At 72.4% G+C, this 56948-nt stretch carries 49 protein-coding genes and 1 riboswitch (2 of these 50 only partly in view); of the genes, 21 read left to right on the top strand and 28 right to left on the bottom strand.

Features of this window, described 5'->3' with window-relative positions; all coding sequences use genetic code 11:
- Window positions 1-1241, top strand: partial view of a sensor histidine kinase gene (locus BX285_RS01435; RefSeq protein WP_257032422.1) — the 3' portion only. 280 nt of this gene lie to the left of the window's left edge; the window shows 1241 of its 1521 coding nt (coding positions 281-1521); the start codon falls outside the window, past its left edge; the stop codon is at window positions 1239-1241.
- Window positions 1242-1728: 487 nt separating this feature from the next.
- Here BX285_RS01435 and BX285_RS01430 read toward each other — a convergent pair whose 3' ends face one another.
- Window positions 1729-1980, bottom strand: coding sequence for a WhiB family transcriptional regulator (locus BX285_RS01430; RefSeq protein ID WP_014138019.1), 252 nt, complete (start codon window positions 1978-1980; stop codon window positions 1729-1731).
- Between the two features lie 367 nt (window positions 1981-2347).
- Window positions 2348-3319, bottom strand: coding sequence for a diacylglycerol kinase family protein (locus tag BX285_RS01425; protein ID WP_097236288.1), 972 nt, complete (start codon window positions 3317-3319; stop codon window positions 2348-2350).
- 50 nt (window positions 3320-3369) lie between these two features.
- Here BX285_RS01425 and BX285_RS01420 point away from each other — a divergent pair, with 50 nt between their 5' ends.
- Window positions 3370-3798: a hypothetical protein gene (locus BX285_RS01420; RefSeq protein WP_097236287.1), complete on the top strand. Its 429-nt coding sequence runs from the start codon at window positions 3370-3372 to the stop codon at window positions 3796-3798.
- Between the two features lie 75 nt (window positions 3799-3873).
- On the opposite strand, the gene BX285_RS01415 is transcribed toward BX285_RS01420, so the two are convergent.
- From BX285_RS01415 to sodN, 8 genes are all read right to left on the bottom strand, one after another.
- Entirely contained in the window at window positions 3874-4881 is a 1008-nt protein-coding gene (locus BX285_RS01415) for an RNA polymerase sigma factor SigF (protein WP_257032421.1), read from the bottom strand.
- A 180-nt stretch (window positions 4882-5061) separates the two neighbouring features.
- The gene (locus tag BX285_RS01410; RefSeq protein ID WP_097236285.1) at window positions 5062-5472 is read right to left on the bottom strand and encodes an anti-sigma regulatory factor; all 411 of its coding nucleotides are present in this window, start codon (window positions 5470-5472) and stop codon (window positions 5062-5064) included.
- 209 nt (window positions 5473-5681) lie between these two features.
- Window positions 5682-6155: a GNAT family N-acetyltransferase gene (locus BX285_RS01405; RefSeq protein WP_097236284.1), complete on the bottom strand. Its 474-nt coding sequence runs from the start codon at window positions 6153-6155 to the stop codon at window positions 5682-5684.
- A gap of 10 nt (window positions 6156-6165) precedes the next feature.
- Window positions 6166-6549, bottom strand: a complete 384-nt coding sequence (locus BX285_RS01400) for a nuclear transport factor 2 family protein (protein WP_097236283.1) — start codon at window positions 6547-6549, stop codon at window positions 6166-6168.
- Between the two features lie 110 nt (window positions 6550-6659).
- Complete coding sequence (locus BX285_RS01395; RefSeq protein WP_121174251.1) at window positions 6660-7652, bottom strand: ABC transporter substrate-binding protein; 993 nt, start codon at window positions 7650-7652, stop codon at window positions 6660-6662.
- A gap of 17 nt (window positions 7653-7669) precedes the next feature.
- Window positions 7670-8485, bottom strand: a complete 816-nt coding sequence (locus BX285_RS01390; protein ID WP_121174250.1) for an ABC transporter ATP-binding protein — start codon at window positions 8483-8485, stop codon at window positions 7670-7672.
- Entirely contained in the window at window positions 8482-9537 is a 1056-nt protein-coding gene (locus BX285_RS01385) for an iron ABC transporter permease (protein WP_259470401.1), read from the bottom strand. Before BX285_RS01385 ends, BX285_RS01390 begins: the two co-directional genes overlap by 4 nt.
- Window positions 9538-9632: 95 nt before the next feature.
- Window positions 9633-9789: riboswitch (cobalamin riboswitch) on the bottom strand.
- A gap of 90 nt (window positions 9790-9879) precedes the next feature.
- A complete protein-coding gene (sodN, locus tag BX285_RS01380) occupies window positions 9880-10275 on the bottom strand; it encodes a superoxide dismutase, Ni (protein ID WP_045699892.1) in 396 nt (131 codons plus the stop codon).
- Between the two features lie 267 nt (window positions 10276-10542).
- Here sodN and sodX point away from each other — a divergent pair, with 267 nt between their 5' ends.
- A complete protein-coding gene (sodX, locus tag BX285_RS01375) occupies window positions 10543-10905 on the top strand; it encodes a nickel-type superoxide dismutase maturation protease (protein WP_097240009.1) in 363 nt (120 codons plus the stop codon).
- Window positions 10906-10908: 3 nt separating this feature from the next.
- Here sodX and BX285_RS01370 read toward each other — a convergent pair whose 3' ends face one another.
- The 5 genes from BX285_RS01370 to BX285_RS01350 form a co-directional block, all read right to left on the bottom strand.
- Window positions 10909-11502 (bottom strand): CGNR zinc finger domain-containing protein, encoded by a 594-nt coding sequence (locus BX285_RS01370; protein ID WP_097236280.1) that lies wholly within the window; start codon window positions 11500-11502, stop codon window positions 10909-10911.
- A gap of 112 nt (window positions 11503-11614) precedes the next feature.
- A complete protein-coding gene (locus BX285_RS01365; protein ID WP_306458853.1) occupies window positions 11615-12418 on the bottom strand; it encodes an amino acid ABC transporter ATP-binding protein in 804 nt (267 codons plus the stop codon).
- Window positions 12415-13389, bottom strand: coding sequence for an amino acid ABC transporter permease (locus BX285_RS01360; protein ID WP_097236279.1), 975 nt, complete (start codon window positions 13387-13389; stop codon window positions 12415-12417). The genes BX285_RS01365 and BX285_RS01360 overlap by 4 nt, the downstream gene beginning before the upstream one ends.
- Before the next feature lie 37 nt (window positions 13390-13426).
- Window positions 13427-14353, bottom strand: a complete 927-nt coding sequence (locus BX285_RS01355) for an ABC transporter substrate-binding protein (RefSeq protein WP_097236278.1) — start codon at window positions 14351-14353, stop codon at window positions 13427-13429.
- A gap of 320 nt (window positions 14354-14673) precedes the next feature.
- Window positions 14674-15603 (bottom strand): ABC transporter substrate-binding protein, encoded by a 930-nt coding sequence (locus BX285_RS01350; protein WP_097236277.1) that lies wholly within the window; start codon window positions 15601-15603, stop codon window positions 14674-14676.
- Between the two features lie 579 nt (window positions 15604-16182).
- Between BX285_RS01350 and BX285_RS01345 the strand changes: the two genes are divergently transcribed.
- Both BX285_RS01345 and BX285_RS01340 read left to right on the top strand, forming a co-directional pair.
- On the top strand, window positions 16183-17376 hold the full coding sequence (locus tag BX285_RS01345) for an NADP-dependent malic enzyme (RefSeq protein ID WP_097236276.1): 1194 nt from the start codon (window positions 16183-16185) through the stop codon (window positions 17374-17376).
- A gap of 106 nt (window positions 17377-17482) precedes the next feature.
- The gene (locus BX285_RS01340) at window positions 17483-18445 is read left to right on the top strand and encodes a zinc-binding dehydrogenase (protein WP_097236275.1); all 963 of its coding nucleotides are present in this window, start codon (window positions 17483-17485) and stop codon (window positions 18443-18445) included.
- 76 nt (window positions 18446-18521) lie between these two features.
- On the opposite strand, the gene BX285_RS01335 is transcribed toward BX285_RS01340, so the two are convergent.
- Both BX285_RS01335 and BX285_RS01330 read right to left on the bottom strand, forming a co-directional pair.
- The gene (locus BX285_RS01335) at window positions 18522-19553 is read right to left on the bottom strand and encodes a PadR family transcriptional regulator (protein WP_121174249.1); all 1032 of its coding nucleotides are present in this window, start codon (window positions 19551-19553) and stop codon (window positions 18522-18524) included.
- A 1-nt stretch (window position 19554) separates the two neighbouring features.
- Window positions 19555-20457: a DUF4097 family beta strand repeat-containing protein gene (locus BX285_RS01330; RefSeq protein WP_097236273.1), complete on the bottom strand. Its 903-nt coding sequence runs from the start codon at window positions 20455-20457 to the stop codon at window positions 19555-19557.
- A 326-nt stretch (window positions 20458-20783) separates the two neighbouring features.
- Between BX285_RS01330 and BX285_RS01325 the strand changes: the two genes are divergently transcribed.
- Complete coding sequence (locus tag BX285_RS01325; protein WP_121174248.1) at window positions 20784-21737, top strand: IS481 family transposase; 954 nt, start codon at window positions 20784-20786, stop codon at window positions 21735-21737.
- Between the two features lie 71 nt (window positions 21738-21808).
- Here BX285_RS01325 and BX285_RS01320 read toward each other — a convergent pair whose 3' ends face one another.
- From BX285_RS01320 to BX285_RS01300, 5 genes are all read right to left on the bottom strand, one after another.
- Window positions 21809-21988: a DUF6104 family protein gene (locus BX285_RS01320; protein ID WP_030057990.1), complete on the bottom strand. Its 180-nt coding sequence runs from the start codon at window positions 21986-21988 to the stop codon at window positions 21809-21811.
- A 46-nt stretch (window positions 21989-22034) separates the two neighbouring features.
- Complete coding sequence (locus BX285_RS01315; protein WP_183106973.1) at window positions 22035-24026, bottom strand: serine/threonine-protein kinase; 1992 nt, start codon at window positions 24024-24026, stop codon at window positions 22035-22037.
- Between the two features lie 256 nt (window positions 24027-24282).
- A complete protein-coding gene (locus BX285_RS01310; RefSeq protein WP_121174247.1) occupies window positions 24283-28032 on the bottom strand; it encodes a multifunctional oxoglutarate decarboxylase/oxoglutarate dehydrogenase thiamine pyrophosphate-binding subunit/dihydrolipoyllysine-residue succinyltransferase subunit in 3750 nt (1249 codons plus the stop codon).
- Between the two features lie 233 nt (window positions 28033-28265).
- The gene (locus BX285_RS01305; protein ID WP_121174246.1) at window positions 28266-29477 is read right to left on the bottom strand and encodes a cell wall metabolism sensor histidine kinase WalK; all 1212 of its coding nucleotides are present in this window, start codon (window positions 29475-29477) and stop codon (window positions 28266-28268) included.
- Window positions 29478-29595: 118 nt separating this feature from the next.
- Entirely contained in the window at window positions 29596-30333 is a 738-nt protein-coding gene (locus BX285_RS01300) for a response regulator transcription factor (protein ID WP_030057574.1), read from the bottom strand.
- A 558-nt stretch (window positions 30334-30891) separates the two neighbouring features.
- Here BX285_RS01300 and BX285_RS01295 point away from each other — a divergent pair.
- The 4 genes from BX285_RS01295 to BX285_RS01280 all read left to right on the top strand — a co-directional run bounded on the left by BX285_RS01295 (window position 30892) and on the right by BX285_RS01280 (window position 36092).
- Window positions 30892-31662, top strand: coding sequence for a rhomboid-like protein (locus BX285_RS01295; RefSeq protein WP_147465094.1), 771 nt, complete (start codon window positions 30892-30894; stop codon window positions 31660-31662).
- Window positions 31663-31832: 170 nt separating this feature from the next.
- Window positions 31833-34226: an endopeptidase La gene (lon, locus tag BX285_RS01290; protein ID WP_097236269.1), complete on the top strand. Its 2394-nt coding sequence runs from the start codon at window positions 31833-31835 to the stop codon at window positions 34224-34226.
- 67 nt (window positions 34227-34293) lie between these two features.
- On the top strand, window positions 34294-34860 hold the full coding sequence (locus tag BX285_RS01285; protein WP_097236268.1) for a GtrA family protein: 567 nt from the start codon (window positions 34294-34296) through the stop codon (window positions 34858-34860).
- A 17-nt stretch (window positions 34861-34877) separates the two neighbouring features.
- On the top strand, window positions 34878-36092 hold the full coding sequence (locus BX285_RS01280; RefSeq protein ID WP_097236267.1) for an ROK family transcriptional regulator: 1215 nt from the start codon (window positions 34878-34880) through the stop codon (window positions 36090-36092).
- Window positions 36093-36167: 75 nt separating this feature from the next.
- On the opposite strand, the gene BX285_RS01275 is transcribed toward BX285_RS01280, so the two are convergent.
- Complete coding sequence (locus BX285_RS01275; protein WP_257032417.1) at window positions 36168-37229, bottom strand: ABC transporter permease; 1062 nt, start codon at window positions 37227-37229, stop codon at window positions 36168-36170.
- A 126-nt stretch (window positions 37230-37355) separates the two neighbouring features.
- Here BX285_RS01275 and BX285_RS01270 point away from each other — a divergent pair, with 126 nt between their 5' ends.
- Together BX285_RS01270 and BX285_RS01265 are read left to right on the top strand one after the other, a co-directional pair.
- Window positions 37356-37805, top strand: a complete 450-nt coding sequence (locus BX285_RS01270) for a MarR family winged helix-turn-helix transcriptional regulator (protein ID WP_259470400.1) — start codon at window positions 37356-37358, stop codon at window positions 37803-37805.
- A gap of 177 nt (window positions 37806-37982) precedes the next feature.
- A complete protein-coding gene (locus BX285_RS01265) occupies window positions 37983-39539 on the top strand; it encodes an MDR family MFS transporter (RefSeq protein ID WP_107474893.1) in 1557 nt (518 codons plus the stop codon).
- Window positions 39540-39654: 115 nt separating this feature from the next.
- Here BX285_RS01265 and BX285_RS01260 read toward each other — a convergent pair whose 3' ends face one another.
- On the bottom strand, window positions 39655-39903 hold the full coding sequence (locus BX285_RS01260; RefSeq protein WP_097236265.1) for a hypothetical protein: 249 nt from the start codon (window positions 39901-39903) through the stop codon (window positions 39655-39657).
- Between the two features lie 26 nt (window positions 39904-39929).
- Window positions 39930-41111, bottom strand: coding sequence for an inorganic phosphate transporter (locus BX285_RS01255; RefSeq protein WP_097236264.1), 1182 nt, complete (start codon window positions 41109-41111; stop codon window positions 39930-39932).
- A 333-nt stretch (window positions 41112-41444) separates the two neighbouring features.
- On the opposite strand from BX285_RS01255, the gene BX285_RS01250 reads away from it, so the two are divergent.
- Complete coding sequence (locus BX285_RS01250) at window positions 41445-43007, top strand: NlpC/P60 family protein (protein ID WP_121174244.1); 1563 nt, start codon at window positions 41445-41447, stop codon at window positions 43005-43007.
- Window positions 43008-43088: 81 nt separating this feature from the next.
- Here the strand turns inward: BX285_RS01250 and BX285_RS01245 are convergent, their stop codons facing one another.
- Window positions 43089-45368, bottom strand: coding sequence for an FdhF/YdeP family oxidoreductase (locus BX285_RS01245; RefSeq protein ID WP_097236262.1), 2280 nt, complete (start codon window positions 45366-45368; stop codon window positions 43089-43091).
- A gap of 258 nt (window positions 45369-45626) precedes the next feature.
- Here BX285_RS01245 and BX285_RS39080 point away from each other — a divergent pair, with 258 nt between their 5' ends.
- Window positions 45627-47483 (top strand): serine/threonine-protein kinase, encoded by a 1857-nt coding sequence (locus BX285_RS39080; RefSeq protein ID WP_183106972.1) that lies wholly within the window; start codon window positions 45627-45629, stop codon window positions 47481-47483.
- 87 nt (window positions 47484-47570) lie between these two features.
- Here the strand turns inward: BX285_RS39080 and BX285_RS01235 are convergent, their stop codons facing one another.
- Both BX285_RS01235 and BX285_RS01230 read right to left on the bottom strand, forming a co-directional pair.
- Window positions 47571-49502: an FAD/NAD(P)-binding domain-containing protein gene (locus BX285_RS01235; protein ID WP_121174242.1), complete on the bottom strand. Its 1932-nt coding sequence runs from the start codon at window positions 49500-49502 to the stop codon at window positions 47571-47573.
- On the bottom strand, window positions 49499-50512 hold the full coding sequence (locus BX285_RS01230; protein WP_121174241.1) for an amino acid ABC transporter permease: 1014 nt from the start codon (window positions 50510-50512) through the stop codon (window positions 49499-49501). Before BX285_RS01230 ends, BX285_RS01235 begins: the two co-directional genes overlap by 4 nt.
- A 649-nt stretch (window positions 50513-51161) precedes the next feature.
- On the opposite strand from BX285_RS01230, the gene BX285_RS01225 reads away from it, so the two are divergent.
- From BX285_RS01225 to BX285_RS01200, 7 genes are all read left to right on the top strand, one after another.
- A complete protein-coding gene (locus BX285_RS01225; protein ID WP_220783893.1) occupies window positions 51162-52325 on the top strand; it encodes an LLM class flavin-dependent oxidoreductase in 1164 nt (387 codons plus the stop codon).
- Window positions 52322-52813: a GNAT family N-acetyltransferase gene (locus BX285_RS37830; protein ID WP_097236257.1), complete on the top strand. Its 492-nt coding sequence runs from the start codon at window positions 52322-52324 to the stop codon at window positions 52811-52813. Before BX285_RS01225 ends, BX285_RS37830 begins: the two co-directional genes overlap by 4 nt.
- 61 nt (window positions 52814-52874) lie before the next feature.
- Window positions 52875-53822 (top strand): ABC transporter substrate-binding protein, encoded by a 948-nt coding sequence (locus BX285_RS01220; protein ID WP_257032415.1) that lies wholly within the window; start codon window positions 52875-52877, stop codon window positions 53820-53822.
- A gap of 10 nt (window positions 53823-53832) precedes the next feature.
- The gene (locus BX285_RS01215; RefSeq protein ID WP_121174240.1) at window positions 53833-54828 is read left to right on the top strand and encodes an amino acid ABC transporter permease; all 996 of its coding nucleotides are present in this window, start codon (window positions 53833-53835) and stop codon (window positions 54826-54828) included.
- A gap of 26 nt (window positions 54829-54854) precedes the next feature.
- Window positions 54855-55607, top strand: a complete 753-nt coding sequence (locus tag BX285_RS01210; protein ID WP_121177143.1) for an amino acid ABC transporter ATP-binding protein — start codon at window positions 54855-54857, stop codon at window positions 55605-55607.
- A gap of 65 nt (window positions 55608-55672) precedes the next feature.
- A complete protein-coding gene (locus tag BX285_RS01205) occupies window positions 55673-56662 on the top strand; it encodes an ABC transporter substrate-binding protein (RefSeq protein ID WP_121174239.1) in 990 nt (329 codons plus the stop codon).
- Window positions 56663-56802: 140 nt separating this feature from the next.
- On the top strand, window positions 56803-56948 hold the 5' portion of the coding sequence (locus BX285_RS01200; RefSeq protein WP_097236254.1) for a serine/threonine-protein kinase. Its footprint extends 1066 nt past the window's final position; only the first 146 of its 1212 coding nucleotides appear in the window; the start codon lies at window positions 56803-56805; the stop codon falls past the right edge of the window.

Here is a 56948-nt window from a genome sequence, read left to right as displayed (position 1 = left end):
TGCGCGAGGGCGACCCGGAGTGGCGCGAGGAGGTCCCGGTCCGGGTCGAGTCGATCCCGGTCCGCCGCGAGGGCAAGGTGCTCGGGGTGATCGCCCGCAACACCAACCTGCTGACCGTCCGCACCCCCAGCCGGCTGGAGCTCACCTACCTGCAGAGCGCCTCCGACCTGGCCCAGATGATCGCCGCCGGCAGCTTCCCCTTCCCCGGGCACGAGCAGATCGACATGGACGCCGCCCCCCGGGTCGGCGACGGCCTGATCCGGGTGGACGCGGACGGCATCGTCACCTACGCCAGCCCCAACGCCCTCTCCGCCTACCACCGCCTCGGCTTCACCTCCGACCTGGTCGGCAGCCACCTCGGCCGCGCCACCGCCGACCTCGCCCCGCCCTCCCGGGCCGCCGTCCACGAGGCGCTGGTGAAGCTGGCCAGCGGCTGGGCGCCGCGGCAGACCGAGGTGGAGGCGCAGGGGGGAGTGGTGACCCTGCGGGCGATCCCGCTCAAGCCCAAGGGCACCCTGACCGGTTCGCTGGTGCTCTGCCGCGACGTCACCGAGCTGCGCCGCCGCGACCGCGAGCTGATGACCAAGGACGCGACCATCCGGGAGATCCACCACCGGGTGAAGAACAACCTGCAGACCGTCGCGGCCCTGCTGCGGCTGCAGTCCCGCCGGATGGAGTCGGAGTCCGGGCGGGCCGCGCTGGACGAGGCGGTGCGCCGGGTCGGCTCGATCGCCATCGTGCACGAGACGCTCTCCCAGGCGCTGGACGAGCAGGTGGCCTTCGACGAGATCGCCGACCGGGTGCTGGCGATGGTGATGGAGCTGTCCCAGGACGGCCGGGTGGCGACCCGCCGCAGCGGCAGCTTCGGCATCCTGTCCGCCGAGGTGGCCACCCCGCTGTCGATGGTGCTGACCGAGCTGCTGCAGAACGCGCTGGAGCACGCCTTCGGCCCGACCGCCTCCGGGAACCTTGAGGTCAGCGCGCTGCGCGGCCGGGCCCCGGCGACCGGCATGGGCTGGTCGGACAGCTGGAACGGCGGCGCCAAGCCGGAGGAGTACCTGCTGATCACGGTGCAGGACGACGGCCGCGGCATGCCGGAGGGGTTCGACCCGCAGACGGCGGGGAACCTCGGACTCCAGATCGTCCGGACGCTGGCCACCGGTGAGCTGGGCGGCACCTTCGACATGGTGGCCGGCCCGAACGGCGGCACGAAGGTCGTTCTGGAGATCCCGGTCCGCTGAGTCCGGGGGCCGCCGGGTCCGGCCGGCCGAGCCCGATGAGATTCCGCTGAGAATTCGTTGCGTTCCGGCGCGCGGTGGGGGCGCGCACCCGGCCGACGCGCCGGGTCCGCACTGCGCGCGCTCGCGCGCCCAGGGGTGCGGGGAGGGTGCAGAAACAGAAACGAGGCCCTGTCGACCGGGGGGGGTGGGTCGACAGGGCCTCTCAACCCGTTCCGGCCGTCGGGGGGAGTCGGCCGGAACGGGGGCTCTGGGTGGTGCGACACCTCGCCGGTGCGTTGCACACGGTGAGCGCCACAGCTCCACGATATTGCTCTAAGTGAACAGTATCAAGTGGCTGGACGGGTCCGGTGTCGCGGGACCTGCCTGGGCAAGGTCCTTTGTGCGGAAGGCTTCACCAGGAGATGCAGGGAAGCCTTTGATCATGTGTCGATCGGTACTGCGATCACTGCTGGTTCACTACTGGTGCTACGCCGTGTGATCAGCGTGCTCAGGCGGTGCGGGCGCGGTTGCGGGCGGCACGGCGCTTCATCGCGCGACGCTCGTCCTCGCTCATGCCGCCCCAGACGCCGGCGTCCTGGCCGGTCTCCAGAGCCCACTGGAGGCACTGCTCCATGACCGGACAACGGCGGCACACGGCCTTGGCTTCCTCGATCTGCAGCAGAGCAGGACCGGTGTTCCCGATCGGGAAGAACAGCTCCGGGTCCTCTTCGCGGCAGACAGCGCGGTGGCGCCAGTCCATGGTCGTCCAACTCCTCCTGCCGACGGGGGTGGCCCGGCGGCACAATCGATGGCTTGTGAATGTGAACGCTTTCACGAATCCCGCAACAGCAAAAGAGACCAAAGGCCTACCGGGCCCGGGTGGTCTGTGCTAGGGGGGATTCGGCGATTCGAGGGACACCCCGCGGTCGGTGCTCCTGTGGTTCCGGAGTCGCCGTCGCTGCGATGTGTCCCGATCGCCATGTAGAGGTTCGCAAACCTCGGGCTCGGATACAACCCCCTTCGGGGAGGAATTTTTGATTCTTCGGTGTCGCCTAGCTCACAGCCAGTACTTCTATGGAGTGAAGGGGGCTTGTGCGTTCGAGAAGAAGGGCGAACCCCACTTCCGGTCACACAATCACACGCAGTGCCCGCCGTACGCCTGTGAAACTGACGCGACTCCTGTCTCCAAGGTGGTCCCCGTCCACCTGGAACGGGGTGGGTTCCTCTGAAACCAAGGTGAAGTGTCTGACGTCGTGATAGGAGACGACGTGCTTCCCGGAGGGCCCGGCGGGCGGGGCGCCATCGCCCGAAGGCGTGTGCGACCGCAGGATCTGACGGATCGTTCGAGCCGTACCGAACGCCGTCATCCGGGTGATGCCGAAGACATCGAGGTCCGTGTCGAAGGAGGCGAGCGGTGAGGGGTAGACCGGACGGTTGCCGAGGAACGTCCACGGCGAGGTGTTGCTGACTATCGACAGGACCAGCCCCGGAACGGCCCCGTGGCCCGGCAGCTCAAGGGAGACCGGGCCGGAGCGGCGCTGCTCACGCTGGGTGAGGTAGTGCCGGACCGCCTGCTGGACGTAGAGGGCGTGGGTGGACTTGCGCCCGGCCCGGCGCTGCGCCTCGACCCGGCCCACCACTCCGGCGTCGAAGCCCAGGCCGGCGGTGAAGGTGAACCAGCGGTCCGGTAGCCCGTCGGTCATCGCCTTGCCCAGCCCGATCGGGCGCTCCCGGCCGTGGTCCAGTGCGTCCAGCAGGGCGCCGGTGGCCTCCACCGGGTCGTTGGGCAGGCCCAGCGCGCGGGCGAACACATTGGTCGAACCGCCCGGCACCACGGCCAGTCGCGGGACCTTCTCGCCCGGGCCGTGCGCCAGCAGCCCGTTCACCACCTCGTTGACGGTGCCGTCGCCGCCCAGTGCCACCACCAGGTCGACCGTGCCGTCCTCCGCCGCCTGGCGGGCCAGGTCGCGCGCGTGGCCCCGGTACTGCGTCTCGGCGACGTCCAGCTTGAGGTCGCTGCGCAGGGCGTGGATCAGGACGTCCCTGGTCCGGCCACTGGTGGTGGTGGCCTTGTGGTTCACGACCAGGAGAGCGCGCATGGGGAAAGCCTACGGGGCGGTACGGACCAACCGGCGGCTACCCTGCTGGAGTGACCGCAGAAACCTCCGCACCCGTACCCGCGGCCGGCTCCGGCCGTCCGGCGTCCCTGACCCTGGGCGCCGCCATCACCGCCCTGGAGGGCGCCGCGCTGGCCGTCGTCGGCGTCTGGGACATGGTGGCCGCGCTGTCCGGCCAGTCCAAGCAGCTGGCTCTGAACGAGTTCGGCGGCCTGGTCATCGTGCTGCTCGGCGTGCTGCCGGTGCTGGCCGCCCGTGCCCTGCTGAAGGAGCGGCGCTGGGGCCGCAGCCCGGCGGTGCTGACCAACTCGATCTGCCTGCCGGTCGCGTACTACATGGTCGAGAACGGCGGCCCGATGATCGCCGTCGGCGTGCTGGTCGGCGTGCTCGGGCTGGTGGGCATCGGCGCCCTGCTGAACCCGAGGTCGACGGCGGCCCTGTACGCGCCCGCCGGGGACTGAGCACACCGAACGGACCGAGCACACGGAACGGCCGCCCAGCGGGAAGCTGAGCGGCCGTCAGTGCTCACTCCTCGCTCACTCCTCCACCAGGAGCTTCTCCCGCAGCTGGGCCAAGGTCCGGGCGAGCAGCCGGGACACGTGCATCTGGGAGATCCCCACCTCGGCGGCGATCTGCGACTGGGTCATGTTGCGGAAGAACCGCAGCACCAGGATCTTCTGCTCCCGGGGCGGCAGTTGGGCCAGCAGCGGCTTGAGCGACTCGCGGTACTCGACGCCCTCCAGCGCCTCGTCGGTGGCGCCCAGGGTGTCCGCGACGGCCGGCGACTCGTCGTCGCTGTCCGGCACGTCCAGGGACAGCGTGGAGTACGCGTTGGCGGACTCCAGGCCCTCCAGGACGTCCTCCTCGGAGATCCCCAGGTGCTCGGCCAGCTCGTGCACCGTGGGGGAGCGGCCGTGCCGCTGGGAGAGCTCGCTGGTCGCCGTGGTGAGTGACAGCCGCAGCTCCTGCAGCCGGCGCGGCACGCGCACCGCCCAGCCCTTGTCGCGGAAGTGCCGCTTGATCTCCCCGACGATGGTCGGCGTCGCGTAGGTGGAGAACTCGACCCCGCGCTCGTGGTCGAAGCGGTCCACCGACTTGATCAGGCCGATGGTGGCGACCTGGGTCAGGTCGTCCAGCGGCTCGCCCCGGTTGCGGAAGCGCCGGGCCAGGTGCTCGACCAGCGGGATGTGCATCCGCACCAGCTGGTTGCGCAGCTCGACCCGCTCCGGGGAGCCCTCGGGCAGCGCGGACAGCCGGACGAACAGCGCGCGGGCGGCCTCCCGGTCCGGGGCGCCGGTGCGGTGCGAGACCTGGGCGGGCACGGCGCCGTGCGGTTCCGTGTCGCCGGGCCCGGCCGCCTCGTTCGCCGGCTCCGGCGGGGGCGCGGAGTCGGGCGTCGGCTCGGACGTCGGCTCGGTCGGGTGGCTCATCCGGTGGGCGTCCTTCGGGTGCGCTTCGTCGTTGGCGGCGAGGCCGGGAACGCTCGCCTGGGTCGGTACGGCAGGTCCCGCCGTCGCGAGGCCGGTACGGTCCAGATCACTCACGGCCATTCCCCCGTTCCGTTCCGGGAGCACCGGGGCCGGTGGCCCCGGAATCGTCTCGTTGGTCGTACCGCGCGGGGCGGTACCGGGAGCCGTCCGCCGGGCCCCGGACGGGGAGCGGCGGACGGCCCTTGCGCGGGTGCTGCTCGGTGCTGCGCGGTCCGTGCGGTGGGGTGCGGCGCCCTAGTGGGCGGCGGACCCACCGCGCTTCTTGTGCAGGCTGATCGACACGGTCTTGTCGTCGCCGACCGAGGAGTCGACCTCCCCCGCCAGCGCGGAGAGCACCGTCCAGGCGAAGGTGTCCCGTTCGGGAGCCTTGCCGTCGGTGGTCGGGGCGGCGACGGTGACCTTCAAGGAGTCGCCCACCAGCCGGAATTCGCAGGACAGTACGGAGCCCGGAACCGCCTGCTGGAGCAGGATGGCGCAGGCCTCGTCGACCGCGATCCGCAGGTCCTCGATCTCGTCGAGGGTGAAGTCCAACCGGGCCGCCAACCCGGCCGTCGCTGTTCGCAGGACGGAGAGGTAGGCCCCCGCTGCAGGGAGCCGGACCTCCACGAAATCCTGAACACCGAGATCGCCGTCGATCTGGGACACCCTTGCCTCCTGGGTGGCGCGCTGTGCTTGCTTGGTACCCCGCTGGTTACCGCTCTTGCTGCCCCCGGTTCGGGGTTACTCATGGTAAGGCATTGCGACGCAGGGTGGCAGACCCTTTTGCGGACTCCGTCGGTCCGTTCCGGCCCGCCGGTCGGATTGCCACCGGCGGTCGGGTCGCCCACGTGGTCGCGTCGCCACCGGCGGTCGGTTCAGCTGCCGGCGGCGGTGAGCGCGTCGCCGGTGAGACGGTAGACGGTCCACTCGTCCATCGGCACCGCACCGAGGGACTTGTAGAAGTCGATCGAGGGCTGGTTCCAGTCCAGGACCGACCACTCCACCCGGGAGTAGCCGCGCTCGACGGCGATCCGGGCGAGCTCCAGCAGCAGGGCCTTGCCGTGGCCGCCGCCGCGCGCCTCCGGGCGGACGTACAGGTCCTCCAGGTAGACCCCGTGGGAGCCGCGCCAGGTCGAGAAGTTGAGGAACCAGACCGCGAAGCCGACCGGCTCGCCGGTGGCGTCGTCCTCGGCGATCAGGCCGAACACCGCCGGGGCGGCGCCGAACAGCGCCTCGTGCAGCTGCTCCTCCGTGGCCACCGCCTCGTGCGGGGCCCGCTCGTACTCCGCGAGCTCGCGGATCATGGCGTGGATGACGGGGACGTCGGTGGCGACGGCGGTGCGGATCATGCCTGCGAGCCTACTGCTCGGGCCCGGGCTCGTCCCAGGCCTGGACGGAAGTCTGGTCGACGATCCGCCCGTCCCGCAGGTCGGCCATCGAGGCCGTCAGCACCCGGACGCCGTCCGGGTAGCGACAGGACTCCAGGAAGGCCACGTGCTCGCCCTGGACGACCACCTGTTCCAGCTTGTGGGTCATCTCGCGGCCGTAGACGTCGTCGAGCATGGCGCCGATCTCCTCCAGCCCGTGCATCACCAGGGGGTGGCTGGGCTGGGTCTTGCGGTCGACCACGCGCAGTTCCGCGTCCTCCGCGTAGAGCGCCAGCAGGACCTCGGCGTCGCAGCGCTCGATGCCCTCGCGCAGCGCGCGGGTGTCGAAGGCGACGGGGGCCGCCATGGTGGTCATGATTCGCTCCTCCGGTCGGGTTCCGTCGGCTCGTACCTTGAGCGTACGCCCGGCGCCGCCGACCGGAGGAGGGGCCTGTCCGGGGCCTGTCCGAGCCCGATCCGGGCCGGTCAGCGGGCCGGGACGGTGCGCAGGTAGTCGGCCAGGGCGCCGATCGCGGCGGGGTTGCGCGGGCTCTCCACCAGGTCGACGTAGTCCAGGACGAAGATCCGGTCGTTCCTGATCGCGGAGACGTTCGCCAGCGGCGGGAAGGACCTGAGGAACTTCCGCTTCTCCTCGGCGCCCGGGGTCGCGTAGTCGTTGATCACGATCACCTCGGGGTCGCTCTGCACCACGCTCTCCCAGCCGGCCGTCACCCAGGTGTCGGCCAGCTCGCCCATGATGTTGGTCCCGCCGGCCTTGGCGATGATCTGGTTCGCGGCGGCGAACTTCCCGGCGGTGTACGGCTTGTCCTGCCCGCTGTCGTACAGGAAGACGGACGGGCGCTGCTCGGGCTGCGGGACGGCGGCGATCCGGGCCCTGGAGTCGGCGATCAGCCGGTCGGCGCGGTCCCGGACGTCGAAGATCTCGCCGAGGTTGGCGAGGTCGGTGTAGAGCGCCTCCAGCGGGTCCATCACACCGCGCTCGGTGCCCTTGCCGCTGCGGCAGGACTCGCTCAGCACGTACGAGTCGATGCCGAGCGCCCGGAACGCCTGCGGGGTGACGCCGCTGCCCTCGTCGAAGCCGTAGTGCCAGCCGGCGAAGACCAGGTCGGCCTTGGCGTCCAGCGCGATCTCCTTGGTGAGCCGCTGCTTGGAGAGCCAGGCCGTCTGCTGGTAGCCGTCCTTCCAGGGCACCCGGTCGATCTTGCCCTTGTCGTCGGGCATGACGTACCCGGCCATCCGGTCGGCGAGGCCGAGGGAGAGCATCAGCTCGGTGATGTTGACGTCGTTGGTGACCACCCGGGCGGGCTTCTGCGGGAAGGTCAGCTGCTCGCCGCAGTTCCGCACGGTCACCGGGTAGTGGGCGGAGCCGGCGGCGGCCTCCTTCGGGGCGATCTCGGCGCCGCAGGCGGTCAGTCCGAGGGTGAGCAGGGCGGCGGTGGCAACGGCCTTGGTGCGCACGTGGGTTCCTTCCGGGGTCAGGTGAGGCGGTCGAACAGCAGCTGGAGGGCGCCGGTCCCCGGGTGCCGGACCGGGGTGGCGCGGACGCCGAACACCTCGGCCAGCAGGGCGGGTTGCAGCACCTCCGCGGGCGGGCCCGAGGCGACGAGCCGGCCGGCCCGCAGCACGTACAGCAGGTCGCAGTGGCCGGCCGCCAGGTTGAGGTCGTGCAGCGCAGTGAGCACCGTCGGGCCGGCCTCGCGGGCCAGCGCCAGCACCTCCAACTGGTGGGCGATGTCGAGGTGGTTGGTGGGTTCGTCGAGCACCAGCAGGCGCGGCTCCTGGACGAGGGCACGGGCGAACAGCACCCGCTGCTTCTCGCCCCCGGACAGGCTCAGGAAGCCCCGGTCGGCGAGGTGGCCGGCCCGGACCTTGCGCAGGGCCTCGGCGCAGCGCTCCCGGTCCCGGTCGGTGGGGGCGCCGAACCCGCGCCGGTGCGGCAGCCGGCCCATGGCGACCACCTCGGCCACCGTGAAGTCGAACTCGGCGGAGTGCTCCTGGGTCAGTGCGGCCACCCGCCGGGCCGTCTCGCGGGCGGTGAGGGCGTGCAGGTCGTCGCCGTCCAGCCGGACGGTGCCGCCGGCCGGCCGCAGCACCCGGTAGACGCAGCGCAGCAGGGTCGACTTGCCGCTGCCGTTCGGCCCGATCAGCCCGACCACCCGGCCGGCGGCGGCCCGCAGGCTCACCTCGTGGACCAGCCGGGCGCCGGCCAGCTGCACCGAGACGGCGTCGACGGCGAGCTCCTGGGCCGGCGTCGGGCGGGTCGGGTCGTCCGCGGGGACCGGCCCGGTCATCGTCCGGCTCCGAAGGCCTGGCCGCGGCGGCGCATCATCAGCAGGAAGACGGGCACGCCGAGCACGGCGGTGAACACCCCGACGGGCAGTTCGGCGGGTGCCAGCAGGGTGCGGGAGGCGATGTCAACCCAGACCAGCAGCAGCGCCCCGGCGAGCGGCGCGACCAGCAGCACCCGGCGGTGCCCGGCGCCGACCAGCATCCGGGCCAGGTGCGGCACCAGCAGCCCGACGAAGCCGATCGCCCCGCTGACCGCGACCACCGTGCCGGTGACGGCGGCGGTCACCACGAACAGCTCGCGGCGCAGCCGGTCCGGGTCCACGCCGAGCGAGGCGGAGGTCTCGTCGCCCATCGCGAGCGCGTCCAACCGCCCGGCGGCGCACGCCAGATGGGCGAGACCGGCCAGTACGGTGAGGGCGGCGATCGGCACCGAGCCCCAGGTGGCGCCGCCGAGGCTGCCGAGCAGCCACATCATGGCGTCCCGGGCGGCCTCGCCGCGGTCGGCGGCGAAGACCATCAGGGTGGTGGCGGCGGAGAAGCCGTAGGACAGGGCGGTGCCGGTGAGCACCAGGCGCAGCGGGGTGAGCCCGAACGCGGTGCGGGCGGCGAGGTAGACCAGGGCCATGGCGGCCAGCGCCGAGCCGAAGGCGGAGACGGAGACCGCCCACACGCCGAGCGAGGCGAAGGCGCCGAACAGCAGGACGGCGTTGGCGCCGACGGCCGCGCCGGAGGAGATGCCGAGCACGAACGGGTCGGCGAGCGCGTTGCGCACCAGCGCCTGGACGGCGACGCCGCAGGCGGCCAGCCCGGCGCCGACCACGGCGGCCAGCACGGTGCGCGGCAGCCGGATCTCCCAGACGATGGCGTACGCGGCCGCCTCCTCGGCCTCCAGCCGACCGCCCGTCAGCCCGGCGCCGAGCAGCCGCAGGACGCGGGGGAGCCCGATCCCGGAGGAGCCGAAGGCGACCCCGCAGACCAGCGAGAGCAGCAGGGCGGCGGCGAGGCCGACGGCCAGCGGGAGCGTGGGTGTTCGGCGAACAAGCGGGTCGTTCACTGCGGGTCGCGCCTTGCCTCGGGCCGGGGTGCGCCGGGGCGGGCGCCGGCCGCGGGCGTGCCGGGGCGCCGTTCCCCTCGCAGTCCGCGGCGAGTCGTCGGGATTCAGGCGGCCGAGGGCGATCGGGCTGACGGGACCGTACGGCTGGTACGGGCCCCGCTCACCGTTGCGGGTCAGCGCCGGATTCCCACCGGACTTCCCCCTCGGACGCCCTGGCAGCATAACAGGCACTCAGGCCTGGCAACCCTTACCGTGGTCGGGGCGGACGCGACCGGACGTGAACGCACGACCGCCCCCGTCCGGCGGTGCGGACGGGGGCGGTCGGGTGGCGACGCGTCAGGCTCAGGCCTGCTTGGTCTCCCAGAAGATCTTGTCGACCTCGGCGATCAGGTCCAGCAGGGCCTGGCCGGTGGCCGGGTCGGTGGACGCCTTGGCGGCCGAGGCGGCCTTCAGGGTGTCGTTGATCAGCTGGTGCAGCTGCGGGTACTTCTCGAAGTGCGGGGCCTTGAAGTAGTCGCTCCACAGCACCGAGATGTGGTGCTTGACGGCCTCGGCGCGCTGCTCCTTGATGATGATGGCGCGGGCGCGGAAGTGCGGGTCCTCGTTGGCCTGGTACTTCTCCTGGGTGGCCTTGACCGACTCGGCCTCCAGCTTGGCCTGCGCGGGGTCGTAGACGCCGCAGGGCAGGTCGCAGTGGGCGTGAGCGGTGGCACGCGGTGCAAACAGACGAGAGAACATGGGAGTCCTTCCTTAGATCGTCTTCCCGCGCCCGAGATTACCCTTCCACCCCCACGGTTTCGCGATCGGGCGGTGGGCCTAGGGCGAAAGACGGACCGTGAACCGGCCGAATCCGGACATCGAACAGGTGACGGCCCGTACGGCAGACTGGGTGCGGACCGGTGCGGAGGAGGAGTCGTGGCGCGGAGCACGGAACCCGGGGGCGCGGAACAAGCGGGCCGGGGCGGCACGCTGCCGTTCGGGCTGGTCGACGTGGCGGGCCGGTCGATGGTCCCGACCCTGCGCGAGGGCGACCAGCTGCTGGTCCGCTACGGCGCGCCGATCCGGCGGGGCGCGGTGGTGCTCTTCCGTCACCCCTTCCAGCAGGACCTGCTGGTGGTGAAGCGGGCCGCCGAACGCCGGGCCGGCGGCTGGTGGATGCTCTCCGACAACCGCCCGGTGGACAGCGACAGCCGCAGCTTCGGCGCGGTCCCGGACGAGCTGGTGCTCGGCCGGGTGCTGCTGCGGCTGCGTCCGCGCCCGGCCTGGCTGGCGCCGGGCCGCCGGCTGGAGCGGCTGCTGCTCACCCCCCGGCTGGCCCGGATGCCGGGCCTGGCCCGCCGCCTCGGCGCCTGGGTCGAGGAGGTCTAGCCGCTACGCCCCGGCCCCGCCGCCCAGCGCGGCCTCCGCCTCCTGGCGCTTGCGGGCCCGGTAGGCGGCCACGTTGGCCCGGGTCGCGCAGCGGTCCGAGCAGTAGCGGCGGGAGCGGTTGGTCGAGGTGTCCAGGTAGGCGTTGCGGCAGGGCGCGGCCTGGCAGATGCCGAGCCGGTCGGCGCCCAGCTCGGTCAGGTGGACGGCCAGGCCCATGCAGGCGACGGCGCTGAAGTGCGCGGTGGCGGTGGCCGAGTTGTCGGCCAGGTGCAGGTGCCAGCGCGGCCGCCCGGCGGCGTCCAGGTAGTCGTGCCCGGAGACCAGCGGGCTGACGGGGAACTCCATCAGCAGGCTGTTCAGCAGGTCGACGCCCCGGACCTCGTCCCCCTCGGCGGCGGCCTCGAAGACCCCGCGCAGCCTGGTCCGCACGGCCCGCAGCCGGGGCAGGTCGGACTCGTCGGCGAGCGCGGCGGCCCGCGCGGAGTCGGAGAACAGGGCGCGCACCGCGTCCACGGAGGTCAGCGTGTCGGTGCCGCGCTCGGGCTCCTCGGTGTTGACCAGCCGAACGGCGAGGTCGGCGTACGAGGCGAGCTCCACGGCGGTCCTTCCAGAAGATCGGTAACGGGCTGACTGCTTCCAGCCTATTACCCGGACGGGGCAAACGGCGGCGCCCGGCAGGCAGAACCTGCCGGGCGCCGACGGTACGGGGTCAGAGCACCTTGGAGAGGAAGGCCTTGGTGCGCTCGTGCTGGGGGTCGGTGAGCACCTCGCGGGGGTTGCCCGACTCGACGACCACACCGCCGTCCATGAACACCAGCGCGTCGCCGACCTCGCGGGCGAAGCCCATCTCGTGGGTGACGACCACCATGGTCATGCCCTCCTCGGCGAGGCCGCGCATGACGTCGAGGACGTCGCCGACCAGCTCCGGGTCGAGCGCCGAGGTGGGCTCGTCGAAGAGCATCAGCTTGGGCTTCATGGCCAGGGCGCGGGCGATCGCGACGCGCTGCTGCTGGCCGCCGGAGAGCTGGGAGGGGTAGTTCTTCGCCTTGTCGGCGAGGCCGACCCGCTCCAGCAGGGCCATCGCGCGCTCGCGGGCGTCGGCCTTGCTCTCGCCCTTGACCTGGACCGGCGCCTCGATGACGTTCTCCATGGCCGTCATGTGCGGGAACAGGTTGAAGCGCTGGAACACCATGCCGATGTCGCGCCGCTTCAGGGCGACCTCGCGGTCCTTGAGCTCGTGGAGCTTGTCGCCCTTCTGGCGGTAGCCGACCAGCTCGCCGTCCACCCAGAGGCGGCCGCCGTTGATCTTCTCCAGGTGGTTGATGCACCGCAGGAAGGTCGACTTGCCGGAGCCGGACGGGCCGATCAGGCAGAACACCTCGCCCTGCCTGACCTCCAGGTCGATGCCCTTGAGCACCTCGACCAGGCCGTAGGACTTGTGCACGTTCTCGGCGCGGACCATCGGCTCGGCGGAGGCGGCGGAGCCGGCGGGGTCCTTGGTCAGATCGGTCATACGTGACCACCTCCCTCAAGCCCCGGGACCACGTCGTGCTCGGTCTTCGGGGCGGGCTTCCCGGCGAACAGGCCCCGCAGCCGCTGCAGCGGGGTGGGCGGGAGGGTGCGGTTGGAGCCTCGGGCGTAGTGGCGCTCGATGTAGTACTGGCCGATGGTCAGTACCGAGGTGAAGAACAGGTACCAGAGGCTGACCACGATCAGCAGCGGGATGTTCTGGTAGTTCCGAGAGTAGATGACCTGGCCGGCCCGGAAGATCTCCTCCAGGGAGATGACCGAGACCAGCGAGGTGGTCTTCAGCATCGAGATGGTCTCGTTGCCGGTCGGCGGGATGATCACCCGCATGGCCTGCGGCAGGACGATCCGCCGCATGGTCTGGAACCGGCTCATGCCGAGCGCGTGGGCGGCCTCGGTCTGGCCCTCGTCCACCGACTGGATGCCGCCGCGGACGATCTCCGCCATGTAGGCGGCCTCGTTGAGGCCCAGGCCCAGCAGCGCGGCGACGAAGGTCGGGATCAGGACGTTGGTGGACTCGGACCAGAACTCGGGGCCCCAGGGGACGCCGATCGAGAGCTTGGCCCAGATCAGGCCGAGGAAGTTCCAGAACACCAGCTGCACCAGCACCGGGGTGCCGCGGAAGACCCAGATGTAGACCCAGGCGGTGCCGGAGAGCAGCGGGTTCGGGGAGAGCCGCATCACCGCGAGGATGATGCCGCCGACCACACCCATGAGCATGGAGAGCGCGGTCAGCTCCAGCGTCACGACCATGCCGTGCACGATGCTGTCGTGGAACAGGTACTGCCCGACGATGTCCCACTTGAAAGCGGGGTTGGTGAAGAGGGCGCTCAACAGCATGGCTGCGAGCAGGGCGATGACGACGGCGCCCACCCAGCGTCCGGGGTGGCGGACCGGGACGGCCTTGATGGTCTCAGGCCGTCCCTTCTCCGGCGTCCCCTTGTCCAAAGAGTTCACGGTGTGGCCTCGGGGGAGAGATGAAGCAGACGAGGGGTCAGCTGACGGCGCCGTTGACGGTCGACTTGTCGATGGCTCCGGCCTCGACGCCCCACTTGGTGAGGATCTGCTTGTAGGTGCCGTCGTCGATCAGCGACTGGACGGCGGCCTGGACGGCCGGGGTGAGCTTGGAGCCCTTCGCCAGGGCGATGCCGTAGGGGGCCACGCCGTAGGTGTCGCCGACCTTCTCCAGCTGGCCGCCGGACTGCTTGATCGCGTAGTCGACGACCTGGGAGTCGGCCATCATGGCCTGGTCGCGGCCGGAGACGACGGCGTTGGTGACGTCGGTCTGCAGGTCGAACTTGTCGCCGTCGTTCTGGACGCCCGGCTTGCCGGCCTTGGTGCAGTCCGGGTTGCGGGTGTCCTTGATCTCGTCGGCCTGGGTGGTGCCGGTCTGGACGGCGACCTTCTTGCCGCAGAGGTCCTTCGGGTCGATCTTCTCCGGGTTGCCCTTCTTCACGGCGATGGCGCTGCCGGAGTTGAAGTAGGTCACCATGTCGACGATCTGCTCGCGCTCCTTGTTGTCCGTGAAGGACGACATGCCGAGCTGGAACTTGTTCGACTGGATGCCCGGGATGATCGCGGTGAAGCCGGAGTCCTGGACCTCGGCGGTGAGGCCGAGCTTCTTGGCGATGGCGGCGGCCAGGTCGACGTCCATGCCGATGATCTTGCCGCTGTCGTCCTTGAACTCGTCCGGCGCGTACGAGGCGTCCGCGCCGACCACGAGCTTGCCGGCCGACTTGATGTCGTCCGGGACGAGTGCGGTCAGCTTGGGGTCGGCCTTGACCTCGTTGACGGTCGCGGAGGCGTTCGGGGCGCCGCCACCCTCGCTCTTGCTGCTGCTGCAACCGGTCAGTACGAGGGACACGGAGGCGGCGACCACACCGGCCGCGAAGAGCCGGTTGCGCTTGGTACGGGCGGTCATGAGGGGGATCTCCTCCTGGGAGAGAAAGGCCGGGCTCTGCAGTGCCTGGACGCCGGGAACGCCCAGGGTCTTACGAGTACCGCGTTCGCCACCCTCCGCCGAGGTGGACGTGGTCGAACCGCCTCGACCAGTGGCCGGCTCGATCCGAGATGGGGGGAATCCTGCCATCTGAGGACGGTCAGGTGACCCTCATCCAGATCAAAATCGGATAACAAGGGGTCACACTGTCCGCTATTCGGACTGATTCCGGCTCCCTGTCACCCTCCGCATAAGTATCCAGATCCCTCTGTGCTCCGCCCGGAGGCCCGCCGCCCGCCCGCTCAGATGCCCCCGTTGACCACCGCGTTCTGCGCCGCACCGGCGCTCACGTTCCACTTGGCGAGGACCTTGTCGTACTCGCCGCTGCGGATCAGCTGGTCGACCGCCTTGGCCAGGGCGTCCCGCAGCTCGGTGTCGCTCTTGCGCACCGCGATCCCGTACGGGTTGGAGGTGGACTGCCCGCCGGTCACCTCGAAGCGGGTGCCGCCGTCGGTGCTCTTCGCCGCGAAGGCGGCCACCGGGAAGTCGTTCAGGCCGGCCGCGGCGACGCCGGAGGCGACCTCGGCCAGCGCCTTGGCGTCGCTGTCCAGCTTGTGCGTGGTCAACTGGCGGCCGGTGCGGGCGCAGACCGCCACCTGGCGGGTGGCGATCTCGTCCTGGTTGGTGCCCTGCTGGAACGCGATGGTCTTGCCGCACAGGTCGTCCAGGGTCTTGATCCCCTTGGGGTTGCCCTTCGGGACGACGATCGAGGTGCCGGCGATGAAGTAGTCCACGAAGTCCACGCCGGGGACGGCCGGGTTGCCGTCCGCCGCCGGGGTGCCCTCGCGGCGCTGGCGGATGTCGCTGATCGCCGACATGGCCACGTCGTACTGCTTGCCCTGCAGGTTCGGTATCAGCTTGTCGAACGGCGTGTCGACGAACTCCACCCGCACGTCGAGGATCTTGCCCAGGGCGGTGGCGAGGTCCGGGTCGAGGCCGGTCGGCTTGCCGTCCGGGCCGCGGAACTCCACCGGGGCGTAGTTGACGTCCATCCCGATCCGCAGCACCCCGGCCGTGCGCTGGGCCTTCGGCAGCTTGTCGCGGACGTCCTTGACCGGGTCGGTCGGGGCGGCCTGCCCGCCACCGCTGCAGCCGGTCAGCAGCAGGGCTCCGGCGGTGGCCAGGACGGCTCCGGCCAGGGCCGGACGGCGGGCGGGGAGGGGGTGAGGCATGAGGGCTGCTCCTGTTGGGGAGGGACGTGCGGTCGCCACGTGTCGTGCGGGTGTACGCCACATGGCGGACAAGCGATCCTGCCATCCCGCCCTGCCGGGCCCGGCGGCGGGTGTGTCAGAATTCGGTACCGGGTGACCCCCGAACGCTCGAACCAGACCGACGAGCCCCGACAGGCTCGGGTTCTCGGGAACGGAAGTCCTCACGCGGCTCCGTATCCGGAGTGCCGAATCCCCTTCGGGTCTGCGTTCACACCTGCGGGTGCGCGTGCGCTCAAGCCGTTGCCGCCGCCGGAGCCCGGCGCTTCCGACGCCGGGCCCCTGTGACGCGACAGCACGGCGATGAACCGCACGTGACGAGGACGAAAAGGCATAGGTGCGATGCCTTTGTCCGACCTAGGCTCGGCCCGGTAGCACAACGCGGACAACAGAAGACCCCATAAAACCCTCATCCGAGGGCGCCACCCGACGGGCGCCCCGACCCCGACCCCGGGTCCGCTTCGGCGTACCCGGTTTCCGGCTTCCGGACGGGTCGTACCTGTCGGCCGCGCACCTCGCCAGAACAATGACGAAGAGGTCATCGTGGCAGCGGAGATCATCAGCAGCACCCAGGACACCGACGATCCGGTCGACGCGGTTTTCGCGCTCCACCGCGGCGGCAAGATGGAGATCCGGGCGACCGTCCCGGTGCGCGACGCGGACGACCTGTCCCTCGCCTACACCCCCGGTGTCGCCCGCGTCTGCACGGCCATCGCCGAGCAGCCGGAGCTGGTCAACGACTACACCTGGAAGGCCAACACCGTCGCCGTGGTCACCGACGGCACCGCGGTGCTGGGCCTCGGCGACATCGGCCCGCAGGCCTCGCTGCCCGTGATGGAGGGCAAGGCCATCCTGTTCAAGCAGTTCGGCGGCGTGGACGCGGTGCCGATCGCGCTCGACTGCACCGAGGTCGACGAGATCGTCGAGACCGTCGTCCGGCTGGCGCCCTCCTTCGGCGGCGTCAACCTGGAGGACATCTCCGCCCCGCGCTGCTTCGAGATCGAGCGCCGGCTCCAGGACGCCCTCGACATCCCGGTCTTCCACGACGACCAGCACGGCACCGCGATCGTCACCACCGCCGCCCTGTGGAACGCGGCGAAGGTGACCGGCCGCGAGATCGGCTCGCTGCGCGCCGTCATCTCCGGCGCCGGCGCGGCCGGCATCGCCATCGCCAAGATGCTGGTCGCGGCCGGCATCGGCGACGTGGCGGTCTGCGACCGCAAGGGCGTGGTGTACGAGGGCCGCGGCGACCTCACCGACGTCAAGGCCGAGATCGCCGCGCTGACCAACCGCACCGGCGTCAAGGGCTCGCTGGCCGACGCGCTGGCCGGCGCCGACGTGTTCATCGGCGTCTCCGGCGGCACCGTGCCGGAGGAGGTCGTCGCGACCATGGCCGACGGCGCCTTCATCTTCGCGATGGCCAACCCCACCCCGGAGATCCACCCCGAGGTCGCGCACAAGTACGCGGCGGTCGTGGCCACCGGGCGCAGCGACTTCCCGAACCAGATCAACAACGTGCTGGCCTTCCCGGGCATCTTCGCCGGCGCCCTGCAGGTCCGGGCCTCCCGGATCACCGAGGGCATGAAGCTGGCCGCCGCCAAGGCGCTGGCCGGCGTGGTGGCCGACGAGCTGACGCCGCAGAAGGTCATCCCCTCGCCGTTCGACGAGCGGGTCGCCCCGGCGGTCACCAAGGCCGTCGCCGAGGCCGCCCGCGCGGAGGGCGTGGCCCGGATCTGACGATCTGCCGAGATCTGCCCCGGACGGGGCCACGGTCCGAGGCCGGGACACGCGTCACACTCACGCGTGGTTCCCGGCCTCGGCCGTCCCGGCTATCGTCCGGGGCATGTTTGCTGCCTACGCCGCACGTATCGACGCCGACGACCCGCTCGCCGCGCTGGAGTTGGGCGAGCTCCCCGAGCCGCAGGTCCGGCCCGGGTGGAGCCTGGTCACGGTCAGGGCCGCCAGCCTGAACCACCACGACCTGTGGTCGCTGCGCGGGGTCGGCCTGCCCGCCGAGAAGCTGCCGATGATCCTCGGCTGCGACGCCGCCGGTGTCGACGAGGACGGCAACGAGGTGGTCATCCACTCGGTGATCGGCCAGAGCGGCCACGGGGTGGGCCCGAACGAGCCGCGCTCCATCCTGACCGAGCGCTACCAGGGCACCTTCGCCCAGCAGGTGGCCGTCCCCACCTGGAACCTGCTGCCCAAGCCCGCCGAGCTGAGTTTCGAACAGGCGGCCTGCCTGCCCACCGCCTGGCTGACGGCCTACCGGATGCTGTTCACCAACGCCGGGGTCAAGCCCGGTGACACCGTCCTGGTGCAGGGTGCGGGCGGCGGCGTGGCGACCGCGCTGATCGTCCTCGGCAAGGCGGCCGGCCTGCGGGTCTGGGTCACCGGACGGGACGAGGCCAAGCGCCGCCGGGCGGTGGAGCTCGGCGCCGACGCGGCCTTCGAGAGCGGCGCCCGGCTGCCCGCGCGGGTGGACGCGGTGATGGAGACGGTCGGCGCGGCGACCTGGTCGCACTCGGTGAAGTCGCTGCGCCCGGGCGGCACCATCGTCATCTCGGGTGCCACCTCCGGGCCCAACCCGAGCGCCACCGAGCTGAACCGGATCTTCTTCCTGGAGCTCAAGGTGGTCGGCTCGACCATGGGCACCAAGGAGGAGCTGGCCGGGCTGCTCGCGTTCTGCGCCAACACCGGCGTCCGCCCGGTGATCGATTCGGTGCTGCCGCTGAGCGAGGCCAGGGACGGCTTCGCCCGGCTCGCCAAGGGCGAGGTCTTCGGCAAGATCGTGCTCAACCCCTGACGCGAGGGGGCCCGGTGCTCCGCGCGGGAGCACCGGGCCGGGTCCTCCAGCCGGCGGCTGAGCAGTCGAGCAGCCGTCAGCCGAGCAGCCGCTTCAGGCGTTCGCCCGCGGCGCCCAGCACCGAGCGCGCCTCGGCGAGCTTGTCCGGGCTCACCCCGCCGTCCCGGGCCGCGTCGCGGACCTGGTCGCGGAAGCGGTCGAGCAGCCGCTCCAGCTCGCGGGACGGGTCCTCGGCCGGGTCGGTGCGCGCCCAGGAGGGCAGGTCGGCCGGGGCGGCGGGCGCGTCCTCGTCCAGGTCGATCCGGGTCACGGTGATCCGCTCGCCGGCGTCGGCGGGCTGGTCCGCCGGCTGGCCCCAGCGGGCCGCGTCGGCGAGGCCGGACAGGCCCTTGGTGAGCTCGGCCAGGCCCTCGGCCAGACCGGTCGGCCAGTCGCCCTTGGCGGCGTGCTCGCGCACCTGCTGCTCGACCCGGCGCTTGATCCGCAGCGCCTCCTGCTGGGCGGCCGTGCGCGAGGCCTTGGCCTGCTCGCGCAGCCGGCGGGCCTCCTCCTCGGCGGCCTTCGCCTTGGCCTTGGCGGCCTTCTCCTGCTCCCGGGCGCGCTTGGCCTGCTCCTTGGCCTGCTGCTTGAACTGGGCGAACTCCTCCTTGGCGCGCTGCCAGGCCTCGTTGTCGCCCCAGGGGCCGGCCCACGGGTCCCCGTCCGGGGCACGGTCCGGGCGGGGAGCCTGCTTCGCGGCCTTCCACAGCTCCTCGCGCAGGTCCTTGGCGCTGTCCCGGACGTCCTCGCGGATCGCCCCGGCGAGCTGCGCCACGGAGTCCCGGATCTCCACCTCCAGCTCGTCCAACTCGCCATGCCGGGCTTCGAGTTCGGCCCGTCCGGCGTCGGTCAGCCGGTAGACCTTGCGGCCGCCCTCGGTGCTGTGGGCGACCAGGCCCTCCTGCTCCAGCTTGGCCAGCCGCGGGTAGACCGTGCCGGCGGAGGGGGCGTACAGGCCCTGGAAGCGCTCCTCCAGCAGGCGGATCACCTCGTAGCCGTGCCGCGGGGCCTCGTCCAGCAGCTTCAGCAGGTAGAGCCGGAGCCGGCCGTGGCCGAACACGGGGGTCATCTCAGGCCTCCTTGGTGAGGTCGGGCTTGCCGGGGGCGGCCGGGAGCTCCTTGGCCGGGCCGTCCTCCTCGGGCTCGGGGCGGCTCAGGACGGTGACCGCGCCGGAGACGGTGGTCACGTTGAGGCTGCCGCGGCCCTCGCCGAGCTGGCCGGACAGCTTCTTGGCCCCCCAGGTGCCGCTCAGCTTCAGCTGCTCGAAGCTGCTGGAGATGTCGCCGCTGGTGGAGCCGGCCTCGACCTTGGCGTCGGTGCGGGACGGGATCCGGATCGCGACCGGGCCGCTGACGGTGGTGACCTTGACGTCGGTCTCGCCGTCGACGTCCAGGTCCAGGGTGACGGCGCCGGTGACGGCGTTGGCCTGGACCCGCTCGGCGGTGCCGGCGAGGACGGTGAGTCGGCCGGAGACGGTGTTCACCCGCAGCCGGCCGCCGACCGCCTCGGCGTCCACGTCGCCGGTGACGGTGTTGGCGTCGGTGCGGCCGCTGAGCGCGACCAGGGTGGTGTCGCCGTTGGCGCTCTGCACCGAGACGTTCCCGGCGACGCCGGAGACGGTGGCCTGGGCCGAGACGGTGCCGACCTTGACCTCGGCGGCGGCCGGGACGGTCAGGGTCACACCGGCGACCCGCTTGCGCTTGAGGGTGCCGAAGAAGCTCTTGACCGAGCCGACCGACTTGAGCCAGTCGCCGAACTCGCCCCAGCTGTTGATGTCCTTGTAGGTGACCGTCAGGACGCCGTCCACCAGCGTCACGTGCAGCGGCTCGCCCTGGAGCTCGGTGATCTCCAGGCGGGCCGGGCCCTCCGCCGCGACGACGTTCACGGTGCCGTCGATGATCCGCACGTGCAGCGCGCGGACCTCCTCGTCGATGGTGATCCGCTCGGGGCCGTCGACCGTCCACTGGCTCATCTCTGCCGCCTCCCGTTGTCGATCGCGATGTATCGCGTTCCCTTCCAAAGACGATATATCGCGTGCCGGGAGAGTCAAGCGTCCCGGACCCGGAACCGGACCCCGACCCGACCCCGACCCGACCCCGGCCCGTCCCCGACCCGACCCCGACCCGCCCCTCGCGGATTCCCCTAGGGCCTGTCCGGCAAGATCCGCCGGACAGGCCCTAGGTGTATTGACCACGGAGGTTGGTGACGGGGCTCACGGCGTGGTGATCTTGAAATGAGTGAGGGCCTTCTGGCTCGGTGTGGATTGCGACATCTGCACCGGCTCCCAGAAAGGCCCTCATGCCACACCGTAACGCACCGCTGACCGAGACCGGACGCCTGCGCCTGGCCCGCTGCGTCGTCGAGGACGGCTGGCCACTGCGGCGGGCGGCCGAGCGCTTCCAGGTCTCGCCGACCACCGCGAAGCGCTGGGCCGACCGCTACCGAGCGCTCGGGCAGGCGGGCATGACCGACCGCTCCAGCCGCCCGCACCGCAGCCCCCGCCGGTTGCCGTCCCGCACCGAGCGGCGGATCGTCAAGGTCCGCGTCCTGCGCCGCTGGGGACCGGCCCGCATCGCCTACCTGCTGCGGCTCAACCCGGCCACCGTGCACCGGGTCCTGACTCGCTACCGGCTCGCCCGACTCGCGCACCTCGACCGCGCCACCGCTCGCCCGGTGCGGCGCTACGAACGCGCCGCACCGGGCGAGCTGGTCCACGTCGACATCAAGAAGCTCGGCAACATCCCAGACGGCGGCGGCCACAGGTCCCTGGGCCGCCAGGCCGGCCGCAGGACTCGCTCCGGGGCCGGTTACAGCTACCTGCACAACGCCGTCGACGACCACTCCCGCCTGGCCTACAGCGAGATCCTGCCCGACGAACGCAAGGAGACCGCCGCCGCATTCTGGGCCCGGGCGAACGCCTTCTTCGCCCGGGCCGGGATCACCGTCCAGCGGGTGATGACCGACAACGGCGCCTGCTACAAGTCACACGCCTGGCGCGATGCCCTCGCCGCCGAGGGCATCACCCACAAGCGAACCCGGCCCTACCGGCCGCAGACCAACGGCAAGGTCGAACGCTTCAACCGCACCCTGCTCGACGAATGGGCCTACGCCAGGCCCTACCGCACCGAACAGGAACGCCGCGACGCCTACCTGGCCTGGCTCCACACCTACAATCACCACCGCGGACACACCGCACTCGCAGGCAAGCCACCCGCCAGCCGCATCCCCAACCTCACGGGACAGAACACCTAGGGAGCGGTGCGGACATGCGAGGGGCCCGGGAGGCGGTTGCCTCCCGGGCCCCTCGTCGGACCGTCACCGGGTCACTCGTCGTCCTCGTCGTCGAGCCGGGCCAGCCAGGTGGCCAGCCGCTCGACCGGGATCTCGAAGTCCGGGTTGAGGTCGACGAACTCGCGCAGGCGCTCGGCCAGCCACTCGAAGGTGACCTCCTCGTCGCCGCGCCGGTTCTCCAGCTCCTCGATGCCTCGGTCGGTGAAGTACACGGTTCGCTCCGGTCGGATGGGAATTGACCTGGTCAGGATAGACCGGTCAGCTGGCCCGCCAGGTGCTGACGGTGACCTTGGCGGCCCCGGTGGTCGGGTCGGCCTGCTCGATCACCGCGACGGCGATGTTGCGGGTGACCCGGTCGCGGATGCAGAGCAGCCGGCCGGGGGCGACCCGGTTGTACGAGAGGTCGGTGTCCGGCCGGGAGTCGATCGCGGCGGCGCACTGCTCGGCGGTGACGGTCGGCTCGGTGATCACCGCGAAGTCCGACTTGTCGTCGCCGTAGCTGTCGAAGGCGTTGGCCTTGCTGCCGCTGCCGTTGTTGGACACCCCGAGGCCCCACTTGAGCTCGCCGGAGTGCGGGACCACGGTGCCCGCGTTCAGGTCGATCCGGTAGGTGTCGCTGGTGTACTCGGCGCCCGGGATCGAGAGCGACTTCTTGTCCAGGATCGGGGTGTAGCCGGTCGGCCGGGCGGGGGCCGAGACGGCGCTCTGGCCGGACTTGGAGGGTGCGGCCGTCACCGAGTCGCCGGAGGAGCCGGTCGGGCCGGAGCCGGCGGAGGCCGTCTTCTGCGAGGTCGGGGTCGGGCTCGGGCTCTGGGCCGTGGTGACGGGGCCGGCCGCCTTGGAGTCCTTCGTCTTGCCGTCGTCGAGCTTCTTCATCAGCGCCACGCCGCCCGCGGTGCCGCCGACGGCCATCACCAGGGCGACGGTGAGCAGCACCTTCCAGGACACCCCGCCCTTGCGCTTGGGCTCCGGCTGGGGCTCCGGGGTGGCGGGCACCACCGGGCCGGGCGGCGGGGTGTCGAAGGACGGCGGCTCCGGCTGGAGCATGACGGTGGGCGGCGAGGGCAGCACCGGGGCGGTCGGCGACTCGGTGGGCGGCTGCGGGGCGCCGTACGCGCCGAGCGGCGGCGGGGCGAAGCCGGGCGGGGGCGTGGCGGGCTGCTGCGGGTGCGCGACGGTGGCCGGGTGGGTCGGCGCGGCGACCGGGTGGGTGGGCGCGCCGGCCGGCGGCGGGGGAGTGGCCGGGGCGGCCGGGAACGCCGGGGCCTGGGTCGGCGGGGTGGCGGGGGCGGCCGGCAGCGGGGTGGGGGGCGTCTTGGGCAGGTCGGAGCGCCGGGTGATCTCGGTGTTGATCTCGCGCGGCAGCCAGTCGTCGCCGAACCGCAGCTGGCCGCCGACCTCCGGGTGGTTGCGGGCGACCTGGATGATCTCGGCGGGCGTCGGGCGGTCCTCCGGGCTCTTCGCCAGGCAGCGCTGGACCAGCTCGCGCAGGTCCGCGGGCAGGCCGGACAGGTCCGGCTCCTCGTGCACCACCCGGTAGAGCACCGCGGTGTCCGGGCCGTCGCCGAACGGCGGGGTGCCGCCGGCCACGTACGCGGCCAGGGCGCCGAGCGCGAAGACGTCGGTGGCCGGGGTGACCGGGCGGCCCTGGGCCTGCTCGGGGGACATGAAGGCGGGGGAGCCGATCCGGTAGCCGGTGCCGGTCAGGGCGGTGGCGTCGGCGGCCCGGGCGATGCCGAAGTCGATCACCCGCGGGCCGTCCCCGGCGACCAGCACGTTGGCGGGCTTGAGGTCGCGGTGGACCACCTCGACGCTGTGGATCGCCTGCAGCGCCTCGGCGATGCCGCCCATCAGCAGCAGTACGGTGCGCACCGGCAGCGCGCCGTTCTCGCGCACCACCTGCTGCAGGGACGGGCCCGGGACGTACGCGGTGACCAGCCAGGGGGCGTCGCCGTCCAGGCCGCCGGAGTCGATCACCTGCGCGGTGTAGAGCCCGTGGATGCGCTGGGCGTTGCTGACCTCCTGGGCGAAGCGGCGGCGGAACTCGCCGTCCTCGGCGAACTCCGGGCGCACCACCTTCAGCGCGACCGGGCGCCCGCCCGGGGTGTACGACAGGTAGACCCGGCCCATGCCGCCGGCGCCTAGCCGGGCGAACAGCCGGTAGCCGCCGACCTCCCGGGGGTCGTCCGGGAGCAGCGGCTGGAAGACCGGCGGGAGCTGGCCGGCGTCGCGAGGCGTGTCGGCGGTCATGTGGTGATCCCCCTGGGAGTGCGGTGAGGCGTACGGCCGAGGCGGCGGGCGCGGTGACGGGCGCCGGCGTCCGACTGGCGAGCCATAACCTATCGATCCGTCAGGAGCTCGTGCACCGCGGCCCCGGATTGGTTGCAGAGCTGCGACCTTGACATGGCTCGGCGGTGAAACGGTTCTCCGGGAAACGACGCGGCCCCCGCCCTCCCGGATGGGAGGACGGGGGCCGATGAGCCTCACACGCTCAGGCCGTCGCGCGTCAGAGCGAGTAGACCTCTTCGATCAGCGCCTGCTGCTCGGCGGCGTGCCGCTTGGCCGAGCCGACCGCCGGGGACGAGGCCGTCGTGCGGGCGACGCGACGCAGGCGGGAGTCGCCGGCGGCGCTGCGGCCGATGACGACCTGCAGGTGGTCGACCAGGTTCATCGCGATGAACGGCCAGGCACCCTGGTTGTCCGGCTCCTCCTGCGCCCAGATGAACTGGACGTTGTCGCCGTAGCGGGCCAGCTCCTCCTGGAGCTCGGCCACCGGCAGCGGGTAGAGCCGCTCGACCCGGACGATCGCGGTGTCGGTGACGCCGCGCTCGGTGCGGGCGGCCTCCAGGTCGTAGTAGAACTTGCCGGCGGTGATGACCACCTTGCGGACCTGCGCCGGGTCGACGGTGGTGTCGCCGATGACCGGGCGGAACGAGCCGGACAGGAACTCCTCGGTCGCACTCGCCGCGGCCTTCAGACGCAGCATCGACTTCGGGGTGAAGACGACCAGCGGCTTGTGGTGCGGGTTGTGCGCCTGCCAGCGCAGCAGGTGGAAGTAGTTCGACGGCAGGGTCGGCATCGCGACCGTCATGTTGTTCTGCGCGCACAGCTGGAGGAAGCGCTCCGGGCGGGCGGACGAGTGGTCCGGGCCCTGGCCCTCGTAGCCGTGCGGCAGCAGCAGGGTGACGCCGGAGTGCTGGCCCCACTTCTGCTCGGCGGAGGCGATGTACTCGTCCACCATGGTCTGCGCGCCGTTGACGAAGTCGCCGAACTGCGCCTCCCACATGACCAGCGCGTTCGGGCGGGTCAGCGAGTAGCCGTACTCGAAGCCCATGGCCGCGTACTCCGACAGCAGGCTGTCGTAGACGGTGTAGCGGGCCTGGTCCTCGGTGAGGTACTGCAGCGGGGTGTAGTCCTCGCCGGTCTTGCGGTCGATCAGGACGGCGTGCCGCTGGCCGAAGGTGCCGCGGCGGCTGTCCTGGCCGGCCAGGCGGACCGGGTGGCCCTCCATCAGCAGCGAGCCGATGGCGAGGGTCTCGCCCATCGCCCAGTCGATGGTGTTGTCCTCGACCGAGGCGGCGCGGCGCTGCAGCTGCGGCAGCAGGCGCGGGTGGACGGTCAGCCAGTCCGGGTGGTTGACCTGGGAGGCGGCGATCCGCTTGACCATCTCCTGGGAGATGCCGGTCTGGATGGAGACCGGGAAGTCGGCGACCGGCTTGCCGTTGGTGCCGACGGCCGGCGCCTGGGCCGCGTCGCGGACCTCGGCGAAGACCTTCTCCAGCTGGCCCTGGAAGTCCTGGAGCGCCTGCTCCGCCTCTTCCATGGTGATGTCGCCGCGACCGATCAGGCCCTCGGTGTACAGCTTGCGCACCGAGCGCTTCTTGTCGATCAGGTCGTACATCAGCGGCTGGGTGAACGACGGGTTGTCGGCCTCGTTGTGACCGCGGCGGCGGTAGCAGATGAGGTCGATCACCACGTCCTTGTGGAACTCCTGGCGGAACTCGAAGGCGAGCCGCGCGACGCGGACCACGGCCTCCGGGTCGTCGCCGTTCACGTGGAAGATCGGGGCCTCGATCATGCGGGCCACGTCGGTGCAGTACATCGAGGAGCGCGAGGAGGCCGGGGCGGCGGTGAAGCCGACCTGGTTGTTCACCACGACGTGCACGGTGCCGCCGGTGCGGTAGCCGCGCAGCTGCGACATGTTCAGGGTCTCCGCGACGACGCCCTGGCCGGCGAAGGCCGCGTCGCCGTGGATCTGGATCGGCAGCACCGGGAAGGTGGTGCCGCCCTGGTCCAGGATGTCCTGCTTGGCGCGGGCGATGCCCTCGACGACCGGGTCCACGGCCTCCAGGTGGGAGGGGTTCGCGGCGAGCGAGACCTTGATGGTCTCGCCGTCCAGGCCGGTGAAGGTGCCCTCGGCGCCCAGGTGGTACTTGACGTCGCCGGAGCCGTGCATCGACTTCGGGTCGAGGTTGCCCTCGAACTCGCCGAAGATCTTGCCGTACGGCTTGCCGACGATGTTGGCCAGCACGTTCAGGCGGCCGCGGTGGGCCATGCCGATGACGGCCTCGTCGAGGCGGTGCTCGGCGGCGGCGTCGATGGTCGCGTCCAGCAGCGCGATCAGCGACTCACCGCCCTCCAGCGAGAAGCGCTTCTGGCCGACGTACTTGGTCTGCAGGAAGGTCTCGAAGGCCTCGGCGGAGTTCAGGCGGCGGAGGATCCGCAGCTGCTCCTCGCGCTCGGGCTTCGCGTACGGCTTCTCCAGGCGCTCCTGCAGCCACTTGCGCTGCTTCGGGTCCTGGATGTGCATGTACTCGATGCCGACGGTGCGGCAGTACGTGTTGCGCAGCAGGCCGAGGATGTCGCGGAGCTTCATCATCTTCTGGCCGCCGAAGCCGCCGACCGCGAACTCGCGCTCCAGGTCCCACAGGGTGAGGCCGTGCTGGACGACGTCCAGGTCGGGGTGCTTGCGCTGCTTGTACTCCAGCGGGTCGGTGTCGGCCATCAGGTGGCCGCGGACCCGGTAGGAGTGGATGAGCTCCATGACGCGCGCGGTCTTGTTGACCTCGTCGTCGTGGGTGGTGGCGACGTCGGTGGCCCAGCGGACCGGCTCGTACGGGATCCGCAGCGACTCGAAGATCTCGTCGTAGAAGCCGTTCTCGCCGAGCAGCAGGCGGTGGATCTCGCGCAGGAACTCGCCGGACGCCGCGCCCTGGATGACGCGGTGGTCGTAGGTCGAGGTCAGCGTCATGATCTTGGAGACGCCGAGGCGGGCCAGGGTCTCCGGGGCGGAGCCCTGGAACTCGGCCGGGTACTCCATGGCGCCGACGCCGACGATGGTGCCCTGGTTCTGCATCAGGCGCGGCACGGAGTGCACGGTGCCGATGCCGCCGGGGTTGGTCAGCGAGACCGTGACGCCGGTGAAGTCGTCCATGGTCAGCTTGTTGGCGCGGGCCCGGCGGACGATGTCCTCGTAGGCCTGCCAGAAGCCGAAGAAGTCGAGCGTCTCGGCCTTCTTGATGGCCGCGACGACCAGCTGGCGGTCGCCGTTCGGCTTGACCAGGTCGATGGCCAGGCCGAGGTTGACGTGCTCGGGCTTGACCAGGAAGGCCTTGCCGTCCTCCACCTTGTAGCTGTGGTTCATGCCCGGGGAGGCCTTGATGGCCTGGACCAGGGCGTAACCGATGAGGTGGGTGAAGGAGACCTTGCCGCCGCGGGCGCGCTGCAGGTGGTTGTTGATGACGATGCGGTTGTCGATCAACAGCTTCGCCGGGACGGCGCGGACCGAGGTTGCGGTCGGCACCTCCAGCGAGGCGTCCATGTTGGTGGCGACGGCCTTCGCCGGGCCGCGCAGCTGGACCAGCTCGGGGCCGGCAGCGGCGGCGGGCGCGGCCGGGGCCGCGGCGGCGGCCTTCGGGGCCGGGGGTGCGGCGGGCGCGGCGGCGAGCGGAGCGGCAGCCGGAGCCGGAGCGGCCGGGGCGGCCGGTGCGGCGGGGGCGGGCGCGGCCGGAGCAGCAGCGGCGGGCGCGGGGGCAGCGGCAGGGGTCGGCGTGGGGCCGGCCTGGGTCGCGGCCTGGGTCACTGGGGTCACCTCGGTACCGGGCTTGTAGTCGGCGAAAAAGTCCCACCAGGCTCGGTCGACCGAGTTCGGGTCCTGGAGGTACTGCTGGTAGATCTCGTCGACGAGCCACTCATTGGGGCCGAAGCCAGTGGAGCTTGCCGAGCTGTTGGGGGTTTCAGGGGACTGTGGCGACACGGCGGCAACCGCCCTCTTCCGCTTCCTTTTGGGATGTTTGGACAGCGGGGATTAAGGCTACGCCCCTGACCAGTGATCGCGCAGTCCCCGGGGGCCAGGCGTCGTCCAGATCACAGTCCTGACCTGCAGTTTGGCCGAAAAACTGCGTTAGAAAGCCGTATCTGAGGGGAAGCGATCGGGCTCGAACAGGCCTGATATCCGGAGGAAACCGGACAAACCCCTACGGAAATCCTCTAACGATCTTCGTATGCGTCTGTGTCGGATCTGTGACAAATGCCCCGGCTCTCGTCCCGGCTCCCGTCCTGGCCCTCGTCCTGCCGCTGCCCGGGCAGGCGGACCACGATCCGGCAGCCGCGCGGGGACTCGGCCACCGCGATCCGACCGCCGTGCAGGTCCACCGCCCAGCGGGCGATGGCCAGGCCCAGGCCGGTGCCGCCGTCCGCGCCCGCCCCGGCGGCGGTCGCGGTGCCGCTGCGGCTGAACCGCTCGAAGACCCGGGTGCGGTCGGCCGGCGGGATGCCGGGGCCCTCGTCCTCGACCTCCAGCAGGAGGGCGCCGTCCTCGCAGTCGGGACGGGCGCGCACCGTCACGGTGCCGCCGGGCGGGGAGTGCTTGCAGGCGTTGTCGACCAGGTTGGCGACCACCTGGTGGAGCCGTTCCGGGTCCGCGACGCCGGTCAGGCCGGCCGGGCTGACCTCCAGGGCCAGCCGGACGTCGCCGCGGCGGGAGAAGGCCCCGCCGGCCGTCGCGCCGTCCACGGTGACCCCGCGCAGCACACCGTCCAGGAACTCGCGCACCTCGAAGGGGCGGGCGTCCAGGTCGACCACGCCGTCGTCGATCTTGGAGAGGTCGAGCAGGTGGGTGACCAGGCGGCCGAGCCGCTCGGTCTGCTCCAGCGCCGCCCCCAGCGTCGCCGGATTGGGCTGGACGACCCCGTCCACCACGTTCTCCAGCACGGCGCGCAGCGCGGCGATCGGCGTGCGCAGCTCGTGCGAGACGTTGGCGACCAGCTCGCGCCGGTGCTGGTCGGCGGCTTCCAGGTCGGCGGCCATGGCGTTGAAGGCAGCCGCCAGCTCGCCGATCTCGTCGCGCGAGTTCACCTCGACCCGGCGGCTGTAGTCGCCGGAGGCCATCGCGCGGGCGGCGGCCGTCATCTCGCGCAGGGGGGCGGTCAGCCCGTGCGCGAGGAACTGCATGAAGAGCAGCGAGGCGATCATGGAGAAGACCATGATGATCCGGATCTGGGTCTCGGACCGGATCGCCACGACCACCATCCCGGTGGCCAGGAACACGGAGACGATCACGAGCAGGGCGAGCTTGCCCTTGATCGAGCGCACCGGGTCGAGCGGCCGGATGTCGGTCCAGACCCGGTGGGCTGCACGGGCGGCCAGCGTCTGCGGCCGTGCGCCCTCGGAGTCCCCGTTGCGTTGCTGTGGAAAGGTCATTGGTCCCCTGTGGTCCCCGCGTGTGTCCCCCCGCGTGGTGGTGCGGCGTCCCTGCGGACACGGGCCCCCCGGTGGCCCGTCGCCCGCGGCTCGCCGCGGGACTCGTCGGTGACGAGTCCTAGGAGAGCGGGGCCTCCAGTGCGTACCCGACACCGTGCACGGTGCGGATCCAGCTGGCGCCGATCTTGCGGCGCAGTGCCTTGACGTGGCTGTCCACGGTGCGGGTGCCGGACGCGTCGGTCCAGTCCCAGACCTCGGCCAGCAGCTGCTCGCGGGTGAGCACGGCGCGCGGCTGGGCGGCCAGGCAGGCGAGCAGGTCGAACTCGGTCGGCGTCAGGTGGACGTCGCCCGAGGCCAGCCGGACCCGGCGCTGCACGTGGTCGATCTCCAGCTCGCCGAAGCGCAGCGAGCCGAGCGCGGGCGTCCGGGCGGCCTGCTGGGCGCGCTCGACGCGGCGCAGCAGCACGTTGACCCGGGCGGCCAGTTCGCGCATCGAGAACGGCTTGGTCATGTAGTCGTCCGCGCCCACGCCGAGGCCGACCAGCAGGTCCGTCTCGTCGTCGCGCGCGGTCAGCATCAGTACCGGCACCGGGCGTTGGGCCTGGATCCGGCGGCACACCTCCAGGCCGTCGAAGCCGGGCAGCATGATGTCGAGGACGACCAGGTCGGGCTGCCAGGTGTGGAAGCCGTCGACCGCGCCCGGCCCGTCGTGGGCCACGGCGACCTTGAAGCCCTCCGCGCCCAGCCGGGCCGCGATCGACTCGGCGATCGTGGGCTCGTCCTCCACCACCAGCACTCTGCGCTGGCTGCTCACTGTGCCGCCGGTGTTGTGGTTGTCCTGCTGAATTTCTGTCACGGTCACGCCACCGCCCCCAGGGCTGCGGGCCGGCCACCTGTGGGGATGGCGGGGCTCCGCTCGTAGTCTTGTTCCGTCGTGGACTGTGCCGGGTCCGCCGTCCCGTCGCGATCGGGAACGAGGACGGATTGTCGCCCGTCCGCGTTTCCGCGCACATCGCAGCGTACGGACAGCGGGTGCTTCCCGGCAGGTGGACCGGACGTTTCCGGCCCGTGGGCCGGCTGTTCGGGCCGCCCTCGGACCCACTGCACGAGTGGGCACGGGCCGATACCTTACCCGGCGATTTTTCACTGCGTAACGGTACGTATGCAGCCGAGTTGACGCCAAGTCCCCGGTCAGAGGCCCTACTGACGCGTCAATCGAAAGAAGGTCTGGACCAATACCAGGAATCCGGGAGTCCGTTACGGCGACGGTCTTCACCGGGTTTTCCCAGGTGCCTCCCAGAACCTCGACGTACCGTGGCCACGACAACACCCGTCCGGGCGGAATCCGCGGCGCGCGCCGGTGCGTTGGACACCGGGCGGGAGCCGGTGGCCACGGACGTCGGGCGGAGGCGGCATGGCGGTAGTGCGGACCGGGCCCGGCGGGAACGCGCCCACGGGAGCGCCGTACGGAATGCTCCGGCTCGGGCTGCGCGCCGGCGTCGCGCCATGGGTGCTGGACCGCGTTCCGACGCCCCGACGCACCCCCTTCACCCTCGGGTACCTCGCCGTCGTCGGCGCCACCACGACCTTCGCCCGGCTCGCCGATCCGGACCTCGTCCAGCGGCTGCAGGAAGCCTCCAGCTCGGACGGGCACAACCTGCTGCAGCACCCGCTGCGGGCCCTGGTGCTGAGCGGTTTCTGGGTGGCCGGCGAGGTCTGGATGCCCTACCTGTGGGGATTCGCCTTCACCCTCGCCCCGCTGGAGCGCAGGGTCGGATCCGCCCGGGCGGCCGCCGTCTTCGGGATCGGGCACGTCGCGGCGACGCTGCTCTCCCAGGGCGTGGTGATCACCGCGGTCGGGGCCGGGCGGATGGCGCCCGAGGTGCTGGACCACCTGGACATCGGGGTCAGCTACGGCGTGCTCGCCTGCCTGGGCGCGGTGGCCGGACTGCTCTCCTGGCGCGGACGGCTGCTGGCCCTGGGCGGCGCCGGACTGATGATCGCCGAGCAGATCGCCTCCGACCGGGACGTGGTCACCGCGGTGGGGCACCCGGCGGCGGTGCTCGCCGGAGTGGCGCTCTGGCGCTGGCTGCGCCGGGCCGAGCGGCGCCCGCCCCGGCCGCGGGCCGAAGTGGCGCACGGCGTTCCCTTTGCGGACGTTCCCGACATCCTGAGGATTTCTTGAGAACTTCCCGGGGTTCTCCCGGGACGCCCCCGTGGGTGCTTTTGACGGCCGCCTCCGCCGGGCCTCCCCGGCCGGATCGTGTTCGCTCGCAGCGAACAAGCGGCGGGGAACATCCGGCGCCCGCCAAGCCTTAGTCAGGTCGACTCAAGTTCACTGACTGGGGAGAGATCATGGCATCGACGTCCACACCGCTCACCCTGCCCGTCCTGCCGCTCGACGACGAGGTCGTGCTGCCGGGCATGGTCGTTCCGCTGGACCTGAAGGACACCGAGGTGCGCGCCGCCGTCGAGGCCGCCCGCTCCGCGGCCGGCGGCCCCGGCAAGCCGCAGGTCCTGCTGGTCCCGCGGGTGGACGGCTCGTACGCGGCGGTCGGCACGCTGGCCACCGTGGAGCAGGTCGGACGGCTGGCCGATGGCGATCCGGCGGCGCTGGTGCGCGCCGTGCGCCGGGTCCGCATCGGGGTCGGCACCACCGGCCCCGGCGCCGCCCTCTGGGTGGAGACCACGCCGTTCAAGGAATCCTCGGTCGGCATGCCGGTGGCCGGCCGGGCCGCCGAGCTGGTCAAGGAGTACAAGGCGCTGTCCACCCAGTGGCTGCGCAAGCGCGGCGCCTGGCAGATCGTCGACCGGGTGGCGCAGATCGAGGGCGTCGGCGAGCTCGCCGACAACATCGGCTACGCGCCCTTCGCCACCGCCGAGCAGAAGCTCAAGGTGCTGCTGGAGGCCGACCAGGTCGCCCGCCTGGAGTACGCGCTGACCCTGCTGCGCGACCACCTCGCCGAGGAGGAGGTCAACGACACCATCCGCAAGGACGTCGAGGAGGGCGTGGCCAAGCAGCAGAAGGAGTTCCTGCTCCGCCGCCAGCTGGAGGCCGTCCGCAAGGAACTGGCCGAGCTGAACGGCGACCCGGCCGACGAGGAGGGCGACTACCGCGCCCGGGTCGAGTCCGCCGACCTGCCCGAGAAGGTCCGCGAGGCCGCGCTCAAGGAGGTCGACAAGCTGGAGCGCAGCTCCGACCAGTCCCCCGAGGGCTCCTGGATCCGCACCTGGCTGGACACCGTCCTGGAGCTGCCCTGGAACGAGCGCAGCGAGGACGCGTACGACATCGCCGGCGCCCGCGCGGTGCTGGACGCCGACCACGCCGGCCTGGCCGACGTGAAGGACCGCATCGTCGAGTACCTCGCGGTGCGCAAGCGCCGGGCCGACCAGGGGCTCGGGCTGGTCGGCGGGCGCCGGGGCGGCGCGGTGCTGGCCCTGGTCGGCCCGCCCGGCGTCGGCAAGACCTCGCTCGGCGAGTCGGTGGCCCGCGCCATGGGTCGCAGCTTCGTCCGGGTCGCGCTCGGCGGCGTCCGGGACGAGGCCGAGATCCGCGGCCACCGGCGCACCTACGTCGGCGCGCAGCCCGGCCGGCTGGTGCGGGCGATCAAGGAGGCCGGCTCGATGAACCCGGTCGTCCTGCTCGACGAGATCGACAAGGTCGGCTCCGACTACCGGGGAGACCCGGCCGCCGCCCTGCTGGAGGTGCTGGACCCGGCGCAGAACCACACCTTCCGGGACCACTACCTGGAGGTCGAGCTCGACCTCTCCGACGTCGTCTTCCTCGCCACCGCCAACGTGCTGGAGGCCATCCCCGAGCCGCTGCTCGACCGAATGGAGCTGGTCAGGCTCGACGGCTACACCGAGGACGAGAAGGTCGTCATCGCCCGCGACCACCTGCTCCCGCGCCAGCTGGAGAAGGCCGGCCTCGGCGGCGAGCAGGTCAGCGTGGACGAGGAGGCGCTGCGCAGGCTCGCGGGGGAGTACACCCGGGAGGCGGGCGTACGGAACCTGGAGCGCTCGATCGCCCGGGTGCTGCGCAAGATCGCCGCACAGGCCGAGCTGGGCGAGCGCGAGCTGCCCGCCGCGGTCGGCGCGGCGGACCTGCGCGCCCTGATCGGCCGGCCGCACCACGTGCCGGAGTCCGCCCAGGAGCCGGCCGAGCGCCGCACCGCCGTCCCCGGCGTGGCCACCGGCCTCGCGGTGACAGGCGCCGGCGGCGACGTCCTCTACATCGAGGCCTCGCTGGCCGACGCCGAGACCGGCGGCACCGGGCTGACCCTCACCGGCCAGCTGGGTGACGTGATGAAGGAGTCCGCGCACATCGCGCTCTCCTACCTGCGTTCGCGCGGTGCCGAGCTGGAGCTGCCGGTCACCTCGCTGCGCGACCGCGGCGTGCACCTGCACGTCCCGGCCGGGGCCGTCCCCAAGGACGGCCCGAGCGCCGGCATCACCATGACCACGGCGCTGGCCTCGCTGCTCTCCGGCCGCAAGGTGCGCACCGACGTGGCGATGACCGGCGAGGTGTCGCTGACCGGGCGGGTGCTGCCGATCGGCGGGGTGAAGCAGAAGCTGCTCGCCGCCGACCGGGCCGGGGTCACCACGGTGATCATCCCCAAGCGCAACGAGGCCGACCTGGACGACGTCCCGGCCGAGGTGCTGGAGCGGCTCACCGTCCACCCGGTGGCGGACGTGCGGGAGGTGCTGACGCTGGCCCTGGAGCCGGCCGAGGTGCTGGTCGCCGCCTGACCGGGAGCCGGTCCGGCCGGGACCCGTCCGAGGGGCCGACGGCATCTCCGCGTGCCAGACTGCGGAGATGCCGTCCCCCACGCAGCGCGCGCTGGCCCGGGTGCCGGACCGGCTGCGCCCCTTCCTGCTGCGGCACCGCCGACTGGTGAAGTTCCTGCTGGTCGGCGGCACCTGCTTCGCGCTCACCATGGTGATCAACCTCCAACTCAAGTTCACCGTGCTGCAGCACAAGCCGGTGGTCGCACTGACCGTCGCCACGGTGATCGCCACCGTCGTCTCGTACGTGCTGAACCGCCGCTGGGCCTTCCGGGCCGGCGGCCGGCAGCGCGAGGCCCTGCTGTTCTTCGTGGTCAGCGCGGTGGCGGTCGGGGTCAACGTCGTACCGCTGGTGATCTCCCGGTACGTCCTGGACCTGCGCGAGCCGTACATCAGCTCCTTCGCCCAGGAAGCCGCGGACTTCCTCAGCGGCATGGTCGTCGGCACCTTCGTCGCGATGCTGTTCCGTTTCTGGGCGATGCAGCGGTGGGTCTTCACCCGGCTCGCCGAGCCCGCGTCCACCCGGCCCGCCCTGGTCGCGACGGCGCCCCCGGAACCCGGTTACGCTGCACCCGAGATGCCACGGGACGTGCCGTAAGGGGCGAGGTGAGCCTGATGCGCGAGCCGGACGCCGTCCGGACCGGGCCTGCCAGCCAGCAGGGGATGCGCCGGGCCAATCTGGCCCTGGTGCTCGGGGTGATCGCGAGCGGCCCGCGCTCGCGCGCCGAGGTGGCCGCCGAGACCGGGCTGACCAGGGCCGCGGTCTCCTCCCTCGCCGAACAGCTGATCGCCGGCGGCCTGCTGGTCGAGGAGGGCCCCGCCGCACCCAGCGGCAAGGTCGGCCGCCCCGGTACCGCGCTCGGCCTCAACCCGCTCGGGCCCGGCGGCCTCGGCGCCGAGATCGGCGTCCGGCACCTGGGCGCCTGCGTGGTCGACCTGCGCGGCGAGGTCCGCGCCTGGCGGCGCGAGGAGAGCGCCAACCACGGCCGGGAGCCCGCCGCCGTCATGGCCGACCTCGCCCGGCTGCTGCGCTCGGCCGTCGCCGAAGCCGGCCTGCGCCCGGCCGGGCTGGCCCTGGCCGTCCCCGGACTGGTCGGTTCCTCCGGCGCGGTGCTGCAGCGGGCCGCCAACCTGGGCTGGCGGGACGTCCCGCTGGCCGCCGAAATGCGTGCGGCGCTGCGGCCGGCCGCGGACGGCCTGGCCGAGCTGCCGGTCGAGGCCGACAACGAGGCCAACCTGGGCGGCCTGGCCGAACGCTGGCTGGGCGACGGCGCCGAGGACTTCCTGTACGTCTCCGCCGAGGCCGGGGTCGGCGCGGCGATCGTGGTCGGCGGCCGGCTGCTGCGCGGGGCGCGCGGTTACGCGGGCGAGTTCGGCCACGTGCCGGTCCACCCCGACGGGCCGCGCTGCGCCTGCGGGGCGCACGGCTGCCTGGAGCAGTACGCGGGCGAGGCGGCCGTGTTGCGGGCGGCCGGACTGACCGGTGCCCGGGGCGACTGGGTGGCACTGCTCGCCGACCGCGCCGCGGCCGGCGACGAACCGGCCCGCGCGGCCCTGGCCGGGGCCGGCACCGCCCTCGGCATCGCGGCGAGCGGCGCGGTCAACCTGCTGGACCCGGCCGAGGTGGTGCTGGGCGGCGGCTTCGCCCGGCTGGCGCCCTGGCTGCTGCCCGCCATGCGGGCCGAGCTGGCCGCCCGGGTGACCGTCCGGCCGTGGGCCGACGACCGGCTGACCGTCTCCCGGCTGGGCCGCCGCGGCCCGCTGCTGGGTGCGGCGGTGGGCGTCGTGCGCGCCGTGGTCGCCGACCCGGGCTCGATCGCGGGCGGCTGAGCTGTCCGACGTCTTGTACGGCCCGGAACGCACCGAGCCCCCGGCCGGTGGGGCCGGGAGCTCAGGTGGTCGGGCTCAGGACCTGTCAGACACGCCCTGAGCCTCGACGGCGGCGGGCTCGCGCTGCTCGGCGCGGGGGCCGCGCAGGACGGCGAGGAAGGCGATGCCGATGCCGACCAGCGCCCAGATCACCAGGACCAGGATCGGCATCCCCAGGTTGGTCGAGCCGAAGTAGGCGATCGACTTGCTCGCGCTGGTGCCGGCGCCGTTCGGGATGACCGAGCCGATGGCCCGCCAGAACGGCGGCATCATCGGCGCCGGGTAGACCCCGCCCGCGCTGGGGTTGCCCAGGACGACGAAGACCAGCACCGCGAGGCCGATGCCGATGATCCCGAACAGACACTGCAGCGCCATGGTGAAGGCGCCGACCGAGAAGACCACCAGCGCGCCGAGGGCGGACTGGCCGAGGACCGAGCCGGGCAGCGCGTCCAGTACCGGCCCGGCGATGACCGCGCCGCCGATGCCGGCCACGACCGAATAGAGCGCCAGGGCGCCCAGCCGGATCAGCAGGCGGTGGGCGTTGGCCGGCTTGGAGCCGGCGCTGATGCCGAGGATCGAGGCGACCAGGTAGCCGCCGACGCACCAGCCGATCACCAGGTAGAAGGCGGAGAGGCCGTTGGTGTCGCCCTTGGCGAGCGGCACGACGTCCTCGACCTTGACCGTACGGCCCTGGTTCTTGTCGATCGCGGTGGTGATCGTCTCGGCGGCCTTGGCGGCGGATGGGCCGCGGGCGCCGCCGACCAGCAGGGTGTCCTCGGTGCCGGACGGGTTCACGACCCAGGCGGCGTAGATCTTCTGGTCCTTGATCTGCGCGGTCGCGGTCTCGGCGTCCGGCGCGGTGACGGCCCTGACGGCGTCGTTCGGGACCGCCTCCAGCGCCCCGACCAGCTTGGGCGCGACCTGCGGCGGGGCGACCACCGCGATGGAGAGGTTGTGCGGGGCGGGCTTGTGCAGCGCCCCGACGTAGGAGGTGATGAAGCCGAGTTGGAGCAGCAGCACTCCGATCACGAGCAGTGCCGCGCGCGGGGTGACCGCGCTCTTCAGTTCGGCGATGAAACCCTGCCCAGGCGCTGCCATCCACATCTCCTTGCGTATGGGGGGAAACCGGATCATCAGGAGCCGATACTTCATACCATGAAGTAGTTGGCTTGTCGCACCCTCCGCACCGCGGGCGGGCCGGTGCCGCTGCGCGATACTGGCGCGGTGAGTGACGAGGAAGCCCTGGTGGCGGTGGAGCGCGAGGTCGCGCTGATGTTCCGGCGGGGCCGGGCCAGAGTGGCGGAACTCTCACGCCGGGTGCACCCCGGCCTGGAGGGCATGGCGTACAGCATGCTCGGCTACATCGAGCAGGCCGGGCGGGTCCGGGTGACGGACGTCGGCGTGCACTTCGCGGTGGGCAAGGCGACGGTGAGCCGGCAGATCCGGGCGCTGGAGGAGCTGGGCCTGGTCGCCCGGGAGACGGACCCGCTGGACCGGCGGGCCGCGCTGGTCTCGCTGACCGAGGAGGGGCGGCGGCGCTACCTGGCCGCCCGGGACGTCCGGATGGGGCGGGTGCGGGAGATGATCGGCGGCTGGGCGGCGGAGGACGTGGTCCGCTTCGGGGAACTGCTGCGCCGCTTCAACGACGTCCTGGGGGAGGCGCCGGCCGAGTGAGCCGGGCGGCCTCGGCGGTGAGCAGGGCGTCTTCGGTGCGGTGACCGGGTCCGCGGTGCGGGCCCTTTACTTGTCCTTGAGGGAAGTTGCGTTATTCAACCATCCCGTCTTATGGTTGCTTAAGGCAACGAAATTTCATGATGCGCGTATCCCGCACGCCGGCGCCGAAGGACCCAGATGACCGTGACCACAGAGACTGCGAGCGGCACCTCCGCCGCCGCCGACGACACCCGGCAGATGACCCACCGGCAGGTGATGGAGGCGCTCTCCGGCCTGCTGCTCGGCCTGTTCGTGGCCGTGCTCTCCTCGACCGTCGTCTCCAACGCCCTACCGCACATCCTGGCCGACCTGCACGGCGGCCAGTCCGCCTACACCTGGGTGATCACCGCGGCCCTGCTCACCCTGACCGCCTCCACCCCGATCTGGGGCAAGCTCTCCGACCTCGCCAGCAAGAAGCTGCTGCTGCAGATAGCCCTGCTGATCTACATCGCCACCTCCGCACTGGCCGGCCTCTCGCAGAACACCGGTGAGCTCATCGCCTGCCGCGCGCTCCAGGGCGTCGGCGCCGGCGGTGTCGTCGCGCTCGGCCAGATCTGCCTGGCCGCGATGGTCCCGCCGCGCGAGCGCGGCCGGTACAGCGGCTACTTCGGCGCGGTCTTCGCGCTCGCCACCATCGGCGGCCCGCTGATCGGCGGCGTCATCGTGGACACCTCCTGGCTGGGCTGGCGCTGGTGCTTCTACGTCGGCATCCCGTTCGCGCTGGCCGCGATCGTCGTGGTGCAGCGCACCCTCAAGCTGCCGGTGGTCAAGCGCAAGGCGAAGATCGACTACCTGGGCGCGCTGGTCATCACCGCCGCGGTCAGCCTGCTGATGATCTGGATCACGCTGGCCGGCAAGAACTACGCCTGGCTGTCCTGGCAGACCACGGCCATGGTCGGCGGCGGCCTGCTGCTGGGTGCGCTGGCCGTCGTGGTCGAGCGCCGCGCCGCCGAGCCGATCATCCCGCCGGACCTCTTCAGGTACCGCACCGTCACCCTGGCCGCCATCGCCAGCGTGCTGGTCGGCGTCGGGATGTACGGCGCGACCACCTTCCTCAGTCAGTACTTCCAGCTGGCCCGCGCCAAGTCCCCGACCATGGCCGGCCTGATGACCCTGCCGATGATCCTCGGCCTGGCCGTCTCCTCCGCGGTGGCCGGCCGGCTGATCACCAAGTACGGCAAGTGGAAGGCCTACCTGGTCGCCGGCACCGCGCTGCTCGCGGTCGGCTTCGGCCTGCTCGGCACCGCCCGGGCCGACACCGACTACGTGCTGCTCTCCGTCTACATGGCGATCACCGGCGTCGGCCTCGGCCTGACCAGCCAGAACCTGGTGCTCGCGGTGCAGAACACGGTGCCCCGGCACGAGCTCGGCGCGGCCAGCTCGGTGGTCACCTTCTTCCGCACGATGGGCGGCGCGATGGGCGTCTCCGCGCTCGGCGCACTGATGACCAACAAGGTCGGCCACTACCTGGCGGAGAACCTGACCGCCGCGCACATTCCCGCCGGACACGCGGCGGCCGGCGGCGGCATCCCGGACCTGCACAAGCTGCCCGCCCCGATCGTGCCGCTGGTGACGGACGCCTTCGGCCACGGCGTGGGCACCGTCTTCCTCTGGGCCGCCCCGTTCGCGGCGCTGGCCTTCGTCACCGTGCTGTTCATCCGGGAGACCGCGCTGAAGACCACCCAGGAGAACTGACCGCCGGGACGTCGCGACCGGCGACGGGATACGCGAACGGGCCGGGGAGTGTGCAGACACTCCCCGGCCCGTTGCGTCGTATGCGGGCGGTGCGGGCGGCAGAGCCGGACAGGCCCTACTTGCCGGCGATCAGCGACAGGCCGTAGACGACGGCCGCGGCGCAGAGCGCGAAGCAGGTGTACGCGCCGGCCAGGGCCAGCTTCCCGCCGGCCGAGGGCTGGGCGCCCTCGCCCTCACGGGCGGTCAGCGCGGCCTCGCGGCGGGACAGCGCCAGGATGCCGAGTGCGAAGACGGCGACCACGGCGACGGTGACGCCGAAGCTGACACCGGCGGTCTGGGCCAGGGCGTTCCACTTGATGTGCATGGTGAGTGCTCCTCAGTCGGCGGCGCTCAGGCCGCGACCGTGGTCGAGGCGGGGGTGGGGGCGTTCACGGCGGCGGCCGGAGCGACCTCGACCGGGGTGACGTCGTGGATGTCGTTGACGTTGTCCGCACCGACCGGCTGGCGGCGGGACATCAGCCACATCGCGCCGGAGCCGGCGACCAGCACGGCACCGACCAGGACGATGCCCCAGGTGCCCTGCTCGGCCAGCAGGGCCGCACCGCCGGAGACCAGGGCGGCGGCCGGCAGGGTCAGGCCCCAGGTGTAGACCATGCGGCGGACCAGGCTCCAGCGCAGCTCGCCCTTCGGGCCGCCGAGGCCGGCGCCCATGATGCCGCCGGAACAGACCTGGGTGGTGGAGAGGCCGAAGCCCATGTGCGAGGAGGTCAGGATGACGGTCGCGGCGGCCGACTCGGAGGCGAAGCCCTGGCGCGGACCGATGTCCGCCAGGCCCTTGCCCATCGAGCGGATGATCCGCCAACCGCCCATGTAGGTGCCGAGCGCGATCGCGCCGCCCGCGGAGACGATGACCCAGGTGGGGGGCAGCGCGCCGTGCGGCAGGGCGCCGACCGAGACCAGGGTCAGGGTGATGATGCCCATCGTCTTCTGGGCGTCGTTGGTGCCGTGCGCCAGCGAGATCAGCGAGGAGGAGAAGATCTGGCCGGTCTTGAAGCCCTTCTCGGTGCTCGCCTCGCGGCCCTTGCGGGTGATCGCGTAGGCCAGCTTGGTGGCGCCCCAGGAGGCCAGGCCGGCCACGAGCGGGGAGGCGACCGCCGGGATGATGATCTTGGTGACCACGGTGTCGAAGTTGACGCCGTTCATGCCGACACCGACGATCGTGGCGCCGATCAGGCCGCCGTACAGGGCGTGCGAGGAGCTGGACGGCAGGCCGCGCAGCCAGGTCAGCAGGTTCCAGAGGATCGCGCCCGCCAGGGCGGCGAAGATGATCTCGGGATGGACTCCGGCCTTCTCGTTGACGATGCCGCCGGAGATGGTGGTGGCGACCTTCACGGAGAGGAACGCGCCCGCGAAGTTGAGGACGGCCGCGATGGTGACCGCGACCTTCGGACGAAGGGCCCCGGTCGCGATCGCGGTGGCGGCCGCGTTGGCGGTGTCGTGGAACCCGTTGGTGAAGTCGAAGGCGAGCGCCGTGATGATCACAACGGCTACCAGGAACGAGATGTGTTCCATACCCAAACAATCGTCGTAGTTGTCGCACGGACGTTGGTGTCGTTCGCGACCGTAGGTCTGCTTGGTAAACGGAAGGTGAACTGAGCCGGGAATCGTGGTTCCGATGGTTGACTGGCGGTGACCATGAGCTTTCCTCAGGGTGACCTTGATCGCGCTGAGCTGGGCATTGGCGAAGAACGCCCCGCTTCGGCCCGGTTTGCTGAGACCTGTCTCACAGATCAATCGAGAATTAACCTCCCGGTCCGCACGCGCTCTGTTTCCGCCGAGTAACCCGTGGGAGGATCTGCGGGATCCGGGAGACCGGGACAGGGCACGGGCGGGGAGGACCAACCCATGGGCGGGGCTGCACAGCGAGCGGAGACGGCAGGCGTACGCCCCTGGGTACGGGCGGCCCTGCGCTGCGGAGCCGTCCTGGCGGCCGCCGCACTCGCCCTGCCGGCCGCGGCCCAGGCCGCCTGGGCGGCACCCGACCCGGGCACCGGCACGGCCGTCGCCGGCTCGGACCCGCTCGCCGCCGCCAAGGCCACCCTCGGCCCGCTCCTCGACCAGCTGCACGCGCTCTACCAGGGCGCCGAGGCCGCCACCGAGCAGTACAACGGGACGGTGGCCAAGGTCGCCGAGCAGCAGACCGCGCTCACCGACCTGCAGGGCCGGCTGGAACGCCAGCAGAAGCAGGTCGACGCCGGCACCGACATCGCCTCGCAGCTCGCCGCCGCCCAGTACCGCAACGGCGCCGCCTCCGCCTACGCCGAGCTGCTGCTCTCCAAGGACCCGTACGAGGCGGTCACCATCGCCGAACTGCTCGCCGCGGCCAGCCGCTCGCAGTCGGAGTTCCTGGACAAGCTGAAGGCCGACCGGGACGCGCTCGACGGGCTGAAGAAGCAGACCGAGGAAGTGCTGAAGACCACCCAGACCCTGGTCGCCCAGCAGGACGCGGCCAAGGCCAAGGCCGCCGCCGACCTCGCTTCCGTCGAACAGATGGTGGCCTCGCTGACCGGCGCCCAGCGCACCGAACTGGAGCAGCTGGAGAAGGCCAAGGCCGACGAGGCCCAGCTCGCCTTCCTCGCCTCCGGTGCGCTGGGCAAGGGCGAGCGCACCCCCTCGCTGCAGGGGCGCGCGGCGGTCGCCTTCGCGCTGGCCCAGCTGGGCAAGCCGTACCTGTGGGGCGGCATCGGGCCGGACTCCTACGACTGCTCCGGCCTCACCTCGCAGGCCTGGCTGCACGCCGGGAAGCCGATCCCGCGCACCAGTCAGGAGCAGTGGGCGCAGCTGCCGCACGTCCCGCTGAACCAGCTGCGGCCCGGCGACCTGGTCATCTACTTCCAGGACGCCTCGCACGTCGGGATGTACATCGGCGGCGGGCTGATCGTGCAGGCGCCGCGTCCCGGGGCGTTCATCAAGGTGTCGCCGATCGGCTCGATGGCGATCCTCGGCGCCGTCCGGCCCGACCCGTCCGGCACGGCCGACGACGCGGGCGGCGCCTGGAAGGTGCCCGACCTGCCGTCCGGCTGGGACACCGTCACGCCGATCGCCCCGAGCCCGGCCGGCCAGGTGCCGGCCCCGCCGGCCGCCGGCACCCCGGCGACGCCGACGCCCGACCCGGGCACGCCGACCGGCACGCCCAGCACGCCCGGCGGCACCGGCACCCCGACCGACCCGGGCACGCCGACGGGCACTCCCTCGGGCACCGGCACGCCGACGCAGACGCCGACGCAGACCCCGACCGGCACGCCCACCGGGACCCCGACCGGCACGCCGACCGGCACCCCTGCCGGGACTCCGACCGGCACCGGTACCGGGAGCCCGGCCGGCACCCCGAGCGGGACCCGCTCGACCGGCGCCACGGCCCCGGGCAGCGCCACCGCGACGCTGCCGCTGGGTTCGCTGCTGCACTGACGCCTCTGGCGCGGTACGCGACGAAGGCCGCCCGACGTCCTCGGACGTGGGGCGGCCTTCGTGCGTTCCGAGCCGGGGTGCCTACTCGCCGCTGTCGGGGGCGAAGCGGATGACGACCGCCTTGGAGGTGGGCGTGTTGCTGATGTCGGCGGTGGAGTCCAGCGGGACCAGGACGTTGGTCTCGGGGTAGTAGGCCGCCGCCCCGCCGCGGGCCACCGGGTAGTGGACGACCCGGAAGTGCGGGGCGCGGCGTTCGACGCCGTCCTTCCACTCGCCGACCAGGTCCACGTACTGGCCCTCGGCCAGGCCCAGTTCGGCGGCGTCGGCCGGGTTGACCAGGACGACGCGTCGGCCGCCCTTGATGCCGCGGTAGCGGTCGTCGAGGCCGTAGATGGTGGTGTTGTACTGGTCGTGGGAGCGCAGCGTCTGCAGCAGGAGGCGGCCCGGCGGGACCTCGGGGGCGGTCAGCGGGTTGACGGTGAAGTTCGCCTTGCCGGTCGCGGTGGGGAAGGTGCGCGAGTCGCGGGGGCCGTGCGGGAGGGTGAAGCCGCCGGGGCGGCGGACCTTCTCGTTGAAGTCGGCGAAGCCCGGGACGACCCGGGAGATCCGGTCGCGCAGGGTGTCGTAGTCGGTGGCGAAGTCCTCCCACGGGATGGTGTCCCGGGGGCCGAGGACGGCGCGGGCGAGGCGGCAGACGATCGCGGTCTCGGAGAGCAGGCCGGGCGCGGGCGGGCGCAGGCCGCCGCGGGAGGCGTGGACCTGGCCCATCGAGTCCTCGACGCTGACGAACTGGGCGCCGGCGCCGGTGACGTCCCGGTCGGTGCGGCCGAGGGTGGGCAGGATCAGGGCGCGGGCACCGGTGACCACGTGCGAGCGGTTGAGCTTGGTGGAGACGTGCACGGTCAGCCGGCAGCGCCGCATCGCGGCCTCGGTGACCTCGGTGTCCGGGGTGGCCGCGACGAAGTTGCCGCCCATCGCGAAGAACACCCTGACCTTGCCGTCGCGCATCGCGCGGATGGTGTCCACCGAGTCCAGGCCGTGCTCGCGCGGCGGCTCGAAGCCGAACTCGTTCTCCAGCGCGTCGAGGAAGGCCTTGGCGGGGCGCTCGAAGATGCCCATCGTCCGGTCGCCCTGGACGTTGCTGTGTCCGCGAACCGGGCAGACCCCGGCGCCCGGGCGGCCGACGTTGCCGCGCAGCAGCAGGAAGTTGACCACCTCGCGGATGGTCGGGACGGCGTGCTTGTGCTGGGTGAGGCCCATCGCCCAGCACACGATGATCTTCTTCGAGGCCAGCACCAGCCGGCCGAGCTCCTCGATCTGCTCCCAGGGCAGGCCGGTCGCGGCGAGCACCTCGTCCCGCTCGGTCTTGCGGGCCTGCGCCTCGAACTCCTCGAAGCCGTGACAGTGTGCGGCGACGAAGTCGTGGTCGACGCCGTCCTGCTCCAGGACGATCCGGTTGAGCGCACGGAACAGCGCGAGGTCGCCACCCAGGCGGATCTGCAGGAACAGGTCGGTCAGCTTGGTGCCGTGGCCGACGAGGCCGCGGGCGTTCTGCGGGTTCTTGAACCGCTCCAGGCCCGCCTCCGGCAGCGGGTTGACGCTGACGATGGTGGCGCCGGCCCGCTTGGCGCGCTCCAGGGCGGAGAGCATCCGGGGGTGGTTGGTGCCCGGGTTCTGGCCGGCCACGATGATCAGGTCGGCCTGGTAGAGGTCCTTGAGGCTGACACTGCCCTTGCCGACGCCCAGCGTCTCGGTGAGGGCCGAGCCGGAGGACTCGTGGCACATGTTGGAGCAGTCCGGCAGGTTGTTGGTGCCGAGCCGGCGGGCGAACAGCTGGTAGGCGAAGGCGGCCTCGTTGCTGGTGCGGCCCGAGGTGTAGAAGGCGGCGGCGTCCGGGGTGTCCAGGGCGCGCAGCTCCTCGGCGATCAGCGCGAAGGCGTCGTCCCAGGAGACCGGGGCGTAGTGGGTGGCGCCCTCGTCGAGGAGCATCGGCTGGGTGAGCCGGCCCTGCTGGCCGAGCCAGTAGCCCGAGCGCTCGGCCAGCTCGGCGACCGGGTGGGCGGCGAAGAACTCGGCGCGGATCCGGCGCTCGGTGGCCTCCTCGGCGACGGCCTTGGCGCCGTTCTCGCAGAACTCGGCGGTGTGCGTCTTGTCCGGCTCCGGCCAGGCGCAGCCCGGGCAGTCGAAGCCGTTCGGCTGGTTGACCTTGAGCAGGGTGGCGAGGGTACGGCGGGGGCCCATCTGCTCGGCGGCCATCCGCAGGCTGTGGCCGACGGCGGGCAGCCCGGCGGCAGCGTGCTGGGGCGCGGACACCTCGGGGGCGTCCTGCGCCGGATCGCTCTGCGGGGCCTGCTTGGCCATGACTGCGCTCCTCGGGCTCTGCCTTTGCGGGCTGCCCGCACCGTCGCGGGGCCCGGTGCCCATCCTTCCACCTGGCCGCAGGCGGGGGGAGGGGCGGAGGGGGCCGCTGCGCGGGGGCGGTGAGAGGTGACGAGAGGAGCGCGGGGCGGGGAGGGGCGGAGGGGGCCGCTGTGCGGGGGCGGCGGGGCGGCAGGCGGGGGGAGGGGGAGGTGGGGTCGTCGGTAGAGTCTGGGCGTTCATCAGGGGAGGGGAGGGCGCGTGCGAGTCGGTGACGTCCTGGACGGCCGGTACGAGCTGGTGGAGAAGCTCGGCCAGGGCGGCTTCGGAGTGGTGTGGCGGGCCCAGGACACCCGGATGCGCCGGCCGGTGGCGGTCAAGGTCATCGGGCACCACGGCGGCGACCAGGCGAAGGCGGCCCTGCGGTTCGTCCGGGAGGCCTGCGCGGCCGGCAACCTGTCGCACCCGCACATCGTCACCGTGCACGACCTCGGCCAGTGCGAGGTGGCCGACCGCGAGGTCACCTTCCTGGTGATGGAACTGCTCACCGGACGCACCCTGACCGAGGTGCTGCGCGAGGGGCTGCCCGGGCCCGCGCTCAGCCTGCGCTGGGGGCGGCAGATCAGCGGCGCGCTGGCCGCCGCGCACGACGCGGGCATGGTGCACCGGGACATCAAGCCGGACAACGTGATGATCACCGACGCCGGGCACCTGAAGGTGCTGGACTTCGGCATCGCCCAGCTGGACACCGGCGTGGGCGGGCTGACCACCACCGGCACGATCGTCGGCAGCCCGGCGTACATGGCGCCCGAGCGGTGGACCGGCGGCCGGGTGGACGGCCGGGCGGACCTCTACGCGCTCGGCTGCGTGCTGGTCGAACTCTTCACCGGGGCACGGCCGTTCGGCGGGGACTCGACCCCGGTGCTGATGTACCAGCACCTCAACGAGCCGCCCCCGGCGCTGGATCCGGCGCAGTTCGGGCTGCCGCCGCAGGTGGCCGGGCTGGTGGCGGAGCTGCTGGCGAAGGACCCGGCGAACCGGCCGGTGGACGCCCGTACGGTCGAGCGCCGGCTCGGGGAGCTGGCGGGGTGGCCCGCGGGCGGGGCGGGGGTCGTGGCGGCGCCGACGGTGGTGGAGCAGGCCGCGCCGGTGGTACCGCCGGTGCCGCCCGCTCCGCCGACCGTTCCGCCCGTCGCTCCGCCCGCTCCGCCGACCGCTCCGCCGACCGTTCCGCCCGCTCTGCCGGCTGCCCCGCCGGCCGCCGCGGCGGTGTTGTCGCCGCTGACCACGCCGCCGGTGGTCGCCACGGCGCCCGCCGACGCCGGCCGGGCCGCGCTGCGCGAGCGCCGCTCGGCCGCCTACCGGGCGGCGACCGCGGGCGAGTCGGCGATCCGGCTCCAGGCGATCGCCCAGGAGTGCGTCACCGTGCTCGGCGCCACCGACCGGGACACCCTGTGCACCTGGCGGGACTTCACGTGGTACCTCAGCCGGGCCGGGGACCTGGACGGCGCGATCCGGCTGCTGTCCACCGTGGTGGAGGACATGCGCTCGGCGCTCGGCCCGGCGGACGAGGACACCCTCGGCGCCCGGTACCACCTGGTGTGGTGCATCGGCGAGAGCGGTTCGGCGGTCACCGCGATCCGGCTGATGACCGAGCTGCTGCCCGATCTGCACGCCGCCTGGGGCCCGTACGACGCCCGCGTCCTGAAGGCCCGGCACGACCTCGCCCTGCACCACGCCAACCGGGGCGACCTGCAGGGCGCCGTGGTCCAGCTGCACGGGCTGCTGCCGGACCTCGCCCGGGCGCTCGGGGACCGCCACCCCAGCACCGTCCAGGCCTGGCAGGACCTGACCGGCTACCAGCAGCAGCTCGCGCAGGCCGGCCGCAAGGGGTCGGGCGGCGCGCGCCGGGGCCGCTCGCCGCGGATGAACCCGATCCAGGCGCTGGTGCTGGTCCGGCGGCTGCGGGTCTGGGACTTCGCCAACGAGCAGGAGGCGCGGGCCTGCATGGACGCGCTGGACCGGGGGGTCGGCCTCAAGGGCGTCGCGGACCTCGTGTTCGAGGCGCCGGACCACGTCTCGGACGAGGACCTGGTGGCGGAGATCTTCGGCCCGTAGCCGTAGCCGTAGCCGTAGCCGTACCCGTGGCCGTGGCCGTAGCCGTGGCCGCAGCCCTGAACGCAGCCCTGAACGCGGCCACCACGCTCACGCCGCCAGCGCCGGTGCCGTCGGCAGCGCGGCCAGCGCCCGCAGCAGGGCCCGGGCGACCGCGTCGTTCTGCCGGAAGACCGGGGCGTTGGTGCGCGGGCGGGCGAAGGCGGCGGCCGTGCGCACGCTGGTGTGCGGGCCGAGCGCGGTGCGCCGCGGGTGCGGGGTGCCGCCGAGCGCCGGGTCCAGCAGCCGGCCGTCGGCCGGGGCGGTGGTGACCAGGCCGGAGCGGTGGGTGTAGTCCGGGTCGTCCACGACCTCCTCCACGATCCGCCCGGTGCGGTGCAGTTCGCGCAGGACGGGGTCGAGGGTGCGGGCCAGCGCGTGCTTGGGCAGGTACGCCTCGACCAGCGCCGTCGCGGTGACGGTGTGGCCGGGCACGGTGGTGCCGGAGGCACGCCAGGTGCCGGTAGCCTCGTCCCGGTCGACCCGGACCCCGGCGCCGAGGAAGCGCACCACCCCGGCCTCGGAGAGCGCCAGCAGCTGGCGCAGCCGGAAGCCGGGCGGGCCGGAGGCGAGGAAGCTGAAGTAGCCGAAGAACCACTGGTCCAGCTCCTCGGCGGTCGAGCGGGCGGTGAGCCGGCCGCTCGCCGCCACCCGGGGGAGCTGGCCGAACAGTGAGAGCAGGGCGAGGAAGGCGCCGAGGTCGGCGCTGTGCGCGGGGTCGGCGCGGCGGTCGGCGTCGGCGGTGACGTAGGCGCGCAGGTGGGCCTGGAGCTCCTCGGCGGAGTCGAGTTCGAGGCCGGCCAGCGGGTGGTCGAGGCGTTCGAAGTCGATCCGGTCGGCCGGGTCGGGGACGGCTTCGGCGACCAGGGCGGCCAGTTCGGGGCTGTACCAGTCGTGTCGGTCGTAGCGGGCCAGGAACGCGGGCCAGGGCAGGGTGGTGCGCCCCGGGTGGGCGTGGAACAGCTCGTGGTAGTGCCCGTAGGCGATCTCCTTGGCCATCAACGGCCAGAAGTCGCGGCGCAGTTGCAGTGGTCCTTCGGTGGCGAGCACGGCGTCCACGGCGGCGGCGTCGAAGTACCGGGGGAGCGGGGGTGGCGGCCCCTGGAGCCGGTAGCCGGTCTTGGAGTGGTACGGGACGCCGCGCCGGGAGCCGAGGTGGAGCACGGGCTCCCGGCCGGAGGGGTGGTAACGCAGGGCGTCGCCCGCGCCGGCGGGTTCGAAGCGGCCGCCGCGGCCCTCGGTGAGCAGGGCGACCAGGTCGACCGAGGCGAGGCCCAGGCCGCGCAGCACCACGTGCTCGCCGGGGGCGATGCGCGCCAGTTCGGCGGCCACGTCGGCGGAGTAGGCGGGCGGGAGGTGGAAGCGGCCGTGCCGGGCGGCGAAGTCGGCGTCGGCGGCGTGCCGGGGGTGCGGGGCGGAGTCGAGGTGGCCGAGGGCGAGGGTGACGTGGTCGGCGGTGAGGGTCCGGTTGCCGAGGTGGACGGTCTGCGGGCCGTCGGCGGGGCCGTCGATCCGCCGGACGGTGTCCCGGTGGACGGTGACCTCGACATGGGGCGGCAGGTCGGCGACGGCGCGGCGGAACACCCAGTCCAGGTAGGCGTTCTGGGCCCGGCGGGTGGGGAAGTCGGTGGGAGCGAGGGTGCGCAGTTCGGCCCGGACGGCCGGGTCGGCGACCTCCCGGTAGGGCGCGAACTCCTCCTGCCGGACGGCCCATTCGGCGAGCGAGGGGCCGGGGCGGACCGGCCCGTCGAGGGTGGAGCGCTCGTCGGTGAACATGGTGACGTCCTCGGCCATCGAGTTCATCCGCAGCAGCGGGGGCTGGTCGTGGCGCCAGATCCGGCCCGCGCCCGGCGGGTACGGGTCGACCAGGTGGATCGCCAAGGGGCGTTCGGCGGGCAGGAGTTCGGCGGCGTTGGCGGCGATCCGCTCCAGCAGTCCGGTCGCGCGGGGGCCGGCGCCGACGATCACGAGGGTCGTCGTCATGCTCCCACCACCCGGCGGTAGGCCGCGCGGGCGCGTTGCAGCGGGGTGGGCGGCAGGCCGTCGCGGGTGGCGCCCTTGGCGAAGTGCCGTTCCACGTAGTACTGGCCGATGGACAGCAGGGTGGTGACCACCAGGTACCAGAGGGTGGCGACCATCAGCATCGGGATCACCCGGTACGACTGCAGGTAGACCAGCTGCACCGAGTAGAGCAGGTCGGAGACGGCCAGCACGCTGACGATGCTGGTGCCCTTGAGTGCGCCGATCAGCATGTTCCCGGCGCTCGGCACGATGGCGCGCATCGCCTGCGGCACGATGATCCGGCGCAGCACCCGCCACCGCCCGATCCCGAGCGCGGCCGCCGCCTCCAGCTGGCCGCGGTCCACGGACAGGATGCCGCCGCGGATCACCTCGGCGGCGTACGCGGTCTCCAGCAGGGTGAGGCCGATGACGGCGGTCAGCGTGGGGCCGATCAGGTTGACCGTCCGGACCGTGACGAACTCGGGGCCGAAGGGGATGCCGAGGCCGAGTGTCGGGTAGAGCGCGCCGATGTTGAAGAAGAACAGCAGCTGCACCAGCGGCGGGGTGGAGCGGAAGATCCAGATGTAGCCCCAACTGAGCGTGCGCAGAACGGGGTTGGTGGACAGCCGCATGGTGGCGAGGACGGTGCCGAGCAGGAAGCCGAGCGCGAGGGTGACGGCCGTCAGCCACAGGGTCAGGGTGAGGCCGTTCAGCACGGACCGGGCGGTGAACCAGTCGGCGACCACGTTCCACTGGAAGGCCCGGTTGCGGATCAGCGAGTTGACCGCCATCGCCGCCAGCAGCAGCGCGGCGGCGGCGGCGATCCACTGGCCGGGCTTGCGGCGGGCGACGATCCGGGCCTCGGGGCCGGGCGGCGGGGCGGAGCGGTCGAGGGCGGAGGGGTCGGCAGCGGAGGGATCGGGAGCGGAGGGATCGGGGGCGGACGGGTCGGGAGTGGAGGGGGAGGGCAGGACGTCCTGCGGGGTGGCCATGGCGGAGGCTCCTGGCGGAAGTGCGGACGGGAGTGCGGCGGGCGGGTACGGCGGTGGTCACGTACGAGGGGGCCGGGCCGCGTCCCTCAACGCGTCCGGCACGGTTGCACTGCACTCCGCGGCGATCGTACGCATGCACGATCAATGGCTGTCAAGGGTGGCCCGAGGGGCGGAAGCGTTCGTTCGACGGCTGTCGGAAAAGTGACAGGAGATCGCAACAGTGCGGCAATGAGGGGTGGTTGACGGACGGCTCGGGCGGCTGCTCAACTTGAGGCCATGTACGCCGAGCAGCCCCTGGTCACCCGCGACCACATCGACTTCGGTCGGGTGTGGTCCGCGGCGTGTCGCGGCTGACCCGACAGCGGCCGTCCGTCCGGCCCTGACCTTCCTCGGCCCTTCGCCCTTCGGGGAGTCCTCCCTCGGTTTGCCCCGCCGCGGGCCGGGATCCGCCGTCCGTACCCGACGGCACGTCAGGCTTCGCTGTCATCGCCGGCTCCGCACTGCTCCGCAACTGCGCTCCAGCAGCTCCCGCCCGCCCTGCACCCGCTCCGCGTCACCCTCATGCCCGGCGGCCGCGCCCCACCGCGGCCGCCGCCCCGGTCTGCCCGCCCGCAGCCCGCCGGATCCCGCTCACCCGAAAGGTCCCGCCATGCCCGTCGAATTCCTCGGCATCGCCGCCACCGGCGATGGCTCGGAGACCACCGCCCGCACCACCGCCGCCTTCGACCGCGACTACACCCTGCGGCTGGCCAGGGCGCACGAGGACCACGGCTGGGACCGGGTGCTCTTCGCGTACGGCGCCGGCGCCCCGGAGCCGGCGGCCGCGGCGTCCTTCCTCGCCTCGCACCTCGACCGGCTGCAGATCCTGCTGGCGCACCGGCCCAACGTCTCCTACCCGACCTTCGCGGCCAAGACCTTCGCGACCCTGGACCGGATCAGCGACGGCCGGCTGACCGTGCACTTCATCACCGGCGGCAACGACCACGAGCAGCAGCGCGAGGGCGACTTCCTCACCAAGGACCAGCGCTACGAGCGCACCCGCGAGTACATCGGCATCGTGAAGCGGGCCTGGACCAGCCACGAGCCCTTCGACCACGAGGGCCCGCACTACCGCTTCAACGACTTCGTCTCGGACGTCTTCCCGGTGCAGCAGCCGCGCCCGGCGGTCTCCTTCGGCGGCTCCTCGGACGCGGCCTACGCGGCCGGCGGCGCCGAGGCGGACATCTACTGCCTCTGGGGCGAGCCGCTGGCCCGCACCGCCGAGCAGATCGAGCGGGTGAAAGAGGCGGCGCGGGCCGCCGGACGGACCGACGTGCCGCGGATCCAGGTGGCGTTCCGGCCGATCATCGCGCCGACCGAGGAGCTGGCCTGGGAGAAGGCGCACCGGACGGTGGCCGCGATCCGGGCCCGCCGGGGCGCCGACCGCCCGGAGACCACCCCCGAGACTGTGACACCCGAAAACACCGGCTCCCGGCGGCTGATCGAGATCGCCGAGGCCGGCGAGCGCTACGACCGCGCGCTGTGGACCCCGACCGCCGCGGCCACCGGCGGGGCGGGCAACTCCAACGCCCTGGTCGGCACCCCGGAGACGGTCGCCCAGGCACTGCTCGACTACTACGACCTGGGCGTGGACATCCTCTCGGCGCGCGGCTACCACCTGCTGGACGACGCCATCGACTTCGGCCGGTACGTCATCCCGATCGTCCGCGAGGAGGTCGCCAAGCGGGACGCCGCCAAGGCCGAGGCCGAGCGCGCGGCCCGGGAGGAGCGGGCCGAGCGCGACCGCCACCAGCTGATCGCGGTGCAGGCGTGAGCGCAGCACCGCTGACCGGGTTCCGCCGGGTGGCCATCGACGACCCGCTGGTCGAACCGCTGCTGCGCGAGCTCACCCACGAGTACGTCACCCGGTACGGCCCGAAGGGGTACCGGGAGATGACCCGCTACCCGGCCGAGGCCTTCGCCGAGCCGCACGGCGTGCTGCTGCTCCTGCTGGAGGACGGCGAGCCGGTGGCCGGCGGTGCGTACAAGCGGTACGACGAGCGCACCGCCGAGGTGAAGCGGGTCTGGACGCACTCGGCCCACCGCCGCCGCGGCCTGGCCCGCCGGGTGCTGGCCGAGCTGGAGCGGACGGCGGCCGCGGCCGGCTACACCCGCTTCCACCTCACCACCGGCCCGCGCCAGCCCGAGGCCAGGGGCCTCTACCTGGCGGCCGGCTACACGCCGCTGTTCGATCTCACCGCCGACCCCCTGACCATCGGCTCGCTGCCCTTCGAGAAGCGACTGCCCGCCCTCGTCCCCTGAAGCTCCCTGAAGTCCTGCTCCCTGAAGTCCCGCTCCCTGAAAGCCGTCCGAAAGGCACCCCGTGAGAGCCACCACCGTCCGCCGCCGCCTGCTCGCGGCCACCGCCCTGCTGCCGGTCCTGGCGCTGGCCGCCTGCGGCTCGGACCCGAAGATCGCGGGTGCGGCGGGGGCGGGCGGCCCGGCCGCCACCGCCACCGAGGACGTCGTCTCCGGCCTGGCGAAGTCGGAGACCGCCGCCGCCCTGCTGCCGGAGGAGGTCCGCAAGGCCGGCACGCTCACGTTCGGTTCGTCCTTCGGCGCGCCGCCCAGCGCGTTCTACGCCGACCAGGTCAGCAAGAAGCCCGCCGGGATCGACGTGGACTTCTCCGACGCGGTGGCCAAGGTGCTCGGCCTGACCGTGCAGCGCCAGGAGGCCGCGTTCGAGACCATCCTCCCGGCCCTGGACAGCGGGAAGTTCGACGTCGGCACCGGCAACTTCGGGGTCACCACGGCCCGGCTGAAGACCATCGACTTCGTCACCTACATCGACGACGGCCAGGGCTTCGCGGTGAAGAAGGACAACACCGCGATCCAGCCGATCACCGACCTGGTCCAGCTGTGCGGCCTGACGGTCGGCACCGGGGCCGGCACCACCTTCGAGACCACCCTCAACAGCCGCCGGAACGTCTGCACCGACGCGGGGAAGAAGCCGTACGAGGTCAAGGCGTTCAGTGAGAGCGGCGCGCTGCTGACCGGCCTCCAGCAGGGGCGGGTGGACATCGAGATGTCCACCATCAACGGCCTGCGCCACCAGGCCGCGCAGGAGGCCTCCGGCACCCGCTTCCTCGGCGAGTTCCACCGCCTGGACGTCGGCTTCGCCTTCAAGAAGGGCTCGAAGCTCACCCCGGCCTTCCAGGCGGCGGTCAACCAGCTGATCAAGGACGGGACGTACGAGCGGATCCTGCGCAAGTGGGGGGTCGCCGACTCGGCGATCAAGGAGTCGCAGATCAGCCCGCCCGAGCACGCGTGAAGGAGTTCCGATGACCGTCAGCACCCACGTACCGTCCGCCCCTGCCCGTCCGAGACCCGAGGCCACGGCCGACGGCGCGGCCGCCGTCGACCTCGACGCCCTGGACGGCCTGCGGACCGTCCCCGCCCGGCACCCCTGGCGCTGGGCGGCCGGGGCCGCCGCCCTGGTCGTCCTCGCCCAGTTCGCCCACGGCCTGGCCACCAACCCCGGCTGGGACTGGGCCACCTTCCGGGTCTACTTCACCGCCGAGACGATCCTCCGGGCGATCGGCCGGACCCTCGAACTCACCGCCTACGGCACGGTGCTGGGCTTCCTGCTCGGCGCCGGGGTGGCCGCGATGCGGCTGTCCCGCAGTGCGATCCTGCGCGCCATCGCCTGGGCGTACGTCTGGGTGTTCCGCTCGATCCCGCTGATCGTCCAGCTGGTGTTCTGGTTCAACCTCTCCTACCTGTACAAGCGGTTCGGGATCGGCATCCCGTTCGGCCCGACCTTCGGCGACGTCGAGACCGTCGGCGTGCTCAGCGCACTCGGCGCCGCGGTGCTCGGCCTCGGGCTGCACCAGGCCGCGTTCGCCGCCGAGATCATCCGCGGCGGGATCATCGCGGTGGACGCCGGCCAGCGCGAGGCCGCCGCCGCGCTCGGCATCCCGCGGTGGCGGCAGGCCTGGCGGATCGTGCTGCCGCAGGCCATGCGGGGCATCCTGCCGGCCGCCGCCAACGAGGTGATCTCGCTGCTCAAGGGCACCTCGGTGGTCTACGTGATGGCCATCGGCGAGCTCTTCTACCAGGCCCAGGTCATCTACGGCCGGACCGGCCGGGTGGTGCCGCTGCTGATGGTCGCCACCGTCTGGTACGTGGTGCTGACCACCGTGCTGTCGATCGGTCAGTACTACGTCGAGCGCTACTTCGCCCGCGGCGCGCAGCACACCCCGCCGCCCACCCCGCTGCAGCGGCTGCGGGCCTTCGCCCGTACCGCCGCCGCCCGCACCACCGGAGGACAACCGTGACCACGACCCTGACCGAGGCCGCCCCGATGGTGCAGGTCCGCGGCCTGCACAAGAGCTTCGGCCGGCTGGAGGTGCTGCGCGGGGTCGACCTCGACGTGCCGGCCGGCTCGGTGACCGTGGTGCTCGGCCCGTCCGGCTCCGGCAAGTCCACCCTGCTGCGTGCCATCAACCACCTGGAGAAGCTGGACCGCGGCCACGTCGCCATCGACGGCGAGCTGATCGGCTACCGGCGCTCCGGGGACCGGCTGTACGAGCTCACGGAGCGCGAGGTGCTGCGCCAGCGCACCCACATCGGCTTCGTGTTCCAGAACTTCAACCTGTTCCCGCACCTCACCGTGCTGGAGAACCTGGTCGAGGCGCCGGTCTCCGCGCTGCGCCGGTCCCGGGCCGAGGCCAGGGCGACGGCGCTGGCGCTGCTGGAGCGGGTCGGGCTGGCCGACAAGGCGGACGCCTACCCCCGGCAGCTGTCCGGCGGGCAGCAGCAGCGGGTGGCGATCGCCCGGGCGCTGGCGCTGGAGCCCAAGGTGCTGCTGTTCGACGAGCCCACCTCGGCGCTCGACCCGGAGCTGGTCGGCGAGGTGCTGGACGTCATCAAGGACCTGGCCCGCAGCGGCACCACGATGATCGTCGTCACCCACGAGATCGGCTTCGCCCGCGAGGTCGCCGACACCGTGGTCTTCATGGACGGCGGCGTGGTGGTCGAGCAGGGCCCGCCGGTCGAGGTCCTGGACCGTCCGCAGCAGGAGCGCACCCGGGCCTTCCTGGCCAAGGTCCTCTGAGTCCCGTCCCCCCAGCCCCAGCCCCAGCCCCCTTCAAGTCCCGTTCACCGAGCAGGAGTTCCGCCATGTCCCTACCCCGTCGCGCCTTCGTGACCGCCGCCGCCGCGTTCGCCGCCGCCCTCACCCTGGCCGGCTGCGGCAGCGGCACCACGGGCGCCGCGGCGGAACTCGCCCCGGCCAAGGGCAGCACCGCGCCGAACGGCACGGTGGTGAACCTGTCGCCGAACCAGAACCGGGTCAGCACGCCCAAAGTCGACGCGATCGCGGCGCTCGTCCCGGAGGAGATCAGAAAGAAGGGGACGCTGACCGTCGTCGACTCCCTCGGCACCACCCCGCCGCTGGACTTCTACGCCAACGACGACAAGACCATCATCGGCGTCGAGCCGGACATCGCCACGCTGATCGGCAACGTGCTCGGCCTCAAGGTCGAGTTCAACCCGGTCTCCTGGGAGAACATCTTCGTCGGCCTGGACAGCGGCAAGTACGACGTGGGCCTGTCCAACATCACCGTCACCGAGGCGCGCAAGGAGAAGTACGACTTCGCCACCTACCGGCTGGACATCCTCGGCTTCGAGGCGAAGAAGGGCAGCGGCCTCAAGGTCGCCGGCGCCAAGGACCTCGCGGGCCGGAGCGTCGGCGTCGCCAGCGGCACCAACCAGGAGAAGCTGCTGATCTCCTGGAGCGAGGAGAACGTCCGCAACGGCCTCAAGCCGATCGACATCAAGTACTTCCAGGGCCCCGAGTTCTACCTGGCGCTCTCCTCCGGCCGGATCGACGTCTACGTCGGCCCCAACCCGAGCCTCGCCTTCCACGTCGTGCAGAGCGGCGAGACCGAGATCGCGGGCACCTACTCGGGCGGCGGGGCCGACGTCCTCGGCAAGATCGCGGCGACCACCAGGAAGGACAACGGGCTGGTCAAGGCGCTCAACGCGGCGGTCGAGGAGACGATCAGGAACGGCACGTACGCGCAGGTGCTCAAGCGCTGGGGCCTGGAGGGCGAGGCCGTGCAGTCCTCCGAGATCAACCCGCCCGGCCTGCCCAAGCCCAAGCCGTAGTCGCAGCCGCGGTTGCCCGTGGCCGTGGCGAAGTCCGCCAGCCCCGGCCCGGGCCCGTTCACCCGTTCGTCCCCGACCGCCGCTAAGGTGACCCCTCCGACGGCGAACGCCGGGCGGGCGCGGTCGAGTTGGGGGACGGCATGGAAGAGGGCGACGTGCTCGGCGGTCGCTTCCGACTGGAGGAGCGACTGGGCCGGGGTGGCTTCGGCGTGGTCTGGCGGGCGACCGACCAGGAGATGCGCCGGCAGGTCGCCGTGAAGGTCCTGCTCGCCGAGCACGCCACCGA

Source organism: Streptomyces sp. 1114.5, assembly GCF_003635085.1.
In the GTDB taxonomy this organism is placed as follows: domain Bacteria; phylum Actinomycetota; class Actinomycetes; order Streptomycetales; family Streptomycetaceae; genus Kitasatospora.
Note: the sequence above shows the minus strand (reverse complement) of the source record. Positions and strands in the feature narration are given on the sequence as shown.

Bases quoted from the DNA above. Each gene is read 5' to 3' on its own strand.
- BX285_RS01210 (WP_121177143.1), top strand. From the start codon at position 54,855: ATGGTGCAGGTCCGCGGCCTGCACAAGAGCTTCGGCCGGCTGGAGGTG.
- BX285_RS01340 (WP_097236275.1), top strand. From the start codon at position 17,483: ATGTTTGCTGCCTACGCCGCACGTATCGACGCCGACGACCCGCTCGCC.
- BX285_RS01405 (WP_097236284.1), bottom strand. From the start codon at position 6,155: ATGATCCGCACCGCCGTCGCCACCGACGTCCCCGTCATCCACGCCATG.
- BX285_RS01260 (WP_097236265.1), bottom strand. From the start codon at position 39,903: ATGCACATCAAGTGGAACGCCCTGGCCCAGACCGCCGGTGTCAGCTTC.
- BX285_RS01390 (WP_121174250.1), bottom strand. From the start codon at position 8,485: ATGACCGGGCCGGTCCCCGCGGACGACCCGACCCGCCCGACGCCGGCC.
- BX285_RS01305 (WP_121174246.1), bottom strand. From the start codon at position 29,477: ATGACCTTTCCACAGCAACGCAACGGGGACTCCGAGGGCGCACGGCCG.
- BX285_RS01325 (WP_121174248.1), top strand. From the start codon at position 20,784: ATGCCACACCGTAACGCACCGCTGACCGAGACCGGACGCCTGCGCCTG.
- BX285_RS01275 (WP_257032417.1), bottom strand. From the start codon at position 37,229: ATGGCAGCGCCTGGGCAGGGTTTCATCGCCGAACTGAAGAGCGCGGTC.
- BX285_RS01315 (WP_183106973.1), bottom strand. From the start codon at position 24,026: ATGACCGCCGACACGCCTCGCGACGCCGGCCAGCTCCCGCCGGTCTTC.
- BX285_RS01365 (WP_306458853.1), bottom strand. From the start codon at position 12,418: ATGACCGATCTGACCAAGGACCCCGCCGGCTCCGCCGCCTCCGCCGAG.
- BX285_RS01350 (WP_097236277.1), bottom strand. From the start codon at position 15,603: ATGCCTCACCCCCTCCCCGCCCGCCGTCCGGCCCTGGCCGGAGCCGTC.
- BX285_RS01245 (WP_097236262.1), bottom strand. From the start codon at position 45,368: ATGGCCAAGCAGGCCCCGCAGAGCGATCCGGCGCAGGACGCCCCCGAG.
- BX285_RS01235 (WP_121174242.1), bottom strand. From the start codon at position 49,502: ATGACGACGACCCTCGTGATCGTCGGCGCCGGCCCCCGCGCGACCGGA.
- BX285_RS01215 (WP_121174240.1), top strand. From the start codon at position 53,833: ATGACCGTCAGCACCCACGTACCGTCCGCCCCTGCCCGTCCGAGACCC.
- BX285_RS01205 (WP_121174239.1), top strand. From the start codon at position 55,673: ATGTCCCTACCCCGTCGCGCCTTCGTGACCGCCGCCGCCGCGTTCGCC.
- BX285_RS01335 (WP_121174249.1), bottom strand. From the start codon at position 19,553: ATGACCCCCGTGTTCGGCCACGGCCGGCTCCGGCTCTACCTGCTGAAG.
- BX285_RS01295 (WP_147465094.1), top strand. From the start codon at position 30,892: ATGGCGGTAGTGCGGACCGGGCCCGGCGGGAACGCGCCCACGGGAGCG.
- BX285_RS01280 (WP_097236267.1), top strand. From the start codon at position 34,878: ATGCGCGAGCCGGACGCCGTCCGGACCGGGCCTGCCAGCCAGCAGGGG.
- BX285_RS01400 (WP_097236283.1), bottom strand. From the start codon at position 6,549: ATGACCACCATGGCGGCCCCCGTCGCCTTCGACACCCGCGCGCTGCGC.
- BX285_RS01255 (WP_097236264.1), bottom strand. From the start codon at position 41,111: ATGGAACACATCTCGTTCCTGGTAGCCGTTGTGATCATCACGGCGCTC.
- BX285_RS01225 (WP_220783893.1), top strand. From the start codon at position 51,162: ATGCCCGTCGAATTCCTCGGCATCGCCGCCACCGGCGATGGCTCGGAG.
- BX285_RS01230 (WP_121174241.1), bottom strand. From the start codon at position 50,512: ATGGCCACCCCGCAGGACGTCCTGCCCTCCCCCTCCACTCCCGACCCG.
- lon (WP_097236269.1), top strand. From the start codon at position 31,833: ATGGCATCGACGTCCACACCGCTCACCCTGCCCGTCCTGCCGCTCGAC.
- BX285_RS01250 (WP_121174244.1), top strand. From the start codon at position 41,445: ATGGGCGGGGCTGCACAGCGAGCGGAGACGGCAGGCGTACGCCCCTGG.
- BX285_RS01355 (WP_097236278.1), bottom strand. From the start codon at position 14,353: ATGACCGCCCGTACCAAGCGCAACCGGCTCTTCGCGGCCGGTGTGGTC.
- BX285_RS01265 (WP_107474893.1), top strand. From the start codon at position 37,983: ATGACCGTGACCACAGAGACTGCGAGCGGCACCTCCGCCGCCGCCGAC.
- BX285_RS01425 (WP_097236288.1), bottom strand. From the start codon at position 3,319: ATGCGCGCTCTCCTGGTCGTGAACCACAAGGCCACCACCACCAGTGGC.
- BX285_RS01430 (WP_014138019.1), bottom strand. From the start codon at position 1,980: ATGGACTGGCGCCACCGCGCTGTCTGCCGCGAAGAGGACCCGGAGCTG.
- sodX (WP_097240009.1), top strand. From the start codon at position 10,543: ATGGTCCCGACCCTGCGCGAGGGCGACCAGCTGCTGGTCCGCTACGGC.
- BX285_RS01285 (WP_097236268.1), top strand. From the start codon at position 34,294: ATGCCGTCCCCCACGCAGCGCGCGCTGGCCCGGGTGCCGGACCGGCTG.
- BX285_RS01330 (WP_097236273.1), bottom strand. From the start codon at position 20,457: ATGAGCCAGTGGACGGTCGACGGCCCCGAGCGGATCACCATCGACGAG.
- sodN (WP_045699892.1), bottom strand. From the start codon at position 10,275: ATGTTCTCTCGTCTGTTTGCACCGCGTGCCACCGCTCACGCCCACTGC.